This window comes from Shewanella sp. SM73, from assembly GCF_025653795.1.
GTDB classification, from domain to species: domain Bacteria; phylum Pseudomonadota; class Gammaproteobacteria; order Enterobacterales; family Shewanellaceae; genus Shewanella; species Shewanella oncorhynchi.
On sequence record NZ_JAKKRY010000010.1, the window covers coordinates 1 to 57,671 of the forward strand.

Genomic DNA, 57,671 nt, shown 5'->3' on the forward strand with positions numbered 1-57,671 from the left:
AAGCACAGCCAGCTGAACTTTGTGTCACCAGGGCAACGTCATGCGGGGCAAGATGGTGATATCTTAGCCAAGCGAAAAGAAGTGCTCGAAGCGGCAAAGGCAAGAATGCCCGAGCGTTGGTCCAAGGAAGTCAGAAATTGTGATGCTGTGGGTCCAGTCACGTTAAACCCAGATAAGGCACCCGCAAACAATGTAATAAATGCAGCTTAATATTTAAGCAAAGAGTGACAACTACCTTGAAAAACACCGGGTATCGAGCATATCTACGTACTTTGCAAAGTCGATATATCTTTGCAGCTCAGTACTGCTTTCTATTTTTCCAACAACTTCCACTGAAACTCCTTTAATTTGCTAACGCCTTAATCAAAGACAAAAAATAGTTGGTTAAAATTAGCGACGCAGGAACAAACCAAACTGTTTTTGTCCTGCTGAATTGATTTGTTAGGTAACATCTGCTTCGTAGTGAGATTTAGCATTTGTAGCTATATAGTTCCTAAACTGCTTTTCCGTCATTTTGTTATGCCTAGCATCGTAAGTACCTGAAGTACGATTATAAATAGATCTAGTTCCAAAAAAAACAAATGCTCCCTCTAGAAACCTTGTAATTACGCGAGCGCTTTCAGGCAGCTCTTTTCCTTGATATTCGTTGTATTCCCAATTGTTGTAATCTATATAATTCCCTGGGCTTATCTCACACAAAGTTTCACTAATCTTTTCTCTATTTAAGGAATTTTCAACACCTGTAGCTTCAGTACTTTCTACTTCCAACCTGAAATAGTTCCACTGTGGATCTAAACCAAATGACTCAAATGATAACTTTTTTGGTTTTAAAATCTCTGCTATTTTTTCATATACGTGCAGAACAATCATGCCGCTTTCTTCTGCCTTTGATACCGAACGTAACGTATTACCGCCACCTGTCGGGTAAAACATATGGTTTAAACTTTTCACGCGTGATACTTCATTAAGAATAGCGATAATAGCGTCAGTATCCGTCCATTCTGTTCTGCATGGCGCTCCTAAAGGAAATATTACTTTTTGAAGCTCTAGCCACTCTAAAAGATTGCGTGAGTGGAAGTCTTTATTAAGCTGTATCCATTCTCTTAATCTTTTGGCAAACTGCTTAGCGCTAGGTCTGAGATGGATATCATTATCTGTTGACTCGCTTAATAAGTTATCTAATGACGTTGTGTACACATCCTGACAATAGTTTTTGATAGCAATTATTGAATTTGGATTATATTGACCATCAAAGCCCTTTTCTTGCTTTGTTATAATTATCCAAAGGGTCTTTGCTAAGGAATATACATCAGCAAATAACCCGTTTGCCTTTTCGGCTTCTCTGCGCATTTCTGGTGCCATTGTAAATTTTGCACCAACGTCTCTTTTTTGAGGTGTTATCTTTTCTTTACTCGGGTATTTGACTAACCCAAAATCAGAAAAACAAAGCCGATTACTATAACAAAGAATGTTTTCTGGTTTGATGTCACGGTGTGAGATTTCTCGTTCGTGCAATTCAGCTAAAGTTTCTGCCAAAAGTACAAATTGCTCTGCAACTTGTATAGTTGACATTTTATTGGTTGACTCATAAATACCAACAGCTTTTGGCATTACGAACCAGGGTAGGTCATTTTGTAGGCTCGTTGGTATATTAGACTCAATAATATCTATTACACCAGCGATTTTTACAGATGAGAGAATGTGAATTTCAGCAACAAATCTTTTGTAGTTTGTTTCATCAATGTTTTTTAAAATTTTTATGGCCGAATTACTAAATCCATCTTTAGAGGCTTCCCATACATCACCATTCCCTCCTTCGCCTAGGGGCTCGATTAACTTCCATCCACCGATGACGTTACCTTTTTCTCTTTTGTACTTTTTGTTTCTCAACTTGGTCGACATCAGCTAGCCTATGTATGTTGCATAACGCCCAAATAACGGGCTTAAAAAGCTTGGCCATAATGGGAGCGCAGCGAACCAAGCCAAGCTTTCTAGTCCGCGCTTGTTTGTTAGGCAACGATTTAAAATTCTTCGATATCACCGCCAATATCCTGATATTGCTCATGTAAATCATAACAAATTTGTACGAATAACTCTGACATATCCCATTGTTCGAACTCGTCGATATTTGTTAAATTTCTTAAAGCATCCAAGCCTTGATCTATGCCGTCAGTCAAGTCACAAAATGCACCAGCTGCAAGCTCATAAAGCCCTAAAAATTCTTGAATTTTTGGTAAGTAGTTAAGTTTATGGGCAAATTTATTTCTCAGCTGGTTTATTGCTAATAAAACATCTTTCTGTTCTTGAGTGATATTACCCATATCAAAATTAACATTCACCAATTGGTAATAAGTATACCGATTGTACTTAGATTGATTTTTAATATCCGAAATACAAGCTAACTTATGCAACATAAACTCAACTGAAAGGTGGCCACACAAAAAGGTCGACAGCAATTCATTTGGATAAACGCAATGTTGATATAGCTCTGTAAAACTTTTCACTTCACTCAATTACAAGCCCCTTAGTTGCATAACGTCGGAATTGAGGGGCAGGCAAAAGGTGGCGATGCCAGCTTTTTGACAGTCCCTCTCGAATGACTTGTATAGGATCATTTTTTCGCGACCGGTGGTTTGAGTGTCGAACCGAATGCCTTGACATCTTGCACTTCAACCATTCTGAAGCGTCTATTGTGAGCCTCGTCAGCGAGCATCATAAGGATTGCTTTGTCACCTACCAGCTGAACCAATAGCCAATCGGATGGTTGGAGCGAAGAATCTAGCTCTACAACCGGAAGTGGAGACGACAAAGGCTCTGCATCGCGTATTGCCCGCGCTTCACCCAAGCGGTCAGGTGCCCAGAACAGGCCTGGGAGAACGAACCAATATATAAGCCATAGATGGCCGGAAGAAATCGGCTGGCTCGACTGCCGAATATGGCCAATCAGTTCAGATAATGTTACTCCCGCAGAAATTGCGAAGAATTGCGATCCCACTGATGCAAGGATATGCGCGCCCGAAGGTGGCGCATATCCAAACAGTCCTTGAGATGCCGCCAAAAGGATGCCTGCGATTCCAAGACAAGCTGCACAGAACCAACTGAGTTTTCGCAGTGAGACTTTATGATCGAGGACGAGGATCAGGGAGAAAAATGCCGCAGCAGCAACAGTGACTATGGTGCTAGCGCTCAGTTGCAAAAGCGCCAACGGCGAAACCGAGGCGGCAGCCCACGCGGCACCCAAGGCGGTGTAGTAGGAATTTGCTTCTCGCCAGCCAACAAAGTACCCCAAGGCAGACAAAGAAAAGAGCGCGGCAATTGCGCTTGGCAATAGCTCTAACCAAGCACCAATCGAAGAGGCCATCTGCTCAGTTTGTGGGGTCACTTGATTCCTAACGCCTCATTAGGGTTCTCTTTAATCGACTTTTGGGTTAGTTGTTCCACTTTTTGATTAATGAACAGATATAAGTTGGTAGAAAACATTCCGACCAATACAGCAACTAACGCCATAGTATAGAAATTACTTGGGCTACTCACTATGCCCTCAGGTGGAATACCTTGTTTCTCCAAATGTGGGGCTACAATTGCTAATAAGACCCCACTTTTAATACCAATCCATGAAAACGTAGCCATCAAACCTGAGGATAAAATTAAGGAAGTTTGGTTAACAACATTTAAACCAGCTATAAGGATTCTTGAGACAGCGCCTAGCATACCGAGTAAAAATGGAATTGTTAGCAAAACCAGAGCATTAAACGCTTGGTTAATTAGTATCAAAGTATCCTTATCAATTTGATATAAACCCGGATTCTTAATGGATGCCATAAAAAATATAATCAAGACGAAAAAAACCAGTGTACCTAATAACATTAATTTCATTTTTTCATGCATAGGGTGCCTAACAAAGTGACGTTCAGTGTTTTTTTCTTCTGATTGGGCTGTATTAGCTTGTTTACCTAGAGGTAAATTAGAAACTTTTTCATTATTTAGATTATCGGCACTCATGATTTCCTCTATTGCCTGATTAAACCCTAATGCCGCATTCGGTGGCTTGTCCGCTGTAATGCTTTGTTATAAGCAAGTAAACCCTAGTCTCAACTCATCCATCTTCACGACTCTTACGGGTAAGCCTAGTGATCTAGCTACGAACTTTGACTTCTTATATGTAGCCTCATCCTCAGTAACATAGTATTTAGCATCAGACGCGAAGAATAAATTATTCAAATCTCGGTGCATATTACTGGGTCGATTTTTCTTATTAATCTTGTCTCTAAATAAAGGGCTAAAATCTAGTAATGAATATGCATTTTGGATTTTTTGTCCTTTTGTCAAATGTTCTAGACATCTGCCATCAATAGCTAAAAATGACGATTGAATTTCCTCAAATTTTTCTTTTAGCTCTTCAAGATCATTAATTTTTCCTATATTAAAAAAGTCCTCCATCCTTTTAAAGTAAGGGCTTTGTTTGTTCATTATTGTATCTTGATTGGGAACGGTTTTATGCAAAGATTCAACCTCTTTTCTGAGTGACTTATAGATGTCTGGGTCATCCATTGAATCCCACATCATTTGCAGAACACTATTCATGACATTGGCATCAAGCATTCCATTACTTTTTTCTAAAAAAGGGCGAAACAAACTTTCCCGTGACAGCTTATCCATGTCTACCTGATAACTACCGCCTTCTGTAGTGAACTCTGGTTCAATTTCTCGTTCATTTATAATTTTGTTAAATTCTTCATTAATATCAGCTTTTACTGGCATTAATGTCTCATTTGAAAGCACTCCCAACATCAAACCTTCGGAGATTTCCTTGAGGAAGGAAAGATCCTCCTCAATGAACGACCAATTTTCTTTTTTAAATGTTGCAGCTAAATCCTTCAAATGTCCCTCTGATGCAGGAAATACGTACTTCCCCTTAAGACTTTGCATAAAGGATTTAAATTTAATTGCGTCAAACCTACCCTCTACAACCTTTTCATGCTTCATGTATTGAATAACGTTCCAATCTAAATAAATATATTTCTTCAACTTTGATATCCATTCAATTGCTTATAACGGCTTAGTATTTATGCGCTGTTTGCAGGGCATAAATCGCTTGTTGAACTTGGCCGCTGCCACATCCGTGTAAATGGGTATGAATGATGCTATAGGAATTTGCTTTTTTGCGGTAGCGGTTTTTTATACAGTTTGATGGGTAATCACTTGATATCATTTTAGCTTTCTCATTCTTTTGAGCTCACTTTCGACTGATTATTGACCTTGTTGACAGCATTTAGGCCCCACATTCAGGCTTTCAGTCACACCCTATCTCCTCATCGGCTTAATCCCCTAAGGCTGGCACCTTTTCGCTGGCGGTCATATCGGACGGGCATGATTTCTATGTTGAAAGTAACCTCACCACATTAGCTTTTCTATACCCGTAGCTTTATTCGCCTTACTTGTATTTTTAACTTTGAAACAAGCTTTGGGGCAAAAACGATTAAGGGTCGAAGGACAGCTGCCAAATGCCGACATACGCATTTAATATTGCTTTTCACTGAAAGCGGACATTGCGCGAAGTGAAGCGTTTAAGCACGATGAGCTGCCTGCAAGTAATTCAATTGCAGGTATTCATGCTCTAAAAGTAGGGTTCGATACTAAAATAATAAAAAACCGGACTCTGGTAAAGGCATCAACTCTAGATTAGCCCAATATTTTTATCGTTATCTTCGAACCAACAAGATACAATTACCTTATAAGCAGGGGAATTGAATTATGGCAAGTGCTGACCAATTAAAAGCGCTGCTCCAGTCACATTTGGAGGGCGACGAAAATCGTTTTTATTCTGTTGCTATGCAAGTGGCGGCTCATGAAGCAAAGCGCGGCCACGGTAAGCTTGCCGAAGAGTTGCGTTTGTTAGTTGATCAGGCGAAATCCCGCCGAACTGTAACCTCGGATAATAAAGCTGTTCCTATCAGTAGACCAAAAGGTGAGCTGGCCAATCTGCTTTCTGTGAGTTATCCCAAATCACGGTTGGGCGATATGGTACTGAGCGACGAACTTACCCAACAGTTGGAACGGATTATTCGTGAGCAGCGTCATGCTGCGGAAATCTTATCGCATGGTTTGTCCCCGAGACGTAAACTGTTGTTGATTGGTCCTCCTGGCACCGGCAAGACTATGACTGCATCTGTGCTTGCTGGTGAGCTTGGTTTACCTTTGTTCCAGGTTCGTTTGGACGGGTTAATCACTAAATTCATGGGCGAGACAGCTGCTAAGTTGCGACAGATTTTTGAATCCACCCATCAGGCCCGTGGTGTCTACTTTTTCGATGAATTTGATGCCATCGGTTCTCAACGTGGTTTGGCTAATGACGTTGGTGAAGTGCGACGTATACTCAACAGCTTTCTGCAAATGATAGAGCAAGATGACTCACACAGTCTGATCATCGGCGCCACTAACCATCCGGACATTTTGGATAATGCGCTGTTCCGTCGTTTCGATGATTTGTTGCATTACGAACTGCCTGACGAGGCTCGTATCGCCAGCGTGCTGAAATCAAGGTTATGCCACATTGCAATCAAAAATACTTCTTGGAAACGTCTGGCTGATAAGGCTTTAGGGTTCAGCTATGCAGAGTTGACTCGTGCTGCGGATGAAGTGCTCAAAACTGCTTTGATTGACCGGGTTGAAACAATTTCAGAAAAAGATGTCGCTCAATGTATTGAAGAGCGCAGGAAACTATCCAATCGACTAAATAAAATCAATTATTAAAAACGAAAAGGACATTCCATGGCGGAAAGGGAACAGAACAACCACCCGCATTTTATCTTCCAAAATAGTGCTCGCGCAGAAAGTTTTAAATCGCCACCCACTGGGGGCGGCGGCTCAGATATTCCAACCAAAGACAGAAACTTGCACGGTGGAGCTTTGCTTGAAAAACTCCATCAACTGACTCCAGTCTTGGCCGAAGCGGCAGCTCTACAGCGAGAGGCTGGTGTTGGAGAAGGCATCGGTCTGCAAATTGAGTTTGAAAGCTTCCCTGATGTTGAGATGGCCTTTGAATCTCTTGCCAGAGAGCGCTCTGGCATAGAACTACGGAATGTCAGACAAGAACACAACAAAACTTTCGCTACAGTGTTTGTTCCAGATGGAAAGCTGGAGTTTTTCGAGAAACTTATCACCGATTATTTGGACGAAAATAACGATAAAAAGAGCGGTCCTGCCCATAGCAAATTACTGAATGCTATTTCTGAAATTCGTGCAGCGACATTAAATGCACTATGGACTGATACTCCTGATTCGATGCCGACGCGAGATGATGAGCATCTATGGTGGGAAGTTTGGTTGCCAACCAGAGGTGATAGGCAAGGGGTAGTAGATCAATTTAAAGGCATGGCGGCTGGACTAGGTTTTCGCAATGCGCCTGGAGTGCTTCACTTTCCAGAGCGCTCCGTATTGCTGGCATATGGTTCTGTCGGCCAAATGAAACGCTCAATGATGACTTTAAACAGCATTGCTGAGTTACGTCGTGCTAAGGAAACCGCAGAGTTCTTTGATGCATTGACTCCGCAAGAGCAACCCGAATGGGCTGATGAATTAAATGGACGTCTAACGCTTCCTGCTGATGGTGCCGATGCTCCATATATCTGTTTGCTTGATACCGGCATTAACAATGGACACCCACTACTACAACATGCTTTATCCAACGGCGATAAGCACACAGTGGATCCGGCTTGGGGTTTAGATGATTCTGAAGGGCATGGCACCGAAATGGCTGGACTTGCCCTATTCGGAAATCTGACGGATGTGCTTTCAGCTCCGGGGCCTGTTAGGATCTCACACCGGTTGGAATCCGTTAAGCTGCTGCATGAAGACGGTACCAACGGTGGAGATGCTCAGCTTCATGGTTATCTTACTTCCGAAGCGGTCGCACGCCCTACCATTACAGCCCCGAATCGTAACCGTGTTTTCAGCATGGCGATTACAGCAAGAGATAACCGCGATCGTGGGCGCCCTTCAGCCTGGTCTGCAACTATTGACCGACTTGCTTATGATGTTGATGCACAAGGTGAGACTCCGAAACTGTTTGTTGTGTCGGCAGGAAATATCAGAGACCCAAATGCATGGATGACATATCCCGATAGTAATACAACTGACGGTATTCATGACCCTGCACAAGCTTGGAATGCATTAACTGTCGGCGCAATGACCAACCTTGCAAGGATCACGGAAGCAGATGCGCAGCATTATTTCCCTATTGCAGAAATAGGTGGTTTAAGTCCTTTCAGCACGACTTCCCAGACATGGGAACCTCATTGGCCGTTAAAGCCTGATGTAGTGTTCGAAGGTGGTAACGCTGCAAAAGATACTTTAGGTGCGTCTTGGATGGGCAGCTTAAGTCTGCTGACGACCCATGCAAGTCCAACAGAGCGTCTGTTTACAACGAGCAACGCCACAAGCGCGGCTTCTGCTCTTTGCGCTCGGATGGCCGCACAATTAATGGCTCGGTACCCAGATCTATGGCCTGAGAGTATTCGGGGCTTAATTGTGCATTCTGCCAATTGGACCGACGCGATGAAACGTATGTTTCTTCCAGCTCGGGGGGCGCCTACCAAAGCACAAACAACGCAATTAGTAAGGCATTGTGGGTTTGGAGAGCCTAGCATCGACAGAGCCATGTGGAGTGCTGATAGCTCGTTGACGATGATTTGTCAGGAATTTTTGCAACCATTTAAGCGAGAAAAGGGTGAAGAGCCCAAGCTGCGCGATATGAATTTGCATCGTTTGCCATGGCCATTAACCGAATTGGAGGCTCTTGGAGAAACGCATGTCGAGATGAGGGTAACACTGTCTTATTTTATTGAACCTAACCCGTCCTCCAGAGGTGTTACCTCTCGATACAGGTATGAATCACATGGCCTTCGTTTCGATGTGAAGCGGCCGACCGAAAGCGAGGACGCATTTCGCTCCCGGATAAATGCAGCAGCCAGAGATGATGAAGAGCGAATTGTTAGTAACGATACAGACGCTAACTGGTTAATAGGAAAGAAAAACAGACATAAAGGCTCATTGCATTCAGATATTTGGGTGGGGAGCGCGGCAGAGTTGGCGAGTCGGGGCGTTTTAGCTGTTTATCCTTCACTTGGTTGGTGGAAAACAAGGCCTGCACTTGAAAGATACGGTCAGCGGGTAAGGTACTCTCTGATTATTTCTATTCATGCGCCCGATGTAGATGTGGATTTATACACGCCAATTGCGAACAAGATTGGTGTCCCAGTCGTTATCGAATAATCTAAAAAAGTTGGTGGCATAACCTTATAAGTGATTCGCCACCGTTACCCTAGTCACTTTGTAACATTACTCAAATTTGGTCAATCATGGAATGTAAAGGTTAGTCGAAAGTCACACTGCTAACTCGTTTGGGGGCCATTTCGATTTAGAAATGGCAGCTGTAACTATGCGATCGCTGCCATTTTAGTATCAAACTTATTGCTCCCCCACAGTTACAGCTGAACAATTCACAGATAGAGAGTCATTAAAGGCCGCTAAAAAATTTGCGCAAGATCTAGCTAAGAGGAAAGGATTTAAGAAGATAGGTCGCTAGTAACGAATGCTGGATACTCAGTTAAGCAACTTTTCAATACCCATTTTGATTCACTGGTGGCTAGATTAGCAATACAACCAATACTGTTTAGAGCTATTGTCAGTTTGCAAAGGCTTAATAGTCATTTGTAGTAAAGTTACATTTTTCACTTGAGTTATTTTGTGGCTGTTCCTATTTGTCAGACTATGGGTACATTTTATGTCGATGTATGGTTACATCATTTAGCTAAGTAATTGTTTCTGTATATGCTGCTATGTCATAGTTTGGTTTCAGCGACACTTTCAGTGACAACGGCTTAGCTCATGTCGATATTTCAGTTTTATGGGCTATTTTCTTTTTTATACCCACTTGTGATTTTTTATATGAAACTCATTCCTCTGCTAAAACAGCCGCGTATTCACTGACTATTCTAATGTAAAACTTCTCATAACATTATGTTTCGTATTAACAATTTTGTTTATAAAGAGGATTTGCAATGCAGAAAAAGCATTGGTCAAAAGTTCAGTTATTGCATGAGGTAGTCACCAATCCCAATATCATAGTCAAAGGTCAACATAGCTATTACAGTGATTGTTGGGATGCTGGCTTTGAGGGATCTGTAGTGAGATATCTTCATGGCGATGAAGTGAGCCGTGAGTGGGAGCCTAAGTGGCCTATCGATAAACTTTATATCGGTAACTATGTGTGTATCGCCGCCGAAGTTGTGATCTTAATGGGCGGAAATCATACGCATAGAGCAGATTGGTTTTGTTTATACCCCTTTGTGGATTTTATTGAGGATGCCTACGTAGGCAAAGGCGATACTCATATTGGTGATGGGGCTTGGTTAGGTATGAGATGTATGCTGATGCCTGGGGTGACGATAGGTGAAGGTGCGGTTGTTGCCGCAAATAGTGTTGTCACCCAAAATATCGAACCCTACAGTATTGTGGCGGGATCACCCGCGAAATTAATCAAGTATCGGTTCGATAAAGACGTTATTACTGAGTTACTGGCGTTAAAAATCTACGATTGGCCTGCCGAAAAGTTTGATAGCTTAAAGCAGCATTTGTGTTCGGCGGATTTTGACGCGCTCAGGAAAGCGATCACTCTCTATGACCAATCTGTACATCAAAGCAAGTAACCGTTAGTCCCAAAGTCAAAGGTCTCGCTCAGTCGAGGCCTTTCACTTATCCTGCCTTAAATCTGCTTTTGGGCGCTTTCGCTAAGTCGACCAGTTCTTCGATGATCACTCGTAGCTTGGGTTGGAGGTAAGGAGTTTTAAGCCAAATTAAGTGGATGGGTGTATCGTCACTGGCGAGTTCGTCCAGTACCGAGATAAGTTCACCAGTTTTAAGATAGTCCTCAACCAACCATATTGGCACTTGCGCTAAACCCACTCCCGCTAGTGTGGCCGCTAAAATGGCTTCGCAATCAGCGATTTCGTGGCGTACTGGAATGTCATAAGCCTCGATGATCCCATCCTCATTTTTAAGTAACCAGCGATGTTGCTGCCCAAGCGGCCAGCCGACAATGCATTGGTGCTGGCTGAGATCATCTTTGCCTTGTGGCGTACCAAGTCGAGCGAAATAGGCAGGAGATGCGCAGATCACTCGGCGTTGTTCCCCTAATCTGCGGGCGACTAAATCCACAGTGTCGCCGAGTTGTCCGACACGCACCGCCAAATCAATGCCGTCACTAAACAAATCGGTCGCTCTATCGTTAAAGGTAATGGATAACTCGAGCTTGGGATATTTTTGCGATAGTGATAATAGGGTTGGCAGTATATATCGCCGCCCAAAAGTGACGGGTAAATCCACTCGCACTCGACCTGAGGGAATTTGCTGTTCGCTGCCGAGTCGGCTCTGTGCATTGTCTAGGATTGCCATGGCATTTTGGCAATCTGTGAGATACGAATCGCCATCATTGGTTAAGCTTACACGCCTTGTGGTGCGGTGCAGTAGCTTAGTGCCTAAGCGGGTTTCTAATCGCACTATGCTTTTACTGAGCGCCGAACCAGTCATGCCTAACGCCTGCGCCGCTAAGGTAAAACTGCCGAGCTGGGCAACTGTGACGAAATGGCGTATCTCAACAAATTGATTATTTATCACGGCAATTAATTCCTTATAGGACTTAGTGAAGGTCATTTTAGTGACTTAATCATGGCAAGTGAATCGCGTAAGCTACTACCACAGTATGAAAATGAGCGTTAACGTACAAGCGAACGTCATTTTGTAATTGATTAAAAAGGTTTTTCTATACAATCAACCTTAACCACCTATTGAGTGAGCAAACTATGAAATCGTCGAATAATCTGCAAGGTAAAGTGGCTTTTGTACAAGGTGGTAGTCGTGGTATCGGTGCCGCCATCGTTAAACGTTTAGCGAGTGACGGCGCAGCAGTTGCCTTTACCTATGTGTCATCTGAAGCGCAGTCGCAATTGCTGGTGGACGAAGTTATCACTCATGGCGGTCAAGCCATTGCCATTAAGGCCGACAGCACAGAGCCGGAGGCGATTCGTCGTGCCATCCGCGAGACCAAAGCGCATTTCGGTGGCTTAGATATAGTGGTTAATAATGCGGGTACGCTGATTTGGGATAGCATTGAAAATCTGACGCTAGAAGACTGGGAGCGAACTGTTAACACTAATGTGCGCAGTGTGTTTGTGGCGAGCCAAGAAGCCGCGCTGCATATGAATGACGGTGGCCGCATCATCAATATCGGTAGTACTAACGCTGAGCGTATTCCGTTTGTGGGCGGTGCTATTTACGGCATGAGTAAATCGGCCTTAGTCGGTTTAGCCAAAGGGTTAGCGCGGGATTTAGGCCCTCGAGCTATTACGGTGAACAATATTCAGCCTGGACCTGTGGATACTGATATGAACCCTGATAATGGTGATTCATCTGAGCCCGTTAAGGCGATAGGCGCACTAGGGCGTTACGGTAAAGCCGAAGAGATCGCCAGTTTTGTCGCCTTTATCGCGGGCCCAGAAGCGGGTTACATCACAGGGGCGAGTTTGATGATTGATGGTGGGTTTTCTGCATAAGTTTTGTCTGTATTTATCTTTTAGGCAAAAGTAGGCAAAAAGTTTGATTCCAGTCATTAATAAGCCTGCACAAGAGTCACTCTGGCGGGCTTTGCTTAAATTGTGGCTAGTTATGCTGAATCAATATGTTAGAGCATAAAAACTCGTTGAGTATGATGGTAAGAACTTAGGTCGTTGTTACTCAAATTATCCGTCAGCAAAGTGCGGTTTTATTGAAATGGTGGACTATGGCTTGAGTCAGGCAAGGCAAAATAATTTGCTTGTTGATGAACTATTGTTACAATCCGCCGGTCTTATCTTCAGCTATTTGTTGAAAGACACTCATTTTTTATCTTTATTATCAAAGAATAAGACGAAGGGAAATCCAAATTTCTAAGTTATCGACTAAGCAAACAGGCAACCTATGGGGCGTGATGGTGTTTACCATCCTGACCTTGTTCTGTTTGACTCAAAATAGTGGAATACTTAACTTGTTGCTCAAGGAGTCGAGCGCGCAAGCGATGTCGGCTACGTCTTTTTCTGGTGCTGGTTTTAGCGCCAACTCAGCTTTAAACGCCAGTTCAGCTTCAAACAATATGGCTAGCCACGCCGATGCTCAAGCGGCGGGTACTGAGCTGGTCAAAAGTGAACCTAAAAAATGTGAATTGTCTGAGAAATCGATCCGAACCTGTATCGACACTCCGAGTACCATCCCATTTCTTATCCTGCTGTTCCTACTGCCGTTACTTCCCCGCGCCTCCCGCGTGATAACACTGTTACCCATACAAGGTTATCAAGCTAAACCTAGGCGAATACATCTCACACATTGTCGCTTTCAAGAATAAAAACTTATTTATCAATTTGATAGGTGGGTTTGTTTAGGCATGTTTTCTCTCAGTCAATATTTGACTTTTCTCGCCAGTTTGCCGGTAGAAAAGAAAGTTAAGCGGCTGCAGAACATCCAATTTTACACATCACACCTCCCTATCTGACTGCTTGAACTTAAGCCTTCTATCACGCTGATGTTTCTTAAGCCATAACGATATTGGTAACCAGAACATAACGTTAGCCAATATTTATATGGCCTAGAAGCAAGGTAAGCATGCACGCAGCATCACAGAGTCTTGTTTAACTTAGCTTGGTCTAACAGCGCTTAAGTATTGCAATGGCAAATGCTGACGATATATCGAAGAGATTAATATGCAATTTAATAACAAACAGTTAGTGCATATTTGGGGGACAAAATGAGTACATTAAAATCCATGTTAACCAGATTCTGGATACTCGCCTTGATAGTGACGAGTCCGTCGCTAATGGCCGCATCGACGGGGTGGTTGGTTAATGATAATCACCCTCCAGCCAAAGTACGTTTTATGCTAACGGGGGAGGTTGATCCTGCAACGAATACTTTGCCTGCTGTGCTTGAAGTACAACTTGAGGGCGATTGGAAAACCTATTGGCGCAGTCCTGGGGAAGGCGGTATCGCGCCGACGATAAAATGGGATGGCTCACGCAATCTACAGCAAGTGGATTGGAGATGGCCAGCGCCAGAGGAATTCTCATTATTGGGGTTACAAACCTTTGGTTATAAAGGCAATACCATCTTTCCCTTAACCCTAAAAGTCGATGATATCGCTGCGCCAACTCAGCTGCGTGGCAAAGTGACCTTGTCGACTTGTACCACCATCTGTGTACTGACGGATTATCAGATTAGTCTCGACTTCACGCCCAATGCGCTGCAAGCGGACACCGATGCCATGTTGGCTTACAACAAAGCCGTGTCGCTTGTGCCGCAAAAAGTGTTGACCCAAGAGGGCCAAAATCCTGCCATGACAATGGGTTGGGATGCCGCCAAAGGTCAACTTGAAGTCAGACTCAATGATGCCAACTGGCAGCAACCCAATGTGATTATCGATGGTGAGCCAGATACCACATTTAAGCTAGTGAGCTTAAAACCAAGCGAAAGCGATGCTAACGGCAAGCAATTGGTCGGTATTTTTAGCGGTAAAAGTTGGCTGGGTGAGCCCGAAGTCTTAGGTAAATCGCTGAACATGACTATCGTCGATAGCGAGCGGGCGTTGGAATACAGCGCCGAAGTTAAGCCTGTGGTGATTACCCAAGAAAGTACCTCGATATTCGGCATGATTTTGTTAGCGCTTATTGGTGGTTTGATCTTAAACGTCATGCCCTGCGTGTTACCAGTACTCGGCATGAAGCTCAGTTCAGTGGTTGCCGCGCCTGATCTTAAGCGCAATCAAATCCGCCAACAGTTCATCGCATCAGCGCTGGGGATATTGGCCTCATTCTGGTTACTCGCTGGCTTTATCTTAATGCTTAAGCTCACGGGGCAGGCGATTGGTTGGGGCGTGCAGTTCCAAAACCCTTGGTTTATCGGCTTTATGGCGCTGGTGACCACAGTGTTTGCATTCAATATGTTAGGTGTATTTGAGATTAACTTACCCTCTAACGTGCAAACCAAGTTAGCGACAACGGGCGGCAATAATAACAGCGGGCACTTTTTACAGGGCATGTTTGCGACGCTACTGGCGACGCCCTGTAGTGCACCATTTTTGGGTACTGCGGTCGCCTTCGCTTTGGGCGCCGATGTACTGAGCTTGTTTGCCATTTTCACTGCGTTGGCCGTGGGTATGGCGTTCCCTTGGTTGATTGTGGCGGCATTTCCGCAAGTGGCGGGTTATTTCCCTAAACCCGGTCGCTGGATGAACACAGTCAAAGTGTTTTTCTCCGGCATGTTACTCCTCACCAGTTTGTGGCTCATTAGCCTGTTGTCCAGCTTTATTGATGTGCTCTACCTATGGCCGTTAGCGGGTGTCATTACACTGATATTTATGGTGTTTATGGCTAAAAAATATGGCGCGATTGCGATTGTGAGCTGCTTAGGTATCGGCATTTTACTGTCGGCGGTTATTGCATTTATGACGGCGAACCAGTGGGCTAAACCTTTACCTGCGGATCTTGCTTGGATGCCATTGGATCAAGCATTGATTAATCAGCAGGTCGCCCAGGGCAAGACAGTATTTGTCGATGTGACTGCCGATTGGTGTATCACCTGTAAGGCCAATAAAGTTGGCGTGATCTTGCAAGATCCAGTCTATAGCCTGTTGCAACAGCCGCATATTTTGCCGATGAAGGGCGATTGGACTACGCCTTCTGAGCCTATTACTCACTACCTGCAAAGCCATAATCGTTTTGGGGTGCCATTCAACGTGGTTTACGGCCCGGGTGCACCGCAGGGGATTGAGCTGCCGGAAATTCTATCGACTGAGCTTGTGCTTGCTGCGATTGAGCAGGCCTCAGCGTCCCCAGAAAAGTCATCCGTAGCGGCAGGGAAATAACGCTAACGAACAGCCATTCACTCGGCAATATCACTGGCGAGTCTCATTCAATAGCGAGTCGAGTGGCACTCAACAAATACTCAGGTCAGGGATAACCCTGACCTAAGACAATGGAAATCGATTATGAAACAGAAGATTGAAGTACAAAACATCACTGAATCAATGCAGAAAACTCAAGCCATTGGAGGCACCCAAATGTCGAAATTTAGCTCTTTATTCAAACATCGCAAGTTACAGATGTTTGCTGTCTCGGGTGTCGCCATGGCAATGCTGGTGGTTTCCTTGCCTTCGGTGAGCACCATGGCCTATGCCAAGGACAGCAGTTTATCGGCGGCCCAGCAGCAAGAGGTGCGAGCGATTCTTAAAGATGCCTTGATCAATGATCCTGACCTAATGAGAGAAGCAATTATTGCGTGGCAAGCAAGGGAGCAAGAGGGGGCCAATACAGCCATGCAAACGAGCCTAGTGACCCATCATAAAGCCATGTATGAGACCAAAAGCGATCCGTGGAAGGGCTCTGCGACACCTGAGATTGAGATGGTGTACTTCACCGATTTTAACTGCCCATACTGCAAGAAAATCGAGTCTTCGCTGAACCAGCTGATTGAAGAGTTTCCGCAGTTAAAAATCATAGTTAAAATGGTGCCGCTGCAGGGCGAAGGCTCCAAAATGGCAGTCGATTTTGCCCAAACGGTTTGGTTAAACGAGCCTGAAAAGTATCTCAAGGTGAAGGATATGTTGATGTCGAGTCCGCGTGGACTCGATGCCGCCGCCATCGCTAAGGTCGCTAAACTGACGGCAACCGAGCGTTGGGTGGGCAACACAGATGAGCGCGTTGCAAAAATGGTCGATGACAATGTTAATTTAATGAATGAGTTAGGCATAGGTGGCACCCCAAGTATGATAGTGGCTGATACGCTTATTCCCGGATTAGTGCCTTACGAAGTGTTAAAAGAGCAGCTTGAAGCAGCGATTGCCGCTAAAGATAAGACGCAGAAGAGCAGTTAAGATGCCGCCAAAGGAAACTGAAAATATGAGCGCCGAACAGGTTTCGATATCTTTACCTAAACGCATATTGGGCTGGACTAAGCAGCTGGCACTTTGGCTGCTCATTGCCCTTATCGTGACCAGCGTGATGGACATCTGGCGCGGCAAAGATATCCCGCGGGATAATTTGCCGCAGCTCCAAGGGACGACGTTGGCTGGGGAAGCGCTTGATATTGCTAAGTTAAGCCAAGATCAGGCGGTATTAGTGTACTTCTGGGGCACTTGGTGCCCTGTGTGTAATTTTGTCAGTCCGGCGGTCAATCAAATGTCGGCCTATTACCCCGTGGTGACGGTTGCCATGAATTCGGGGGAGGATGAGAAACTGAGAAAATATCTTCAGCATCAAGGCTATGGCTTTGACACTATTAATGATAGTGACAGCAAGATTGCCCGTGATTGGTCATTGCAGGCGACGCCAACCATTATGATCTTTAAAGATGGCGAGTTAAAACACTATACGACAGGCTTTACTAGCCTGCCAGGCATGTGGTGGCGAATGCTATTCACCTAAAGGTGATACATCAGGGGCTGTTTTAAGGGAGAAAAAAAGCGCTAATTTAGGTTAGCGCTTTTTATTATCAACTTATTTCAGGACTAGGCAACTAGCTGAAAGCTTAGGGTTTACTTCACTAAGGTGAGCAGTGGCGCCTGACTCACTACTTGGAAGTCGAGCGCCATAGTCACACTGAGCGCCGTAATAGTGATGATTGAAAAACCAAACACTTGGCGAGCCCAGCGGTGCATGTCGACGCCGTGGCGATAACCTTTTAATGCCATGGCAAGCCACCACAGGCTGGTTGCGCAGGTGACTGCCATAAAGGCGATACCTGTATAACCCGCGAGTGGCAGCAGCGCACTGACTAAGGCGAACACTGCAATATACAGCACGATATGCAGTTTTGCTTTGGTCATGCCTTCTGCAACCGGCAGCACAGGAATATTGGCGGCCGCATAGTCATTAAAACGGAAAATCGCGATGGCATAGGAATGCGGCATCTGCCATAGACTGAACATCAACAGCAAAATAGCTGCACCCATGTCCATTTGCCCTGTCACGCTGCAATAGCCAACCACGGGCGGTACTGCACCCGAGAAGCTGCCAACCAAAGTGCCATACACTGAGTTACGTTTCATGTAGAGGCTATAAACCCCCACATAAACGATGTAACCAATAACGGCAAATAGCAGGGCTAATGCATTGGTAAACAAGGCTAAGATGCTAAAGCCTAACACACCTAAGGCGAGTCCAAACGCGAGTACGTTAACCACGGCAATTTCGCCCGTGACGGTTACGCGTTTGCTGGTTCGCTGCATCTTGGCGTCGATATCACGGTCAATACAGTTATTGACAGCGCAGCCCGAGGCTACAACCAAGGACAATCCCACTAAGCTCGCCAGCATCAAGACCAAATTTACGTCGCCTTTGGCGGCTAATAAAAAACCGCCAGCAACGGAAATCAGATTCCCGAAAATGATGCCAGGCTTAGTAACCTGCACATACCCTTTGAAGCGTGCTTTCCATTGCGGTGACATAAATCTGTCTTGTGTTTGCATAGACTGTTTCTCGTTACATCATCAAAGCGTTGGCTTCGAGTATGATCCACACCGACAGGCCGACGACCATGACAATGATCAGGGCGGTAAACAGGAAGGAGAAGGTATTTACTTTGCCTTCTTTCGAGAAATCTAAGTGCAAGAAGTACTTAAGATGTACCACTATCTGCACTATCGCCATCACTAGCACTAAGCTAAGGGTGGTCGCTTTCTCGAAGTGATGGGTCATTACGGCCCAAAATGGAATGGCGGTTAATACCACTGACAGCACAAAGCCCATTAGATATGACTTAATGCTCGCGGCCAGATCGTCAGTGCCATGGCTAGGCTTGTGAGTATGACTATGTGCGCTCATTAAAGTGCTCCCAATAAATACACGACCGTGAATACACAAATCCACACTATGTCGAGGAAATGCCAGAACAAGCTTAAGCAGCTCAGGCGGGTGATGCTGCGATGACCTAAACCGGTTTTCGCCACTTCAATCATCATGATCGCCATCCAAATCAGACCTGCGGTCACGTGTAAACCGTGCATACCGACAAGGGTGAAGAAGGACGACAGGAAAGCGCTGCGCTGCGGGCCATTGCCATGTTCAATCAGGTGATGGAATTCATAGACTTCCATCCCGATAAACACACAACCGAGGGCGAAGGTGACGAGTAACCAAGCCAAGGTTGCGGCTTTGTTATGGCGTTTAGCAAAAATCAGCGCCATGCCATAGGTAATACTACTAACGAGCAGGGCGGCAGTTTCGATCAGCACAAAGTCCAATTCGAAAATGTCTTTACCCGAAACGCCACCGTCCGTGTTCATGTAGAGCACAGCATAGGTTGCGAAAACCGAGGCAAACAAAATGCAGTCTGTCATCAGGTAAATCCAAAAACCAAACAGAGTGTTGCCACTCGTATCATGGTGTTCGTGATGATCTTCTGCGTGAGCTACTTCTAAATCTGCTGGGATTGCAATACTCATATCAGCCCCTTACTACATTGTTTAAGTGGGCATTTTCAATGCGAGCCACTTCATCGGGTTGCACGTAATAGTCGACGTCATTGTTATAGGCACGGAATAAGAACACGATAAACGCGCCCACTAAGCCCACAATGGCTAACCAGAGAATGTGCCAAATAGCGGCAAAACCCGCGGCAGTGATCCCCAGCGCCATTAAGATACCGCTTGAGGTATTTTTCGGCATATGGATTGGCTGATAGTGTTTGAGGCCTTGATAAGCCACGCCTTTTTCTTTCGCATCGGTAAAGGCATCGATATCAGCAACCTGTGGCAGCTTAGCGAAGTTATAGAACTGTGGTGGTGAAGCGGTTGACCACTCTAACGTATGGCCATTCCATGGATCGCCCGTAGTATCGCGGTTTTGGTCGCGGTCACGGATACTCACATACAGTTGAATAAACTGCAGAATGATACCGACCATGATGATGCAAGCGCCCACAGCGGCTAAGTAGATCCACACGTTCCACGCTGGGTTATCCGTATGGCTAATTCTGCGCGTCATACCCATAAAGCCTAATACGTACAGCGGCATAAAGGCCACGTAGAAACCGATTTGCCAGCACCAGAATGACGCTTTACCTAAACGCTCATTCAAGTGGAAACCTGTCGCTTTCGGGAACCAGTAAGCAAAGCCTGCTAAGTAACCAAATACCGCACCACCAATAATAGTGTTATGGAAATGCGCGATTAAAAACAAACTGTTATGTAGAACGTAATCGGCTCCTGGTAAGGCTAATAGCACACCTGTCATACCGCCTATGGTGAAAGTCACCATAAAGCCTAGCGTCCACAACACAGGTACCGTTAACCGTAGGCGGCCACGGTAGATAGTGAACAACCAGTTAAACAGTTTCACCCCGGTTGGAACCGCAATCACCATAGTCATCACCCCGAAGAAGGCGTTGACGTTGGCACTTGAGCCCATAGTGAAGAAGTGGTGTAACCAAACGATGAAACCTAAAATTGAAATCGCACCGCTCGCCCACACCATAGAGGTGTAACCGAACAAACGCTTAGCCGTAAAGGTTGAGATCACCTCGGAGAAAATACCAAAAGCAGGCAAAATCAGGATGTAAACTTCAGGATGTCCCCACGCCCAAAATAGGTTGATATACATCATGGCGTTACCGCCACCGTCATTGGTGAAAAAGTGGAAATCCATGTAACGGTCGAGCGTTAACATAGCTAACACGGCGGTTAAGATTGGGAATGACGCGACGATCAAAATGTTCGCCCAAGTACAAGTCCAAGTGAAGATTGGCATTTGCATCAGCTTCATGCCGGGGGCGCGCATCTTCAGTACGGTGGCGATAAAGTTCACCCCGGTTAAGGTTGTCCCTATGCCTGAAATTTGCAGTGCCCAGATATAGTAATCGACTCCAACCCCCGGACTGTAAGCCAGTTCTGATAGGGGGGGATACGCCACCCAACCTGTTTTAGCAAATTCACCTAAACCCAATGAAATATTGATCAACACAGCGCCAGAGGCGGTCAGCCAGAAACTGAGGTTATTCAAGAAGGGGAAGGCAACGTCGCGGGCGCCAATCTGCAGCGGCACCACTAAGTTCATTAGACCTATCATAAATGGCATCGCCATAAAGATAATCATGATCACGCCGTGGGCGGTGAAGATCTGGTCGTAATGTTCTGGCGGCAGATAACCTGCGGCGCCGTTGGTGGCGAGTGCTTGCTGGGTACGCATCATAATGGCATCGGAGAAGCCACGAATGAGCATCACTAAAGCCAACACTATGTACATGATACCGAGGCGTTTATGGTCAACTGAAGTTAACCAATTATTCCAGAGTACACTCCATTTTTTGTGTTTAGTGATCAAGGCTGCGATATACAAACCTACCACAGCGACGACCGCTAGGGTCACCATGATGATGGGCTCGTGATACGGAATCGCATCTAAGCTTAATTTACCGAGAAATGACATGATTACTCCGCCTCCACTTTGTGAGTGGATGAGTGCTCTAATGATGAAGGTTCTGTGGATGAGTCTTGTGTTAATGACGGTACAGAAGGTGTTGAGCTATCCATGTCGGCCATGTTCTGTGTATTTTCCATCGCGTGCTCGCCTGCCATATGTGGCATGTCGTGCATACCTTTCATGTCTGCCATGTCAGATGTGTGCTCAGTGCCCATGTGTTCCATGCCTGCGTGCATGTCCATTCCTTCGTGACCTTTCATGCCCTCATGTGAGTCCATGTGCATGTATTGCATCACGATTTGGTCAAACATCCCTTTGCTCACTGAGCCAAAGTATTCAACTGGATTGTATTCACTCGGTTTAGCCAGTGTGGCGTAGGCCGCTGAGTCCAATGTCTTGCCCTGTTGTTTTAACTTGGCAACCCATGCATCGAAGTCGGCAGGTGTTTGAGTGGCAATCGCTTTAAACTTCATGCCCGCAAATCCGGCGCCGCTGTAGTTAGCCGAGATACCGTCGAAGGTGCCTGGCTCGTTAGCGATCAAATGCAACTTAGTGGTCATGCCCGCCATAGAATAAATCTGGCTGCCTAACTGCGGGATGAAGAAGGAGTTCATCGCAGTATCAGAGGTGATCTTAAAGTTCACCGGCACATTGGCTGGGAACGCTAACTCATTGACCGATGCCACGCCTTGTTCTGGATAAATGAATAACCATTTCCAGTCCAGCGACACCACTTCAACCGTGACGGGTTTAGCTTCGTGATCTAAAGGTTTGTATGGATCAAGATCATGGGTCGAACCCCAAGTGATCACACCTAGCACTATCACGATCACAATCGGCACTATCCACACTACGGTTTCAATCGCCGTTGAGTGTGCCCATTTAGGCGCGTAGATTTCCTGATCACGGCCATCGCGGTATTTCCACGCGAAGTACAATGTCATGGCAATCACAGGGATAACGACAATGAGCATGAGTAGGGTGGCGACGATAATCAGGTGTTTTTCATCGATACCGATTTGGCCCTTAGGGTCCAATACTCCGCCATCACAACCCGCGAGCATGAGTGCTACTGCCGCGATTGCTGCTTTACTTAATTTTCGAATTAACAAAGGAAGATTCCTCTAACCCTAAGGTTTACAACTCTGCCAAGCGTTAACTGGCAGTCACACTAAGCGGCGTTATCTGAGCGCAAATCCTGAGACCCAAGAGGCATGACACAACAATGTGCCGCCATTCCGAGGCAAATCTAAGATCCGCTTTCAGCGCTTAATGCTTAATTTTAATTTAAAAACAGAGGGTTAAAATGGCGGAGCGCGACAACCGTGGGCGGTATGTTCGAGGGATTTTAGCCTTGGGGGTGCTAAAAAAAGTGAAGCGTTAGTTAAATCGAGATGATTGAAAAATTTGAAGCAGCAGTCGATTAAATGCCATAACTGCAGAATAACGAGGGGATTGAGTAATAACAGGCTGAGCAAACTAGCGCCGATAAACTCGGCTAAAAAGCCATTGCTGAGGCTGATTAATTCACTAATATCGACACAACCGCCGATCAACACGGATAAAACGTCAGCAATAGGCAGCACAAACAATAACCCGAAAAACAGGGTTAGATTTGTCATGCTAAAGGTTGAAAGCCGAATAGTTAGGTTCAATCTTTCAACAATGAATTGGCTAAGAGCTAATTTCAATTAATGAGTCCGGCTGAACGGGAAAAGGAGTCAGTTGGCAGAACAAAAAATATTCAGCATGTAACTTTTTTATGCGGCAGGAGGATACCAAGAAGCGGCTATTGAATGAAAGCGGATCCCCGTAGTAAAAGGGCTTTAGTATTAAAAAAACCTTAATTAAAACTAAATTGGATCATTAGCCTTACAGAATTAACAGTATTTAAACTGATTTTGTTCTCATAAAATAAAAAATTGTGAAGCCTCTCATTTATTCATTTTGACTAAAGTTGATTTGCTCGTGGCGTCATTGAGTTGATTATAGCCCCCATAAACATGTTAGCTTTACCCGCAAAAAGACTAAGCTTAACTTCTATGGCGGGGCTAATATTGCCGATAGTTGTCTTGATGGGTTAGCTTGTTTGTCGCAAGATTGGGCTCGCCAAGTTTGGCTGTGTGATTAAGTGCATTTGAGATCGGCATCCCAAATAAAAACATCACGTTAAATGAGTGATTGTGTCAGTCATTTACGCTATTTACATTAGATAAACCGATTATTAAACTGTGAACTTATCTCGCCCCTGATATGTGCTTGAGATTGAGCCTGTGAGTAGGGCATGATGCTTCTCAATTCTCGAAGTGCGTCAGCATGAAGGACTACACATAAAGTCATTTATCCCATACCTTAAGGTAAACATTTTCATCGCCTTAGCTTACGTTATTGTAGGTAAAATTGGTTTGATGATTGCTTTGCCGCCTGGATATTCTGCTGCAATTTGGCCTGCCGCAGGTATTGCCATTGCCGCTTGTGTTTTATGGAAAGAATATGCGCCTTGGATTGGCGTGTTCATTGGTTCTTTGTTGATTAATCTCAACATCAGCGGACATATCCATTGGGGGTGGTTGCCCTTTGCGATTTCAATTGGCTCATCTATACAGGCAGTGCTTTCTGCCTATGTTCTTGGACGAGTCGATCATTTATTCACCCTAGATAATCCTAACGCCGTCATTAAATCCTGCTTGAGTTTAGCTTTAACTTGTACTGTAGCGACTGTTTTTGGCAATTTCTCCTTAGTGATTAACGGTACGATTCCACAGTCCGATTTACTGGGTAGTTTAATAAATTGGTGGACTGGGGATTTGCTCGGTGCCGTGATTTTTATCCCTCTGACTATGTTGTTATTTGATAAGCGAGTTATTTGGCGTTCTCGCCGCATTCAGACGGGTGTGCCTCTGCTGGTGGGCTTTTTATTTTGCGTGGGGATTTATTACTACTCAGATATGAATCAGCGCCAACAGTTACAGGATAAGTTTCTGGTTCAATCTAATGCGATTATTAGCAATATTGAAAGTTTTCAAGATGCGAACCTCCAACAAATTGTTGCCTTAGCAAGCTTGTTCGATAATAGCGAGCAGGTTTCTGAGGATGAGTTTGTACAGTTTGGCAAACGAAATATGTTGATGAAAGATGGCTTTAGAGCTTGGTCTTGGTCACCGCTTGTGGCGGTAGCCGATCAGCAAAGTTTTGAGGCATCCATTCGTTCTGTGGTTGGTGGTTCCTACAAAGTGACTCGTCCCGAAGGCTGGCAGGCGAATACTGATGGTTGGCTAGTCCCTGTGATGTATATTCAGCCGCAGATAGGTAACGAAGCGGCCTTGGGATTGGATCTCAATAGTGAGCCGACGCGAGCCGCAGCCATAGCAAAAGTGCGTGCGACGTTAGCACCCGTGATGACAGCCAAGATTCAATTAGCACAAGATCCCAATGGTCCTGGTGGCACTTTACTCATTGCTCCTGCTTTTGACAGATTGGGTAAGATCTCAGGGTTTTGTTCAGCCGTAATTGATTTGCAAGGCATTATTGATGATGTTGATAGTGTAAAAGGGTTGCAGTGGCAACTGACAGATATGAGTGCGGGCGGTACCTTACTTTATAGCAATACTCAAAAATCGTTTCCTGAATTTAGCAGCAAGCTCTTCAGCGATAAAACTGGGCAGTATTTTCAGGCAAACCTGATGTTAGCGGATCGTCATTGGCATATAGTGATTTATCAATCCTATGCGGTGCTGATGGGCGATACTTTTAGCTTATCGCTACTAATGCTGCTGCTCGCCTTTATCACTTGTGCGGTCGTGGGCGGCATGACACTGGTTTCCTCCGGCGAGCGCCAACGTATTGCCGAAAAAGTGACAGAAAAAACCATGGCATTGTCGAAGGAAATTGCCCGCCGTCAGGCTTTTCAAGCTACCTTGGTCGAAAGTGAGCAAAAATATCGAAACCTATTTGATAAGGCCCCTGTGGGGCATGTGCTTAAACGTTTAGACGATGGTCAATTTGTGGCGATTAACCCCGCCTTTCAAGCGATTACGGGTTATTCACTCGATGAGCTTAATCAACTTGATCCTTGGGATCTTACCCCAAAGCGTTATCAATTAAGTGAAGAAGAGCAATTAGAGCGCTTAAAGCAGACGCGCCGTTATGGTCCCTATCAGAAGCATTATTTACATAAAAATGGCCAATTAGTGGCGGTGCGCCTTAACGGGGCTTTAGTTACTGGTGCCAATGGTGAACTGCTAATTTTGTTTATCGTCGAAGATATTACCGAGCAGGAGCGTACCGTTGCGCGGGTAAATCTTTTGGCACAAGTATTTCAGCAGAGTGGTGAAGGCATCACGATTATGGATGCCAACGATATCATTGTGGATGTGAATAGCGCATTTTCTCAGATCACGGGTTATTCCCGAGAGGACATTATTGGTAAAAACTGCCGTTTTATAGAGGCTGAACGAACGGATAAAAGTATCGATTCTCAAGTCCGTGCTGCCCTCGAGCAAACGGGTTTCTGGCAAGGTGAAGTCTGGGATAGGCATAAACAAGGCTACGATTTCCCGAAATGGTTGATGATGTCTGTGGTGCGGGATGATTCTGGTGCCGTGAGTCACTATATTGGCAGCTTTACCGATATCAGTGAGCGTAAAGTCAGTGAGGAACGCATTCATTTCCTTGCCCATCATGACTCTTTGACCTTATTGCCTAATCGACTGAGCTTGCAGTCGCGCCTCGAAGTGGTGTTTAAGGATGCTCTGGTATCCCACAGCCAAATAGCGGTAATGTTCATCGACATGGACCACTTTAAAAATATCAACGATACCTTGGGCCATCATGTGGGCGATCAACTGCTGCTAGAGGTGGCCCGACGTTTGAAATACATCGTTGGTGATAATGATACTGTGGCGCGTTTGGGGGGCGATGAGTTTGTGGTTGCCTTGTCCGATACAAACCATGATGAAGTGGCCAGTTTGGCCGAGGCGCTGCGCAGTGGTTTGAGTCAAACCTATGTGATTAATAATCAAGCATTACATTCATCGCCAAGTATAGGGATCAGTTTATTCCCCAATGATGGTGACAGTGTTGAAGCCTTGATGAAAAATGCCGATATGGCCATGTACCGCGCAAAAGCGGCTGGACGCAATAACTATCAATTCTTTACTGCGGCAATGAACACCTTGATCACTGAGCGCCAGCATATTGAAACTGGCCTGAGGCAAGTGTTAGTAAACGACGAATTACGACTGCATTATCAGCCACAAATTGATATTAGAAGCGGGCAAGTGGTCAGTGTCGAAGCGCTTGTGCGCTGGCAGCATCCCGAATTTGGCATGATAGCGCCTGACCGTTTTATTCCCATTGCCGAAGAGATCGACATGATCATCCCAATTGGCCAATGGGTATTAGAAACGGCGATGGCGCAACTTGCTGTCTGGCGCGCTGCGGGTGCCACTGAGTTGCGAATGGCGGTGAATCTGTCGGCACATCAACTTCGTAAGGATACGATAGTCGCCGATATTACCAATGTGCTGGTGAAGCATAAGTTGGGCAAAGGAGCACTGGAGCTGGAGATCACCGAGAGTGTGGCGATGCAATATCCTGAGCAGAATGCGCGCCTATTAGCGGAATTACGTCAACATGGTATCGAACTCGCCATCGATGATTTTGGTACAGGATATTCCTCTTTATCCTATTTGAAACTCTTGCCCTTAGACAGGTTAAAGCTCGACCGATCCTTTGTGAAGGATATTGAGACCGACTCGAACGATGCAGCCATTAGCGCTGCAACTATTTCTATGTCCCATGAATTGGGGTTAACTGTAGTCGCTGAAGGGGTTGAAAACGAGGCGCAATTGGTATTATTGTCGAGCATGGGGTGCGACTTAGTGCAAGGGTTTTACTTTAGTAAACCCTTAGCGGCAGAAGAGTGTTTCCGCTTTATCCAGCGTAATTTATAACGGTAGACTGTTGTTGTTTTTCTAATGCTGGCGCAGAGTTGGACTATACTTGAGTTCGCATTATGCATGCGTTAATCAAAATACTAAGGATGGTTTTATGCAAGTCATCTTCACTAAAGGTACTCAGCGTTATGGCCAGTTGCGTTGTGTGCGCATGGACGGTAGTGCGACCCAAACCCAAATGCCAGAACAAGGTATAGCACCTCACGATATGATCCACTATGTGGTTGAAAAACGCCTGCATATTCAAGGCGCTTTCTTCTCGCAGATCAGAGCTGGCGCCGATATCAGCTTTACCTTAGAGCATAATGAAACCTCCCGCGCCATCGCTGATAAAACGGAGGTGTGGCAAGCCGAATCCATAGTTGAGACCTTGCAGTCGCTACTGTGGTCGGGTGAAACGCCAACCTATGACGGCTTTATTTATCTGTTAGAGCAAGCCTGTAGCAGTCGAGACTTAGTCGTTCCTACTGTTAACCAAACAGATTTTGATCATATTCTCAATGAGATTATGGATTTGAGTGTCGAGTGGCAGGGAATGGGAGAAGGTCAGTCCTTGACCTTGAAGTTTTAAGCGATTTAAAAATAAGTGACTTAAAAAAAACAAAGAGCACAGATAACTGCGCTCTTTGTTTTACTGCGGCCATAGCGGGATCATTCCCTATGACGACGTTCTTGGCTTTGAGTTGATCGACCTTGGTTATGTTCTACCGAGCGAGCGGTTTGCGCATTTTGACGTGGCTCACTTTGTCTCACTCTCACTCTCACTTCTTCGCGTTGTCTAGGCGCCGCTTGTCTTGGTTGTTCAATGCGTTGTGGCTCTGTACGTCTTGTTTCAGGCCGTGGCGTTTCAACTCTTGGGGTCATAGTTCTTGGTTTTTCTTGCCTTTGTGACTGTGCCCTTTGTTGATCGACATTACGCGGCTGTGACTCCCGAGTTTGATATTGCCTTTGCTGAGGCTCCTTTGATGGCATTGGCTTTGACTGCACGGGTCTTGATTGCATGTCATTATGCTCCTTGTGGGTTGGTGTTTGTACCATAGGGGCGGAGCGACGTTCCTTTAACTCGGCTTGCGTTTTCTGATAACTCGGCGCGCGGTTATCACGTTCACGGCTGACGTTATGATAGTCTTTATTATCACGACTTTTATTGCCCTGATTACTCATATTACCCAGATTACTATGGGTATCTTGACGTTCTTTAGACTTCGAATATTGGCTATTGAAGTGCTGTTTACTGCCGCTTGAGTGTGAATCTCTGCCGCGATATTTATCATCATGGTAATAGCGTTGTTTCACCACTGGATTGTGATAACTCACACCGCGTCTATGTTCGGGTTTATGTTTCCAAGGTTGTGCGCCATGGCTAACACTGTATCTTTCCCGTGGGCGATATCGGTGTGAATGGCGATAGTCGATCACCACCACTTTATGGTTGTGCCAGTGGAACGAACTGAAGAAGTAGTTAAAGGAAATATGGATGCCCGGTGACCAGTAGAAATGGTTATGACTCGGACGATAGGGATAGCCAGCATAGCCGCCAAATTCCCAATATACGGGTGGATAAGCCACTCCCCAACGCCATGTGCCGTAAACCACGCGTGGATCGTAATAGGGGACGTAGACGATTTCTCGCTTAGCGGGTTCTATGATGATCTGATTGTTGGCGCGGGTAATTGCCATGTTATCCATGTCCGCTAAGCTATTCGCTTTATCAGCCTGTTGTCTTAGGGACTGAATGCTGTTCATCACTTGGCCTTCATCTTCTAAGAAGGCTTCACCGAGTCTTTGAGTCCATTCGAGATCTTCACTCATTTTTTGCAGCAGAGTCGGGAAGGCCAGCAAGGCTTTGACGCTCGGGTCCCAGTCCTGATCTTCGGCTTGCGACATAATTTGGTCGATCGATGATTTGGGGCGCTGGGTTAACCAACGCTGTGCCTGCACTAATTCGAGTGGATAAGTTGAAGCGATAAGTATGTGGGTCAGTAAGCTATCGGGATACAGGGCAATAGGCGCCAGCATTTGTTCGAGTTCGGCTTGGCTTGCCGCTGTGCTCGATCCTTGGCTCGCAGATATGCCCGCAGCCTGTGCTGTGGTAGTGAAAGGCAAGGCCACTAATGCCGCCGTTAACACTAGCCAATTCCATCGATGTAGTCTGTTCATGGTTTGCTCCAATAATCCTGTTCGAGGATGTTATGGGCATATTAGGCGTGTGAATATGAACATAAGCTGAAAGTGTTTTGCGGTTAAATATTTATAGCCAAGTTTTAAGAGAAGTAATAAATATATCACATTGAAAATAAAGACTTAAACTGAGTGTGCAAAGCTGATGCTAAATTTGGCACCACCTAAGGTTTCTGAACGAGAGACAGAAATTCTGCCGTTATAGCTGTCGACTAAATCGCGCACAATAGCAAGCCCAATACCATTACCTTGAAGGTAGGAGTCTGCGCGAATACCACGTTCAAAGATTTGATTTTGCAAGGCTTCACTGATCCCTGGGCCATCATCTTCGATACAGATTAGCAGTTGATAGGCATCGCCTGTGACCGTTAATGTCACCGTAGACTTCGCGGCTTTACAGGCGTTGTCGAGTAAATTGCCTAGAATTTCAGTCAGATCTGCTTCATCCCCTTTGAATACTGCGTGTTCTACCATCTCGCCGCTGAGATTGATTTGTGGCTCTCGATAAATTTTAGCTAACGTGCGTAATAACTTAGCGGCGACTTCATCGACACGAATACCTAAATGCCACGAGGCCGCCGCTGCGGTTTGGGCGCGTTTTAGCTGGTGGCCAATGATCCGGCTGATCACTGATACTTGCTCACTGGAGGATTCGCTTAAGTCGGCCTGACTCTTGATCACCGCCAGTGGCGTTTTGAGGCTATGGGCTAGGTCGGCCAAGGCATTACGATAGCGTTTTCGTTGGGTTTGTTCGGTATTGAGCAAAATATTAAGCTGCCGAGCAACCGCTTGTAATTCAGTGGGGTACTGGCTACTTAGCTGCATCGACTTACCTTGCTCGACGGAATGTAACTCTTGGGTAAAGCGTGCTAAAGGTCGCAACGTCCACAGTAACCAACTTAATTGAAACACTAACATGACTAACATTAAGATCAGCAGCCAAGTCCAAAGCTGTTGATTAAACTGATCAATTTGCTGCTGAAATTCCCGTTCGTCTTTAATGATGTGGATTGTCACTGGCACGTTTTGATTTTGGCTGGCAAAACTGACACTAAAGCTATAAATCAAATGGAGTTGATCGGCGAGCTCGATTTGCTCAAATGCGCTTTGACCCGTGGCTGGGATGGTAAAATGTGGCGGTGGCGTAATCCCCATAAAAGATTGCGAATGCCACACTATATCTTGTTTGCCGCTGGCGTCTTCAGTGGTTGCAATGGCATACAGCCCTGATTGAATGAGGTTAAAACGATTCTCTAACACTAACTCTGGGATGGAGATTTGTTTGTTTTCGACTTCAGTCACCGCGAGAATCGAATAGACATAGGCACTGAGTTCATTCTTGGTTGCGCTTTTAACTTGTTCAGTAAAGGCATCGTTTAAGGCAACGCCGATCAAGGGTAATAACACTAAGATAAATAATAGCGCGCTGGCAACTAAGCGTGCTTTTAGGGAGTTCAACACTTGCCACGCCATGGCGCGTTTACTCATCGGCTGCTTGCCCGGACGTTAACGCTTTTAGGCGATAACCTTGGCCGCGCAGAGTTTCAATTAAGTTGTATTGATTATCTGGGTCGAGTTTTTTGCGTAACCGGCGGATAAAGACTTCGATGACGTTAGAATCTAAATCAAAATCCTGATCGTAAATATGCTCTGTGAGTACAGTTTTTGATTTGACTTCGCCTTGATGCAACATAAAAAATTCGAATAACTTGTATTCAGAACCACTGAGATTAACCAGTTCTTCGCCTTTACGTACTTCTAGACTGCTGGTGTTAAGGCTAAAGGGGCCGTTGTAGATCAGGGGGCTGGCCTTACCGGCAGAGCGACGGATCAGGGCTTTTAGTCGTGCGATGAGTTCTTGGGGATGGAAAGGTTTCGTCAGATAGTCGTCGGCACCGGCATCGAGTCCTTCAACCTTATCTTGCCAACTGTCCCTTGCGGTTAAAATCAGGATAGGAAAGTCGCGTTTTTGTTCACGCACGCTACGGATCAAGGCGATACCATCGAGCTTAGGCAAACCGACATCGATTATCGCCGCATCATAGTTGTATTCGAGCGCTTGAAATAAGCCTTCTTCACCATCACTCGCCACATCGATACTGTAATGGGCATCGAGGAGATGTTGCTTTAAGTTAGTCTGTAGTTCTATATCATCTTCAACTAGTAACAATCGCATCGTTAGTTCCTCGAGACTCGGCCCGTTGCGGCATCTACTGAAACAGAAAATACTTGGCCATCATTATTGAGGATTTTAATACGATATCCCGATCCGCTGGATTGTACGCTCAATACTTTGCCTTGAAATTGTCGTTGCGCCATTGCCACCGCTTGATCAGGGCTATTGACCGCTAGACGGCGCTGCTCATTCTTCGCACCTTGGTTACGAGGCTGATTGCGATCATCATGTCTATCATTGCCTGCTATGCAACCAAAGGAGGCTGATAAGCAAGTGATTAGGGCCAAGGTCAAACCAAGTTTCATATCGGGTACCCGCAATGTTCAGCGATCTTAAGTTAATGAGTGAGATGGATAACTTATCGAGTCGACTAAGAATACCTCATCACCTTAACAAACACATAGAGATCAGCCAATTGGTTGGCACAATTCCTTCAAAATTAACTCTGACAGTTATTTTGTTATTCGTGACAGAACTGAAGTTCTGTTGGCGAGTCTATCTCTATGCTCGCGCTTGTATCGTTTAAGTTTTGTGAGTGTTACCCATTCCAGATGAACTCGGGCTGAACGTATCTTCTGGCTGAGAACAGTGGGCGTTGATGTTCAGCTTATGTTCACCTTCATTGCACTTTAATAGCTCCAATTTGAACGGGTTATCCATAGGATATTCAAGATGAACACACTCAATAAGCAAGATATGGCAGCCACTGTTAATGTTAAGCTGTTTATGGCAACGGCTATTGCAGCTCTGTTTTTAGCGTCTCCTGCCGCTAGCGCTCAGCCCCGCGAACTGGAGTCATCGCAAAGCTTAACGCCATTTACAGCAGCCAGTGTTGGTATTGCCAAAAAAGCAGAAAATAGCGAGCAAGCTGCTGAGCAGGAACAACAAGCTTTAGCTTTGTTACAGCAAGCCGCGCCCGCAAAAAATGTCACTGAAGTCGCCGCTGCAGCCGTTAAATCCTTGGCGCCAGCCTTATCATCCAAAGCGCCGACGGCAAACCGAGTGCAACTTATGGGCGCCTCGCCGATGACGCGTGAGCAAGTAATAGTGAAACATGCGAGCCAAGGGATTCCTAGTTCGAGCGCGACCAGTGAAGATCCCTACCGCGCACCTGTGTATCACAGCTTTTCGATTTTTGATGCCAGCAGTCGTTTGTTTGAAGACTTTGACTACGATGGGTTTTATCAAACGTTTAGCGTGACCTTCGACGTTGATGTCAATGGTGCATATCTTAATGAAAGAGCTGATTTATTTGCCGAGCTTTATCTCAGTCGTGATGGTGGCCCTTGGGTGCATTACTACACCACAGACGTATTTACCATTTACGGCGATTCGACACAGGACGATTACGAAGTGTTGACCACGCTCTATACGGGTTATGCGACGGATCACTATGATGTGTTGATTGATGTGTATGAAGTGGGTTACAGCGATATTGTTGCGACCATTAGCGCCGATGAAACCGATAGTTTGTATGCGCTGCCATTGGAGAGTAGCGATCGAGACAGAGAGCCCGACATTATCGTTGTTGAGGAAAGTGGCGGCGCCTTCTCAGTATTAGGTTTGTTATGTCTTATTTTGTGTGCGGGGCTGCGGTTGAATCGAACTCGAGTCTAATCGCCCTTATTTCTCTCGGTGTTTATCTGCGGTAAATAGGGCTAGTATGGATGAGTTATTTTAACTAAATGGAGAAAGACATGATTGCTCAAGGTCAAACATTACCCGCGGCCACATTAGGTCAACTGACTAAAGATGGCATGGTGAATCACCAAGTTACCGAATTGTTCGCGGGTAAAAAAGTCGTATTGTTTGCAGTGCCAGGTGCTTTTACTCCAACGTGTTCTGAAGCGCATTTACCTGGCTATGTGGTGTTAGCCGATCAATTTAAAGCGAAAGGCGTGGATTTGATTGCCTGTGTTGCTGTGAACGATGCCTTTGTGATGAAAGCGTGGGGCGAAGCACAAAATGCCTCTGAATTAATGATGTTAGCCGATGGCGATGCCAGCTTTACTAAAGCCTTAGGTTTAGAGATGGATACTGCCGGTTTTGGTGGCGTGCGTTCACAACGTTATGCCATGATCATCGATAATGGTGTAGTGACTCTACTGAATGTAGAAGAGCCAAAGGCTTTTGAAGCCAGTAAAGCTGAAGTTGTTTTGGCCGCTATCTAAGCGTATTTAAGACATGAAGTTTGGATGTGACCAAAGCCAGCCATTGATTGGCTGGCTTTAACTAAATCAATTTATTGTACGATTTGAATGTTGTCTGCATCTATGGTCACTTCAGACCAATCTTTATCCACTTCACCACGAATAATGACCTGAGTCTCAGGTGTTACTGTGTTGCCGCGCCATAAATCATCATCAATTTCGACCTTAATATCACCCGTAGCGTCACGGAAAATATAATCATCGTGTCCAATGGAAGAAATGATATGGCCCGTTAACTCAATTTGGGCGTCATCACTGGCATTGAGCGCGCTCACCACATCATGAATCACTTGTCTTGCGCTCGGCCCTTGGAAGCCACCCTGTATTTGAGGTTCACCCGTTGTAGGTTGAAAGCCTGCTTGGCTGGCCATAGTCGTGAATGAAAGTGCCATTGCGAAAACGGTAAGAGTCATTTTATTCATCTGTTTGTCCTTTCTATGGTTTTATGTAACTCAGCCTCAATGGCTATTACAGTGTTGCGAGCATAGTGCCAAGACAAGCGTGAAGCGGTTGTGAAGATTGGGTTTGCAACTCAGAATTTGCTAAAACGAGGTCATTTATCCAAGCTAACTTCAGTTAATGGGCATTATCTATAAACTGAACATAAGCCTGATAGCTAGCACCATCGTTTTGGGTTGAAAATGCCCAGCCCATTCGCTCGCAAATACGTTCAATAATAATTAATCCGCAGCCATAGCCTGAAGTATCAGTACTTTGAGTGCTTAGTGGATTCAGTATCCATAATTGGTTGCTTTGCATCGTAATTTCAATGTTTCCGGCACTGTAATTGAAAGCATTTTTAATTAAATTACCTATCACTATGTCAATAAAGCTCAGTGGCGCCTTGATGCTCAAGCAATCTTTAAGCGTTAAGCTGTAGGTGATTTCTTGCTTGGCAAAGTGTTGTGCCATCTCAGCTAAAATGTGTTCAAGGCGTGGTGCTAAATCAATTTGGCTGTAGTGCTGGGATTCAATGTCTTCTTTTCCGAGAAGTAAAAAGGCCTCGGTGAGCGTTTTCATTTGATGCCCTGCGTAATCAATACGTGTAATGGCTTTTTTGACCATTAATTGTTGAGCCTCGGTTGTCGCATTGGGGATTTTTTTGAGCAATTCGACCGAACCTTGGATCACCATAATGGGCGTGCGTAGCTCATGGGAGGCAAAACGACTAAATTCTTGTTCCCGAGTGAAGTAGGCGGCAATTTTAGCTTTGTTGCTTAATAGGGTTTGCTCAATCTGGCGGGTTTCACGGTATGAAGTACTCGGTGTTGATGTCGGTCTTTTGGGTGATAGTTGATTGATTTTATTTTCAATCTCAGCAAGTGGACTGGATAGCAGACGTACAAAATACAATCCATACGCCATGATAAACAGGAGCAAACCGATCCCCATAATAGAGATCAAAATGTGCATTCTATCTTCATAGCTATCAAGGAAATCGTCCGCGTCATCCTTATAAACCACATACAACAGCCCTTGCCCAGAAGGATGAGCGGATATCAAAAAGTGTTTATCTTCATCACCCAGTTGATGTTCGTAAAATCCGGTATTTTGATAAGGTTGCAGCCAAGCTGGTACAAACTCTTTGCTCCAATATGTTTTCAATTCATTGATATCGGGGAGCTGTGCTTTATCACCAAACCTTTGATAATTTTTTAGATATTCGCGAGTCTCTGTGGCCAGCGTTTGCTCGAGGCTAATCTTCTCAATTTGTTCTTCGGCGATATAAATGAGGCTCCAAAAAATGGCAAACATCAAGCTAGTTAATACTAAAAAAGTGAGGCGGATTTTTTTATATAAACTCGGAAAATGCTCAGGGGATAAGTCGGTAACCTTGGCCATGGATAGTCTCTAATTTTGAGTCTGAAAAACCTTTATCGAGTGCACTGCGTAAGCTGTATATGTGGCTGCGAAGTGAATCACTCGAAGGTGCATCATCTCCCCATACTGTATCTACCAATTGCTCTTTACTCACGATAGCGGGCGCATGTTTTAGTAACAGTGAAAGAATGGTGCGCTGAATTTTACTGAGCTTAATTTCTTTACCAGCACGGGTAACTTGATGGGTTTGCAAATTTAAACTGATATCACTGAAGCGCAAAATACCCACATCTAAACGTGGGCCACGATTATGCAGTGAATGCAGTCGTAAGCATAATTCTTCCATCGCGAAAGGTTTATTTAAAAAATCATCCCCACCTGATGTAAAAGAATCAATTTTATCCTGCAGACTATCTTTGGCGGTTAAAAATATAATCGGTGTATTACAATAAATTTCTTCACGCAGTTTTTTGACCGTATTAATACCGTCTAATTTGGGCATCATAATATCCATTATGATGACATCGTAATGGTTTTGTTGAATTAAATTGATTGCACTTTCCCCGTGATATGCACAGTCGGCAATAATACCCTCTAGGGTTAAATAATCCATGATTGTCTCAATAACATCATGATTATCATCAACAATTAATACTTTCATCGGTTAATTCATTTCTTCACATTTGCTTGACGATCTTCATACTAAGATGCCCAGCACTGATTTAACAAGACATAATAGGGAAGAAAATGAATAAACTCTTAGTCTGTATTACGGCCATTTTGCTAGCAGGTTGCGGTGGTAATGATTCATCAACAGATACCTCTAAACCCGATCCTATCGTTCCACAACCTACGTTACCTGCAAAAATTAACGGTACAGTAACAAATATTGCTTCTGACAATAATTCGATTACGGTCAACGGATATAGCGTAAATATCGCTAATGCTAAGATTCACTATGGACAACAGCCGTTAGAGGTTAATGCCATTCAAATGGGGATGAGGGTCAAAATTGATAATGAAGGCCAACAGGCTAAAAATGTCATATTAGATCCAAGCCTTGTGGGTGAAATCAGTTCCGTTAATCAAAATACTATTGCCGTTAATGGGATTAATTTAATCGTTAAACCAGCGGACGCGACTCAGTATAAAGTAGGCGATTGGGTGGCGGTAAATGGTTATCCAACGGTAATGGGAGAATGGCAGGTTAATTCTATAAACCTTATCCCCAATTTTGCGTTTGCTGAAATCGAGGGACGTGTCTCTGGATTAAACAAGGCCACGCAACAATTCAATATCGGTTCGGCAGTGATTAATTATGCTAACGCACGTTTAGAAGGTGGCTTACAGGAAGGCGCATGGGTTGAAGTGGAAGGCCAGCAAAGTGGTGCTTCATTTTTGGCCTCTGAAGTCGAAGTGGAAGATACGGCGTCTTTTAACGATATGGAGCTAGAAGGGACTATTACTTGGGTCAACCAAGATAAAACGCAGTTTGAGCTGAATGCCCGTACTCGACTCTATGTCACTACAAATACTCAATTTGAAGATGGCAAGCAAGCTAACTTGGTTGAAGGCAAGCTAGTCGATGTAGATATTCAATCTATGCCGCAGGGTTTATGGGCCAGAGAAGTTGAATTTGAAACATCACATGATAATGGTGGAATACCTCCAACCTTAGGTAAAAAGTTCGAGCTAGAAGGTCTGGCGACACTGACTACCAATAATCAGCTACAAATTAATGGATTTACATTTGATATTGATGCCAGAACTCAATTCGATGACGGTTTAACTTTAGCGACACTTGACCAAAAATGGATTCAAATAGAAGGAGTTGAACTCGCAGACAACCAGTGGTTAGTGAAAGAAGTTGACCTTGAAGTGCGAAGCAATGAGCTTGATTTGTCGGGTTTAGTGATGCAAAAGACCTTGTGGGGCTATCAAGCGACTGATGCTTCATTAACGCCATTTGAAGGCAAATGGGTTGATGTCGAATGTCAGTTCGATGGCTCTAATATCCACAATTGTCGAATCGACGATTAAACACAAATAGAGAAATTAAGTGAGTAAACGTGCGGTTTTAGGCCGCACGGTTTATTTGGCTTTGCCCAATCCCCAAGCTGGTTTCAATATCTTCTACACTCTGCTGTACTTCTTGGGCGATGACCTCACTTTGCTGTGAACTGGTTTGCGCTTGTTCTTTTAAACTATCCATAGTGCGAACAAATTCATCGAGATAATCGACTTGCTCTTTGGCATTTAGCGAGCCTTGTTTAGCGGTATTGGCCATGTCGCTCGCTTGGTTTTGCACCGTTTGCGCCACTTGCCATAGGCTCTGAGCACGCAGTTTCTGGCTGCTGGTGGCCTGTGCTATGCCATCGACACTCTCACTGAGCGCATGATTTGATTGGGTCAGTTGCTGCAGAATTTTCACGATCTCATTCAAAGACACTTGGGTGCGTTGGCTTAAATTACGCACTTCATCGGCCACCACGGCAAAGCCGCGACCTTGCTCGCCAGCCCGCGCAGCTTCGATGGCAGCATTAAGGGCGAGTAAGTTAGTTTGCTCGGCAATATTGCCAATCACATCAATGATTTTCGATACATCCGTCACTGAGTTATTTAGGCTTTCAAGGGACGAATGGCACAGACCGACCGCGGTTTGTGTTTGCTCGGTCGCGCTCAATACCGCCTCGGCTTGTGCTTGACTCGACTGCATTTGGCGCATGGTTTCGGCTGCGCTGTCTTCCACAAGTGCCGAAGTGTGGCTCACCTCATTGGCGAGGCTGCGGATATGTTCGGTCTGTGTTTGCGTATCGGCCACAATCGTTTGGGTGTGCTCTGTGTGTTGTGATAGCTGAGTAATGCGCGCCACCAGTTGGCTTAATGATTGAGAAACCTTAGTGATTTGCTGGCGCTGTGCCTCGTCTTCCTGTTCAAACCTGTGCAGTAACTGGTTGAAATGTCCTGCGATTTGGCCCGTCTCGCAGCGACGATTAATGTCTAAACGCTCGCGGCTGTTCGATTCGCTTAATTTCATAAAAGCTTGGTTGAGACGTTTTAGCGGTTTGACGACGCGATTTTGCTGCAGGATTAAATAACCAATCGCAAACAAGGCCATGATAGAAACCATAGTGTAGAGGATCAGCTGTAACTCATATTTCAGCTGCTGATTCTTTGCCGCCTGAGCCTCACCTAAGCCAATAAGCTGTTGTTCCACATTGCTAATCGCATGAATGAGTTGATCTTGCATCTCTTGGTTGGCTTGCAGCAATTGGTGCGTGTTGGCGACTTCTTTGTTATATCGATTGGCGAGACTCAGCAGTTCACTGCGGTCACTTTCGCCGACTTCAATCTGTTCTGGTTCGCTGGCACCGAGGGCAAACTCATCGGCTTCTTGCTGCTCATATACACCGATTAACTGCAGAGCGCTAAGGGTGTCGTGCCACGTATTTAGCTCTTTGCTGGTGCTGTCTAAAATGCCCTTGAGCTGCTGATTTTTACCGATCAGATAACCATCGGTCAACTGGGAAAGTTGGTAGACGATAGAAGGTAAATCGCGGCTCAATTGCAGATATTGTTCGGCGACCGCCGCATTTGTGGCTAAGCCTTTATTGGCATAGCTGCCCAGACGACGGTTGTAGTCGAGCATTTCAGATTCGGCGTGGGCGAGCAGTTGCCTAGGATTGCCAGCGAGTTTACCCGCGGCGCGGTACTTGGTATCTAAATCTTGAATGAAGCCACTTAGGCTGGCTTGCAGGTCATTGTCGGTAGCGCCCATGGCTGCGAGGTTAAGCTGCGTGAGCTGGTTCTTAATGGCGCTGAGTTTGGTTTTCGCTTGTTCAAGTTGGCTAGCGTTGCCACTGGCTAAATAGCCATCGAGATCGCGGCGTACACCGACGAGAAAATCCTGCTGAATAGCTTGTAATGTCAGTGTTTGCTGCTCAATTTGTTGCCGCTGATCACTGCTCCACAGCACTACGGCTGCTAGCAATCCCGCGAGCAATAACAACAGGGCAGAAGCAGAAAGCGACAGCGTTGAAATTTTCATTTTGCAATCTTCATAATGGTCAGAGCCAGTAACTGTGCTGAGTTTATGAATTTAGCGTGACATTAATATGACAAGCGCCCACTTGGATGTCAGCGTTGTCATTTGATTTGCAAATATGTGATCTCGCGTTATTCCAGCGGCAGCCACACTTGGGCTTTTAAACCGCCTTCGGCGCGGTTGGAGAGGGCAATTTGCCCTTGGTGTCTATCAATAATCCGTTTGATAATGGCGAGGCCTAGGCCCGAACCAACACTACCACGGGCGATATCACCTTGGGTAAATGGTTGAAATAATTTGTTAATTTGCGACTCGTCGATCCCAGGACCGTTATCTTCAACGCTAAAACCGATACGTTTACCATCGAACTGTGAGCTAATGCGGATCCAGCCTGAACCATAGCGAAAGGCATTTTCGACTAAATTACTCAGTACCCGTTTAATGGCAATCGCTTGGAATTGGGCTTCTGGGCAGTCAGTTAACACCACTTCTATTTCACCGGCGCGATTGGCCTCTGCTTGAGCGATATCTTGAATGAGTTTATTGATTTGGCCTAGCTCACGGCTGGTTTCCTGATCTTGGCGAATATACGCAATAAACTGGCTGATGATGGCGTCCATATCTTCGATATCATTGACTATGCCATCTTTAAGATATTGATCTTCCTCAACCATCATCTCAGAGGCGAGGCGAATACGGGTGAGCGGTGTGCGCAAGTCGTGGGAGATCCCCGCCATCAATAGCGCTCTGTCCTGCTCCAGTTGCTTCATGCTGTTCGCCATCTGGTTGAAAGCATTGGTAACTTCGACAATTTCACTCGAACCTTTTAGCGGCAAGGGATCGGGAAATTCACCGCGGGAGACTGAAATCGCGGCTTTTTGTAGTCGCCTAAGTGGGCGGTTTTGCTGGCGAGCAAACCACCATCCCCCAGCGACACTAAGTGCGCCAATCACCATTAAATAAAGGGTGAGTGGCGAAAGATCTGAAACATTTTGGCCGATAAGTGGCACTTTTATCCAAATCGAGGGCGCCTGTGGTGGACGGATCCAAATCTGTAATACGCTGCCATGGGTGACGCGGACTTCAGCATCGCCGCCAAGATATTCCGACATCTGCGATGACCAGAAACCATAGTAAGTGGCTTGCTCAATACCCGCTTCATGCGCTTGCTGTTGATTGTAGATTTTCATGCCATCGTCGTGGACTTTGGCATTAAGGGCATCGACTATGGTTAAGTGTTCGCGGCCAATATCTATACCGTCGACAAACAGTAATTTGACTTGGCGAGCGATTAACTGATTGATTTGTTGGTAACTTGGCTTAAGTACATAGACGGCGACCGTGACATAAGACACCAGCTGATTGATCAGTAATAGGCAACCAATCAGCATCACGGTTTGACTAAATGCGCTGCGAGGAACAAACCGCCACCAAAACTTAGGTTTCATCGTGGGCTCAATAACCGCAGGAGATTAAGATGGCAGCGCGGCTCATCGACGCGCGGCACCATCGGGTACAAACACATAACCTAAACCCCAAACCGTTTGAATGTAGCGAGGATTCGCGGGATCTTTTTCGATTAAGCGGCGCAGACGTGACACTTGCACGTCGATGGAGCGTTCTAGCGCCGAATAATCGCGGCCACGGGCGAGGTTCATCAACTTATCCCGAGACAAGGGTTCGCGTGGATGGGTGACGAGCACTTTAAGTACGGCAAACTCACCGCTAGTGAGCGCAATCGATTCGTCGCCGTGGTACATCTCACGGGTCGCTAAATCCAGCGAGAACTCACCGAAGCTAATCTGTGCTTCCTGCTGAGCGGGCGCACCGGGCACATCTTGGGTTTGGCGACGCATCACGGCTTTGATCCGCGCAAGTAATTCCCGTGGATTGAAAGGTTTTGGCAGATAATCGTCAGCGCCCAACTCTAAACCAATAATGCGGTCGACTTCATCGCCCTTGGCCGTCAGCATCACGATCGGAATGGGGTTACCTTGCTGGCGCAGCCTACGACAGATAGACAGGCCATCTTCACCGGGCAACATCAAGTCGAGCACGAGTAAATGGAAGTTTTCACGTTCTAATAGGCGATCCATCTGCTCGGCATTGGCCGCGCTGCGCACCTGATAACCTTGCTCCATCAGGTAACGCTCGAGTAACGCTCGCAGGCGCATATCATCATCGACGACGAGGATTTTCGAGGTTTCTTGTCCCATGGGATGTCCTTTAATTGCTCAGATTGGTGCTTATTCTACTGATGAGAAACAGTTAAGATTAACCAACTGGCTGAAATTGAAAACGAATCTGCCTAATATAGCCGCATTCAACCAAGGCGACTAGCTCACCTTAGTAACTTGAATGCGATAAATGCTGACATTGATTGCCCAATGTTAATACTAAGCAAATGAAATTGCATGGGAATACTCGCGTTTATTCACGCTATAGCTGAAATTGTAACTAAATTGGCATCAGCAAAAGAGGTGATTTAAAAGCCATTATGCACAGAGATGATTTAGTGAGTTAACTTTAGCGTCCAGTCTGAGTATCATCAGTCTAATATATTATCCCGCATCAATTGTGGTCGTTTAATCCAACGATTGAGTAATGAGTATGAAAGCGCATTTGATCACCCGACAGGGTTGGCAAACTTTAGATAAAGAATTGAAGTATTTGTGGAAGGAATATCGGCCGCAAATCACCCTTAAAGTCCAAGAAGCGGCGGCGCAGGGCGACCGTAGTGAGAACGCGGACTACACCTACAACAAGCGTTTGTTAAGACAAATTGATGGCCGAGTCAGATACTTAGTTAAGCGGTTAGAAGAATTAAAAATCGTCGATTACTCGCCGCAGCAGGAAGGCAAAATATTCTTTGGCGCTTGGTTTGAGCTTGAAAATGAAGCCGGTGATCGCGTGCGTTATCGGATCGTCGGTAAAGATGAGCTCGATACAAAATTAGGCTATATCACCATCGACTCGCCCATGGCGCGTGCCTTAATCGGCAAGCAAGTGGATGATGAGGTGCTAGTGCAAACGCCCTCGGGTCCAAAAGAGTGGTATATCAATCAGATCCGTTATACCCCTTTTGAAACTACTCTCGCCAGCGAGGCGAATTAACCACAGAGTTGCCGCTCTTAAAATAACGGCGGTAGTCACGGGATTGCGGGAAAGATCAAACTCTCTGATTTGACCTAGGCTTTAGCATGAAACATACGGGGCGCCTGTGGTATCTTTGGCGCAATAACGACTTACTTTACAGTTAGGCACGACACTTTATTTATGCAAACTAATGCACATAACATCGCTCTGATAATCGCTCAAGAACTGAATGTTCGTGAGCAACAAGTTGCCGCAACCATCACTCTGCTTGACGATGGTGCGACAGTTCCCTTCGTTGCCCGCTACCGTAAAGAAGCCACGGGCGGTTTAGACGATACACAACTGCGTACCTTGTACACGCGTTTAGGTTACCTGCGTGAGCTGAACGACAGACGCCAAGTGATCCTGTCTAGCATCCAAGCTCAGGGTAAGTTAACGCCAGAATTACAATGGGCGATTGACGAGGCAGACAGTAAGACACGCCTCGAAGATTTATACCTGCCCTTCAAACCTAAGCGTCGTACTAAGGGCCAAATCGCTATCGAGGCTGGGCTTGAGCCATTAGCCGATGCATTACTGGCTGATCGTAGCGTAGATGTCGAGACCACCGCGGTAGGCTATATCAATAGCGAAGCGGGTTTTGCCGATGTTAAGACTGTGCTCGAGGGCGCGCGTTATATTCTGATGGAGCGCTACGCCGAAGACGCTGAATTACTGCGTAAAGTGCGTGAGCATTTAAGCCAAAACAGTGTGTTAGAAAGCCGTTTAATTGCTGGCAAAGAAAAAGACGGCGCGAAGTTCCGCGATTATTTTGAGCATACAGAACAGTTAGCTAAGATCCCATCACACCGTGCACTGGCTATGCTGCGTGGGCGTAATGAAGGTTTCTTAACCTTATCTATGAATGCCGACCCAGCAGCTGAAGCGGGCCAAGGTAGTTACTGCGAAGTGATTATCTGTGATCATTTAGGGCTGAAATTAGGCGATAGCAGCGTTGATCAATGGTTGAAAACCGTGGTGACGGCGACATGGCGTATTAAGATTGCCCTGCAGATGGAAACTGAGTTTATTTCGCAAATGCGCGAACGCGCTGAAGCCGAAGCGATTAAAGTCTTCGCTCGTAACTTAGGTGATTTATTGATGGCCGCTCCTGCGGGTGCGAAAGCCACCATGGGACTCGATCCTGGTTTACGTACCGGTGTTAAAGTCGCAGTGGTCGATAACACGGGCAAGTTGTTGTGCCATGCAACGATTTTCCCACACGCACCGCAAAATCTGTGGGAAAAGTCGATCCGTACTTTGGCTAACTTAGTCAAAATGCACAAGGTTGAGTTGATTGCGATTGGTAACGGCACTGCATCACGGGAAACTGACAAGCTGGCCGCTGAGCTGATTGCCGAAGTGAAAGATACCCATCCACATTTGACCAAAGTGATGGTCAGTGAGGCGGGTGCGTCTGTGTATTCTGCATCGGAATTGGCGGCGTTGGAGTTTCCTGATCTTGATGTGTCGATTCGTGGCGCTGTGTCTATCGCCCGCCGCTTGCAAGATCCATTAGCCGAGTTGGTGAAGATTGAGCCTAAGTCTATCGGTGTCGGTCAATATCAACACGATGTGAGTCAAAGCCAATTATCGGGTTCGCTGGAAGCCGTGGTGGAAGATTGTGTAAACGGCGTGGGTGTAGATCTCAACATGGCCTCAGTGCCGTTATTGTCACAAGTGGCTGGTTTAAATAAGACGTTAGCGAAAAATGTGGTCGATTATCGCGATGCCAATGGTCAGTTTAAGAATCGTAAAGAGCTGCTGAAAGTACCGCGTTTAGGGCCTAAAGCCTACGAGCAAGCGGCGGGCTTTTTGCGTATTCGAGAAGGGGACAATCCACTCGATGCCTCGTCTGTGCATCCAGAGGCTTATTCGCTAGTGGAAACTATCGCTAAGACTAAGCAAGTAGAGTTGGCGAGCCTGATGGGTAACTCTGATTTGCTGCGCAGCATCAAGGCTGAAGAGTTTATTACGGCGGAATTTGGCTTGCCGACGGTGACGGATATTTTAGCAGAACTGGATAAGCCAGGACGCGATCCCCGCGGTGAGTTCAAAACCGCCAAGTTTAAAGATGGTGTTGAAGAACTTAAACATCTGAAACCTGAAATGGTACTCGAAGGCGTAGTGACCAACGTGACTAATTTTGGTGCCTTCGTTGATATTGGCGTACATCAAGATGGACTCGTGCATATCTCTTCTCTAACCGACAAGTTCATCAGCGACCCGCACACAGTGGTGAAAGCGGGAGATGTGGTGAAAGTCAAAGTGATGGAAGTTGACGTTGAGCGCCGCCGCATAGGTTTGAGCATGCGTTTGGATGAAGCTATCGACCAGAGCAAGCCACAGCAAAGACCACACAATCCTGCCAGAACTAATCATGGTAAAACACCGCAGTCAGCGAAACCGGCTGCGCGTCCTGCGCAGAAGCAAACACCTAAAGCGCCAGCAAACGCGGCCATGGGCAATGCCTTTGCCGATGCCTTCGCTAAGCTGAAAAAGTAGACGCTGTAATGTTAATACTCGGACATACGTCATGTCCGAGTCGACTTTTTAACCTGTTACTCACAAAATTGTTGCATAAATGTCGTCTTAGGGAATATAAAGTCGGCATTTAATGCAACATTAAGCAAAATCGGTTGTCATAGCACAGCTTATTCACCGATTTTTTCAAATTGACACTCCAAAGCTGAGTGGCTCTTTTTACACGTTTTGGGGTAACACATGCAATCTGGTTTATCACCTCGCGGGCGAAACAATGCCCATGGGCCTTTTCGCGCCATCTTTATCTTTTCGTTATTAGTGCTTTTCATTGCCACCGCGAGCCGTATCGCTTTAGGGCTGTGGCAAGCCGATCGCGTGGCCGCTGTTGATGGTTGGTCGCATCTCTTAATCCAAGGTTTACGCGTCGATATCGCTACCCTGTGCTGGTTATGGGGTATTGCCGCCTTAGGGACTGCATTATTTTCAGGTGATCATTTTATTGGCCGTCTATGGCAGCCGATTCTACGGGTGTGGTTAACCGTCGGCTTGTGGATCATACTGTTTTTAGAAGCATCGACCCCCGCCTTTATTGAAGAATACGGTTTTCGTCCGAATCGTTTGTATGTGGAATATCTGATCTACCCGAAAGAAGTGCTTTCTATGTTGTGGGCGGGTCGTAAGCTTGAGCTTATTTTCTCAATATTATTAACCATAGGTACACTCTGGGGCGGTTGGGTTCTCAGCGGTAAACTGACGAGAAACCTGCGCTTTCCACGCTGGTATTGGCGTCCAGTATTAGCGTTAATTGTTATCGCAATTACGATATTAGGTGCCCGTTCAACCTTGGGTCATCGTCCGCTTAACCCCGCTCTGGTGGCCTTTGCTGACGATCCATTAGTGAACTCTTTAGTGATTAACTCTGCTTATTCCTTGGTGTTTGCCATTAAGCAGATGGATAGTGAAGAAGACGCTTCTAAAGTGTATGGCAAGCTAGATAACACGGAGATTATTGCAACGATTCGTCAGGAAAGTGGTCGCCCTGAAAGTGCCTTTACTTCAACGGATATCCCATCACTGAGCTTTAACCAAGCCAGTTATACTGGTAAGCCAAAGAACTTAGTGATCCTACTGCAAGAGAGCTTAGGCGCACGTTTTGTCGGCAGTTTAGGTGGGTTACCCCTGACCCCGAATATCGATGCCTTGTCTAAAGAGGGTTGGTATTTCGATAACTTGTACGCTACTGGTACACGATCTGTGCGCGGAATTGAAGCCGTGACAACAGGTTTTACGCCAACGCCAGCTCGTGCTGTGGTGAAGCTAGGTAAGAGCCAAGTTGGCTTTTTCAGTATTGCTGAATTACTTAAAAATCATGGTTATACAACGCAGTTTATTTATGGTGGTGAGAGCCATTTCGACAATATGCGTAGCTTCTTCTTGGGCAACGGCTTTAGTGACATCATAGATCAGAAAGATTACAAATCTCCGGCCTTCGTGGGCTCGTGGGGCGCGTCAGACGAAGATTTAATGCGCAAGGCCAACAGTGAGTTTGAGCGTCTGCATAGCGAAGGTAAGCCTTTCTTTAGTTTAGTGTTTAGTTCGAGCAACCATGATCCATTTGAATTCCCAGATGATCGTATCGAACTTTATGAACAACCTAAGCAAACTCGCAACAATGCGGCGAAATATGCTGACTATGCGGTTGGTGAGTTTTTCAAATTGGCGAAAAACGCGGACTATTGGAAAGATACGATTTTTATCGTGGTTGCCGACCATGACAGTCGAGTGGGTGGGGCGGATCTGGTGCCAGTATCGCGTTTCCGTATTCCGGGATTAATTCTTGGGGATAATGTTGCGCCAAAACGCGATCATCGTATTGTGAGCCAGATTGATTTACCGCCAACACTGTTATCATTGATTGGTATTTCAGATTCTTATCCTATGCTGGGCCGTGACTTAACTCAGGTCAGCGATGATTGGCCAGGGCGTGCTCTGATGCAATACGATAAAAACTTTGCGCTGATGGAAGGTAAAGATGTGGTCATTCTGCAACCAGAGAAAGAGGCACAGGGTTTCGAATACAATGAAAAAACTGAGCAGTTAACGCCTCATCCACCCGCTGCTGCCGCGCTAGAGAAGAAAGCCTTAAGTTGGGCATTGTGGGGCAGTTTGGCCTACCAGCAAGAGCTGTATCGTTTGCCTAAATAAGCGTTAAACAGAATGGAAAATGCCGCTATTTTTAGCGGCATTTTTGTTTATCACTCATGCTAATTTTGTGCGCAAACGGATTCATACGATTGGAATAGGTTAAATCCACGTCGACATAATAGATTCTTGTTCTGGCTGAGTCTGTTGTTGATAGAACTGACTAATGCGTTGCCCAAGTTGTTGATAAAATTGACTCGATTCGCCTTGAAGCGATTGCCTTGCCGTACTGCTGGTATTCGCTTTGGCGTTACTGCTGGCATAACTTGTTGCACCTTGACTGACCTTTAAGCGTATATCCTTACGTTGCAGCGCCGCTTGGCCTCTTGCTGCAATTTTTAGCGTTTTAGGTAAAACACGCTCGGCCACTACAAGGGGCGCTTTTTTCTCTTGCTGTTGTTGGTTCTGTTGCTGTGAGGATTGCTGTTGCTGCTGTTTTTCTTGAACTTGCTGCTGATTATGCTCGAGCGTTTTCGCCTGTTGTTGAGCTTGATCCGCTGTGCGTTCATTCTGTGGATTAAAGGCGCGTTCTTCGTGACCTTTAGTTGCCGCTTGTGGTGGGATGACCACAGGTTTCAGTTGGTTGTCGACCCGAGCCGAGTCCGTCGCGACATTACTGGTCGCTAGCGGGACTTGGGGGTAGTTACTGACAACTAACATTGAAAATTCCTTGGCACATTAATGGTTAAATACTAGTCATTAATCGCTCAAAGATAAAGCGTTAACGTGTCTGTAACGTTAACCAAGGCATAAATACCTGCAAAAACTCCTGCTGATGGGAAATAAAGGGCGCGTGAGAGGCTTTGGCGAGCATCACATCCTCACTTTGAGCTGTGATGGGCATTTTATGTGGTACGCGTTTGGGCACTAGCCCGTCGAGTCGGCCCCAGATCCTTAGCCAAGGTTGTTGCAACTCTATCAGTTGCTGCCTTAAGTCGACGTCGGTTAGCATATTTAGGCCTTGAGTTAAGGCTCTGGTATTGGGTAAAGGACGTGCGAGGACAAGATCGCGCAGTTGTTTGATATCTTCCTTGGCGGTTTCGCTACCCATGGCTTGAATCGCCAGAAATCTCTCTATAGTTTTAGGTAAATTTTGGCCGAGTTGTTCTCTAAATTGATGAAGGACTTGTGGCGGAATGCCCGGCCATGCTTCGTCTTCCCTTGCCATAAAGCAAGGGGATGAGGCAATGGTAATCAAGCCTTTGATTTTTTGTGGATAACTTAACGCTGCCTGAGTCGCAACGAGTCCACCGAGTGACCAGCCGGCCCAAATAGCGTGTTCAGGCAATGCAGCGACTAAGGTATCGACCCAAGTTGATAGGCCACCTTCAACCATTTGGCTATGGCCAAAGCCCGGCAAGTCTACATAGTGCACCCTATACTGAGACAGTGACTCATTTAATGGCGTAAACACAGCGCTATTCACTCCCCAACCGTGAAGCATCACCAGATCTGGCCCTTGGCCGCTGATTTCAATATGCAAATTTGCTTGGTTTGTGGATGTGACTTGGCTCACTTGAGTGCCTCAAAAATGGATTAGGTGAATGTATGCCGCACTTTGTCAAAAGGATTTGGCCGCAATCTGCTTTACGGATAATGCGTTTAGGCTATCAACTCGGTACAAGGTGGTTGGCGGGCAGTTTACCTAACTGTTGCCTGCTGTGCCACCAATCCATATCACTTCCCGAGACTGGCATTTGCGCCGTTTGTCTTCAATCTGGCTTATATCATGGGCCTATTTGCTTAGGTTGCGGTAAGTCGATGCAAATAGAAGTCGATTATTGCGGTGAATGCCAAAAGCGCCAGCCACGTAAAGTCATTGCACCTTGTAGTTATCATCAAGGTTTGGGGGCTTGGGTTGGTGCGATTAAATATCAAGGTCAACTTGCCGCTTTGCCCGTGCTGTGTAGCGCCTTAGTAGCACGCATTAAGGTATTAGAACAGCAAGGATTAATCTCGCTGCCTCAAGCGATAGTGCCAGTTCCATTGCATCCAAAACGTTTGCAACAACGGGGATTTAATCAGGCGTGGTTAATTGCCCATGAGTTATCACAGCTCTTGCAACTGCCGTTAGTGAGCGAAGGGTTAACGCGCCAACAAGACACTCGACCGCAGGCGGGGCTTTCGGGGGCGCAGCGACGACGCAACTTACATGATGCCTTTATGTTAGCGGATGATTTTGCGTTCCAGCGCGTTGCATTGGTAGATGATGTGGTCACCACCGGCACTACAGTCTCTGAAATTGCTCGCTTATTCGAAGCGCGTTATATACATGTTCAAGTATGGTGTTTGGCAAGGGCAGAGGCGCCAGGATTGTTGGATGATATTTAAAAAGGTTAAAACCATTGCTCCATTATATCTTTGTGTATGTCAAAATTATGTCAAAAATACTGCGTAAAAATGAATAAGTTTTAATTTTGCGACAAGATGTAAGTATCTGTATCGATGGGTTTTGTTTATTTTTTGTATTGAGATACCTTCCTATATTATTTCGTTTGGAGGGTATTTATGGACGCTAAACTGGCGCGATCAAATGCAGATACTGCATCAACGCTGAAGGACGTTATTCAGGCGATAAACTACTCTTTAAAGCTACATGGTTTTTGTGGTTTCTGGTTTCAAGGAGTTCCACATTGTGCGTATGAAAATTATCACTTTCCAAAAGATACCAATCTGTTCTCTCCTACGGCACTAAGAAAACCTATCGCCAGCATAGCTTCTTCCCCTGTTATGGCTGAATTACAGCGTTTTTATTTAAATCAGATAGCCTCCCATGATTTCAATTTTGGTTTTTCATTGGATACTTCAAAATCTTATATGTATAGATTCACGAGTGAAAAAAATGATAAGACCAGCCTACTGTTTAGTAAGCATAATATTCAAAGTGTTTTGAGCTGGCCCATCTCATTCCACTCTAATCGTCATTGGGCAGGCCGGTTTATACTACTTAGCCATCTTAGTGCTTCGGAGGTGGTGTTAGAGGGATTGGCAGGCACTTTAAAGGAAGCTCAGAACAAGCTTTTTGAATGTAATAAACAATTGTTCAATCCATTTCTACAAAGCTCTCTGCTTAAAGATAATGCGAGAGATATCCTACTTATGGTCGCAAACGGTCTTCAAAACGACGAAATTTCAACTCAGCTCCCGATAAGTGTCAGAGGAGTTGAATATCATATGGAATCCATGCGTAAGAAATTTGGGGCTACAAATAGAGCAAATTTAATCCATTTAGCCCATCAATATGAGTTGATCTAAATATGTTGATATTACTGGTTGAAGATAATCGACTTCTTTCTAACAACATCATTCAATATCTTGAATTGAGTGGTATAGAGTGTGATTACGCTTTCAACCTGGCACAAGCGGATATGCTCATTAGTCAGCAGCAGTTCGACGCTATTATTCTCGATCTAAATTTGCCGGATGGTGATGGGATTGAAGCGTGTGAACGCTGGAAAGGACAGTGCATTACCTCACCAGTAATCATGTTAACTGCACGTAGTAGTCTGAATGATCGCTTGAGTGGGTTTGCTGTGGGCGCGGACGATTATTTAGTAAAACCCTTTGCAATGGAGGAACTGGTCGCGCGATTGAAGGTGGTTGCTCAGCGTCGTCCCGCGCCCCAAAGGTTGACTATTGGCGACCTAGAAATCGATTTTGCAAACCACATGGTGTATCGGCAAGGGCAACTGCTGGCTTTGTCTAAAACCGGATGGCAGATCTTGGCTTTATTAGCTAGGCGTAGTCCAGAAACGGTGAGTAGAGAAGAGATTGAGCGAATGCTTTGGCCCGACAGCGCACCTGATAGTGATAGCTTGCGCAGCCATATTCATCTTTTGCGCCGAGTGATCGATCGCCCCTTTGAACGGCAAATATTACATACGATTCGTGGTGTCGGTTTAAGCCTTAGAGATGATACCAATGCAAGCGCCTAAACTTAGCCTCAAGCGTAGCTATCAAGTGTGGGGAGTTATTTTTCTATTAATAACTTTAGGTGTAAATAGTTTTATCCCGCTTTGCATGATGTGTGCAGGTATGATTTCTATGCATGAAGTCACAATACACAATGCAGGGCAAGCGGCCGAAGCATTACTGAAGCTGGCGGAGCCAACTCAGCAATCATTACTTCATCAACCACTTCTAAAAACCGATAACTTAACTGTCTATCCTCATTGGCGAGATATTCCGCTGCAAATTCGTGAGTTAAGTAACAATGAAGTCTTAACTGATGCGAGCAAAATTCACTATGAGCATGCAGAAGGTCCCATTGTTAACGCGTTAAGTGTGTACTACACCCAAACTGGCCAGCCGCTATATGTTTGGCTGCAGTTTAGTGTTACCCATGATTTGCAATTTGCCCCTAAAAATATGACGGCGATCTTGCTGCTTGTCTTGATAACCTTTTGTGCCAGTGCAAGTTTAGCGTTTTATATGCAAAGTAAAGTGATTACGCCTGTTCATCAAATTAGTCATGCGATTAAACAACATGATTGGGAAGGAGGAGGAAAACTGAGTTTACCAGAACAAGAATATGCTGAATTAAAAGCTATTGTTGATGCTTTAGATAACTCGATTTTACAACTTCAGGAGGCTCAGCAGCGAGAACTCAATTTTTTACGTTTTGCTAGTCATGAGTTACGTACGCCAGTCGCCATATGCCAATCTTCATTTGAAATCCTCGCATTACAACAAGGTGAGCTTACGGGGGCAACTCTGTACGCTTCCCAAGCGACCAATCAAATGAAGTCACTCATTGAAACCCTACTATGGTTAACTAATAAAGAGTGTTCAAACCTAGAAAAGGAAAACGTAGCATTATCGCCTTTACTTGCCAGTATTATCGAGGAGCAGCAACGGGTACATGGTTATGAGCAAAAAATTCAATTATTGTGTGACGATACTTGCTTGCCCGTCCAGCTTCATCCGCTAAAAATAATCTTAAGCAATTTATTAAGGAATAGTATTGAGCATGGTGGGATGGATATTAGCATTACTCAAGATGCTTGTTGTATAGCAATAACCAATTCCTACAATAGTAAGGGCCGCCATGGATTTGGTTTAGGGCTTTTACTGGTGAAACGTCTCGCGAATCAACTGGGTTGGACTTTTAATAGCTCATCTGCAAATAATTTATTTACTGCTAGGCTGGTAATATCTAATAACTAAAGAATGAGAACTATAGATTTACTGCATTAAACCACACACTTTTAAAATGCAAAAGCGCCGTTGGGCTTAGATCACATAGTCATCATGCTATTCGTAGTAACTTTATTATATAAAGTTTACTGGTCGATAAGTATTTTAAAATACTTCCTAGAATACATGGTTGAGAGGGACTCTATGTGTAAAAAAAGTGTGGCATCTATTTTAGTCAGTGCAATTATTTTTAGTGGTTCAGTATATGCTGATGTGAATAAAACGAGCGTGGATTTAGGTTATAAGTTTTATACTAGTGCCGCAAAAAATGATAACCCAGGTGTTTTTAATCAACCTTTTGTAAAGTTGAATCATTTAGGTATTGCTGATTGGGGTACTTACTTTGCTAATCTTAAGCTCGAAAACCCTGCTGAAATTGCGGAAAATCAGAAGAACCTTGATGGTAAAACTACCATTAAGTCATTATTGATACTTGAAAATAAGCTGGGAGAGTCGCAGTTCAACTTCTGGACTCAGAACTTTATCTCTGCGAGTGAAACGCTAGTTGAAGATAATCTTTACTTAGGTATTACCCATAATGCAAAAATTCAAAATTTATCACTAAACTATGGTGTCGGTTTAAATTATACCATTGGTAGCTTTTCCCCCACATCAGAGAAGTTTAATGATCTGTCAGGTTATGCCGTAGTTTTAAATGCAAAGTACCCATTTGAGTTGCTAGGGTTAAAACATAGCTTAAGTTTGAATTATGAAGCACAAATTGATAGAGATGAAGCGCATCAATCATTATTTTCATATGACAGCTATGGCCATCAGATAATTACAATATTACAAACAAACCTCACAGATTCAATATTTTCAAAGTTATATATCACTCATTATGATAGCTGGGGATCGCAATATAATGATGGAGTTGAATACGGTATATCTGTTGGTTATCAGTTTTAACGGTTTATCAAATAGGTTAAATTTTTGACAAGTAGAATCTCATTTAATTTGATGCTGTTCTAGTTTTCATTAAAAATAATAAGGGAATTGTAATGCATTATAAAAAATCCATTATTGGTATTGCTGCCACGGCAACAGCAATTATTGTCGGCTGTCAAGTTACCCATCAAATAGTAAAAAGCCAGGGAACCGCTCAAGGCAAGCATGGCGAAGTGCAGGTCGAAACCACATTCAAAGACGGACACATTGTGGCGATTGATGTACTAAAGCAAAAGGAAAATAAGGTCCTTGCTGGTGCCGTATTTAAAGATGTTAAACAGGCGATTATTGATAATAACTCTATCGAGGTTGACGGTATTGCAGGCGCAACCGTAACGTCTAAAGCGCTTAAAGAAGCCGTGGGTAAAAGTATTGAAGCCGCAGGTGTTACGTTAGTTGCTGTCGCTTCAGCTAAAAAAAATGAAGCATTAACACCAGCAGAATATACCTATGATGTGGTGATTATTGGCTCGGGTGGTGCAGGTTTCAGTGCTGGTTTAGAGGCTATGACTGCGGGACGAAGTGCAGTGATTATTGAAAAGATGCCTATTATCGGCGGTAATTCTTTGATTTCTGGCGCTGAGATGAATGTGGCCGGTAGTTGGGTGCAAAAAAATATGGGGGTGACCGATAGCAAAGAGCTGTTTATTAGCGACACGCTAAAAGGCGGCGATTTCAAAGGTGACCCTGAAATGGTTAAGACCATGGTCGATAATGCGGTTGATGCTGCTGAGTGGTTAAGGGATTACGTCAAAGTAGAATTTTACCCAGATCAATTATTTCAGTTTGGTGGACACAGCGTTAAACGAGCGCTAATCCCTAAAGGTCATACCGGAGCAGAGGTGATCAGCAAGTTTTCTATTAAAGCTGAAGAAGTTGGCTTACCAATTCATACCAATACTAAGGCTGAAAAGTTAATTCAAGATCAAACGGGCCGAATTGTGGGTGTAGAAGCGACTCATAATGGCAAAACGGTAACCTACTATGCAAAACGCGGTGTTGTGATTGCCACGGGTGGCTTCTCGTCTAACATGGAAATGCGTAAAAAATATAACCCAGAGTTAGATGAACGATATGGCAGCACTGGTCATTCAGGTGGTACTGGTGACGGTATTGTGATGGCAGAAAAAATACATGCAGCAGCTAAAAATATGGGATATATCCAGTCATATCCCATTTGTAGCCCAACCTCGGGTGCGATTGCCTTGATTGCAGACTCTCGCTTCTTTGGTGCGGTGTTAATCAACCAGAAGGGTGAGCGCTTTGTTGAGGAATTGGAACGCCGAGATGTGATTTCACAGGCCATTCTAGCCCAACCAGGCCGTTATACTTATGTGCTCTGGAACCAAGCTATTGAAGATGTTGCCCATACTGTTGAAATGCATCAAGGTGAACTGAAGGAATTCACAAAAGACGGGCTAATGTATAAGGTCGACACCCTAGAAGAAGCCGCTAAAGTCTTTAATATTCCTGAAGATAAGCTGTTATCAACGATTAAAGACGTTAATCGTTATGCCGCAACAGGAAAGGATGAAGCCTTTAATCATCGCTCAGGATTGGTTGATTTAAGTAAAGGACCTTATTGGATTTTAAAGGCGACACCTTCTGTGCACCATACAATGGGTGGACTAGCGGTTGATATACGTACTCGTGTACTTGATGAACAAGGAAAGGTGATTCCGGGCTTGTTTGCTGCGGGAGAAGTGACTGGTTTGACCCATGGAACCAATCGACTCGGTGGTAATGCTTACACTGATATCATTGTCTTTGGTCGTATCGCTGGACAAGAAGCGGCTAAATAGTTTGTATTTTATGTCTGGCTTAAAGCGACCCAATTGGGTCGCTTTTGTTTGTAAATGATGCAGTTCACTCGCGTACAACACATTCGTTTAAAGCTTGTTTATGATGAATAAATCGTGATCGCTATGGCAAAAATCCATAAACTTGCTATCCAAAGGACTACAAAGCGAAGGTGAGTCGGAGTATCATACGGCTAATTCTTACTAAAACACTCAGGTATCCCCTGACGGAGCAGGTTTTCATGATTACCATTTCCGATGCGGCTCAAGCCCATTTTGTTAAGTTGTTAGCAGATCAACCTGAAGGCACTCATATTCGCGTATTTGTGATCAGTCCTGGTACCTCGCAAGCCGAGTGTGGTGTGTCTTATTGTCCACCGGATGCAGTGGAAAGTGATGATATTGAAATCGAGTTCACTGGCTTCAATGCTATGGTCGATGAGAAGAGTGCACCTTTCCTTGAAGATGCCACTATCGATTTTGTGACTGACCAATTAGGTTCACAACTCACGCTTAAAGCACCTAACGCAAAAATGCGTAAAGTGTCTGGTGATGCACCTTTAGTCGAGCGTATCGAATACGTGATCCAATCTGAAATCAACCCTCAGTTAGCTGGCCATGGTGGTAATATCATGCTGGTTGAAATCACTAAAGAAGGCGTAGCCGTACTGCAGTTCGGCGGTGGATGTAACGGTTGTTCTCAAGTAGATATCACCCTAAAGGATGGTATCGAAAAACAATTGTTAGACATGTTCCCTGGTGAGTTGACTGGCGTACGTGACGTGACAGATCACCAACACGGTGAACATTCTTACGCTTAATCTTGTTTGTTAAGCTGAATGAAAAACGCGACCTTGAGTCGCGTTTTTTATATTTGGCTTTCGCTTTAAGTGCAGTTGTTAAGTTATAACTTAGGGTTGAGATTATCAGCTAAGAACTTATCTAAGGCTTTAAACGTCGCGAGTCTGTTGTCGTTATTGCTCAGGTAATGATCACCATTTTCCAACTCAATATACTCCACTGGTTTATTTAGTGATTTGAGCTCGTCATACATTTCTCGGCTATGTTGAACCTTAACGACTCTGTCCTTATCGCCATGTAGCAGTAATACTGGGATGTTAATTTTATCTGCTTTACTGATAGGTGAGCGCTCATAGAGGGCATCGAGATCATCTCCTATTTGCTCTTTAACTACTTCATAGTTGGTATGTCTGCGGCTTGATTTTACTAGGTAGGCCACATCGGTCACACCAGCCACACTGATGGCGCAACGGTAAAGATCGGGAGTCATAGCAGCCCCCATTAAGGCCGCGTAACCACCATAACTCGCACCGGCAATACAAATGCGTTTGGGATCGCTAATCCCTTGAGCTATTAGGTAACGAGTCCCGTCTTCAACATCGTTTTGCATTTCGAGACCCCAGCTTTTTAGGCCAGCCTTCATAAACTCATAGCCGTAACCTGCTGACCCCCTGAAATTCATTCGAAATACCGCATAACCACGATTAGCGAAAAACTGCGCCCAATAGTCGAAGTCGTTACTGTCGTAACTGATCGGGCCGCCATGGGGGAAAATAATCGTCGGTAGCTGTTTGGCTTCGAGTCCCTTTGGCACTGTTAGGTAAGCATCGATTTTGAGCTTATCCCTTGCTTCGTAAGTTAGATGTTGGGTGTTGGCGAGTAGCTCACTATTGAGCTTGCCGTATCTGTTCGCGATGGGATATAACGTTTTTTCGTCCCTATCGCCGAAATAATAAGTGCCAGGCTCGGTCGAGCTGGTGGAATACACTATGTAGCGGCGTTCATCTGCACTGAATTGAGTAATATAGTTGTGAGCATCGGGTAATACAGCCTTAAGACCATTTTGTAGGCCGACATATTCTGTTTCCCAGAAGGTGTATTCCTCGCCGTCGCCTTCACTGATACCAATGACTTTTTTCTTTAATTGCGAGTAGAGTAAATCCCCTTCGACGTCAGTTGCTTCATTGGCGTAAACCAACTCTTTTGTAAGATTAGGGTC

General features: G+C 45.1%; 48 protein-coding genes and 1 pseudogene (1 of these 49 running past the window's edge). 24 read left to right on the plus strand and 25 right to left on the minus strand.

Annotated features, from left to right (window positions below; translation table 11 throughout):
* Nucleotides 1-210, plus strand: a pseudogene (locus L5M51_RS14220) (IS3 family transposase); the annotation flags it as partial.
* 231 nt (nucleotides 211-441) lie between these two features.
* Here the strand turns inward: L5M51_RS14220 and L5M51_RS14225 are convergent.
* The 5 genes from L5M51_RS14225 to L5M51_RS14245 form a co-directional block, all read right to left on the minus strand.
* Nucleotides 442-1,902 (minus strand): protein kinase domain-containing protein, encoded by a 1,461-nt coding sequence (locus tag L5M51_RS14225; RefSeq protein ID WP_263173360.1) that lies wholly within the window; start codon nucleotides 1,900-1,902, stop codon nucleotides 442-444.
* A 119-nt stretch (nucleotides 1,903-2,021) separates the two neighbouring features.
* Nucleotides 2,022-2,513: a hypothetical protein gene (locus L5M51_RS14230; RefSeq protein WP_263173362.1), complete on the minus strand. Its 492-nt coding sequence runs from the start codon at nucleotides 2,511-2,513 to the stop codon at nucleotides 2,022-2,024.
* A gap of 98 nt (nucleotides 2,514-2,611) precedes the next feature.
* Nucleotides 2,612-3,382 carry a hypothetical protein gene (locus L5M51_RS14235; RefSeq protein WP_263173365.1) on the minus strand — a complete coding sequence of 257 codons (771 nt, stop codon included), beginning with the start codon at nucleotides 3,380-3,382 and terminating at the stop codon, nucleotides 2,612-2,614.
* Nucleotides 3,379-4,002, minus strand: a complete 624-nt coding sequence (locus L5M51_RS14240) for a hypothetical protein (protein ID WP_263173368.1) — start codon at nucleotides 4,000-4,002, stop codon at nucleotides 3,379-3,381. The genes L5M51_RS14235 and L5M51_RS14240 overlap by 4 nt, the downstream gene beginning before the upstream one ends.
* Before the next feature lie 66 nt (nucleotides 4,003-4,068).
* Nucleotides 4,069-5,028: a hypothetical protein gene (locus L5M51_RS14245; protein WP_263173371.1), complete on the minus strand. Its 960-nt coding sequence runs from the start codon at nucleotides 5,026-5,028 to the stop codon at nucleotides 4,069-4,071.
* Nucleotides 5,029-5,754: 726 nt separating this feature from the next.
* Between L5M51_RS14245 and L5M51_RS14250 the strand changes: the two genes are divergently transcribed.
* The 3 genes from L5M51_RS14250 to L5M51_RS14260 all read left to right on the plus strand — a co-directional run bounded on the left by L5M51_RS14250 (nucleotide 5,755) and on the right by L5M51_RS14260 (nucleotide 10,709).
* Entirely contained in the window at nucleotides 5,755-6,753 is a 999-nt protein-coding gene (locus L5M51_RS14250) for an AAA family ATPase (RefSeq protein ID WP_263173374.1), read from the plus strand.
* An 18-nt stretch (nucleotides 6,754-6,771) separates the two neighbouring features.
* Complete coding sequence (locus tag L5M51_RS14255; RefSeq protein ID WP_263173377.1) at nucleotides 6,772-9,273, plus strand: S8 family peptidase; 2,502 nt, start codon at nucleotides 6,772-6,774, stop codon at nucleotides 9,271-9,273.
* 788 nt (nucleotides 9,274-10,061) lie between these two features.
* On the plus strand, nucleotides 10,062-10,709 hold the full coding sequence (locus L5M51_RS14260; protein WP_263173379.1) for a CatB-related O-acetyltransferase: 648 nt from the start codon (nucleotides 10,062-10,064) through the stop codon (nucleotides 10,707-10,709).
* A gap of 46 nt (nucleotides 10,710-10,755) precedes the next feature.
* On the opposite strand, the gene L5M51_RS14265 is transcribed toward L5M51_RS14260, so the two are convergent.
* A complete protein-coding gene (locus L5M51_RS14265; RefSeq protein WP_263173381.1) occupies nucleotides 10,756-11,676 on the minus strand; it encodes a LysR family transcriptional regulator in 921 nt (306 codons plus the stop codon).
* Nucleotides 11,677-11,861: 185 nt separating this feature from the next.
* On the opposite strand from L5M51_RS14265, the gene L5M51_RS14270 reads away from it, so the two are divergent.
* The 5 genes from L5M51_RS14270 to L5M51_RS14290 all read left to right on the plus strand — a co-directional run bounded on the left by L5M51_RS14270 (nucleotide 11,862) and on the right by L5M51_RS14290 (nucleotide 17,504).
* Entirely contained in the window at nucleotides 11,862-12,611 is a 750-nt protein-coding gene (locus L5M51_RS14270; protein WP_259589996.1) for a 3-oxoacyl-ACP reductase family protein, read from the plus strand.
* A gap of 413 nt (nucleotides 12,612-13,024) precedes the next feature.
* Nucleotides 13,025-13,435: a hypothetical protein gene (locus tag L5M51_RS14275; RefSeq protein WP_212599483.1), complete on the plus strand. Its 411-nt coding sequence runs from the start codon at nucleotides 13,025-13,027 to the stop codon at nucleotides 13,433-13,435.
* Between the two features lie 399 nt (nucleotides 13,436-13,834).
* The gene (locus L5M51_RS14280) at nucleotides 13,835-15,946 is read left to right on the plus strand and encodes a protein-disulfide reductase DsbD family protein (protein ID WP_263173384.1); all 2,112 of its coding nucleotides are present in this window, start codon (nucleotides 13,835-13,837) and stop codon (nucleotides 15,944-15,946) included.
* Nucleotides 15,947-16,069: 123 nt separating this feature from the next.
* Nucleotides 16,070-16,954, plus strand: a complete 885-nt coding sequence (locus tag L5M51_RS14285) for a thioredoxin domain-containing protein (RefSeq protein ID WP_263173387.1) — start codon at nucleotides 16,070-16,072, stop codon at nucleotides 16,952-16,954.
* Between the two features lie 25 nt (nucleotides 16,955-16,979).
* Nucleotides 16,980-17,504: a protein disulfide oxidoreductase gene (locus tag L5M51_RS14290; RefSeq protein ID WP_263173388.1), complete on the plus strand. Its 525-nt coding sequence runs from the start codon at nucleotides 16,980-16,982 to the stop codon at nucleotides 17,502-17,504.
* Between the two features lie 110 nt (nucleotides 17,505-17,614).
* Here the strand turns inward: L5M51_RS14290 and cyoE are convergent, their stop codons facing one another.
* The 6 genes from cyoE to L5M51_RS14320 form a co-directional block, all read right to left on the minus strand.
* Nucleotides 17,615-18,547: a heme o synthase gene (gene cyoE, locus L5M51_RS14295; RefSeq protein WP_263173389.1), complete on the minus strand. Its 933-nt coding sequence runs from the start codon at nucleotides 18,545-18,547 to the stop codon at nucleotides 17,615-17,617.
* A gap of 13 nt (nucleotides 18,548-18,560) precedes the next feature.
* On the minus strand, nucleotides 18,561-18,902 hold the full coding sequence (cyoD, locus tag L5M51_RS14300; RefSeq protein ID WP_006084647.1) for a cytochrome o ubiquinol oxidase subunit IV: 342 nt from the start codon (nucleotides 18,900-18,902) through the stop codon (nucleotides 18,561-18,563).
* Nucleotides 18,902-19,522, minus strand: a complete 621-nt coding sequence (gene cyoC / locus L5M51_RS14305) for a cytochrome o ubiquinol oxidase subunit III (protein ID WP_011787513.1) — start codon at nucleotides 19,520-19,522, stop codon at nucleotides 18,902-18,904. Before cyoC ends, cyoD begins: the two co-directional genes overlap by 1 nt.
* Before the next feature lies 1 nt (nucleotide 19,523).
* Complete coding sequence (gene cyoB, locus L5M51_RS14310; RefSeq protein WP_105250684.1) at nucleotides 19,524-21,503, minus strand: cytochrome o ubiquinol oxidase subunit I; 1,980 nt, start codon at nucleotides 21,501-21,503, stop codon at nucleotides 19,524-19,526.
* 2 nt (nucleotides 21,504-21,505) lie between these two features.
* Nucleotides 21,506-22,609, minus strand: coding sequence for a ubiquinol oxidase subunit II (cyoA, locus tag L5M51_RS14315; protein WP_263173392.1), 1,104 nt, complete (start codon nucleotides 22,607-22,609; stop codon nucleotides 21,506-21,508).
* A 189-nt stretch (nucleotides 22,610-22,798) separates the two neighbouring features.
* The gene (locus L5M51_RS14320) at nucleotides 22,799-23,188 is read right to left on the minus strand and encodes a hypothetical protein (RefSeq protein WP_198572438.1); all 390 of its coding nucleotides are present in this window, start codon (nucleotides 23,186-23,188) and stop codon (nucleotides 22,799-22,801) included.
* Nucleotides 23,189-23,803: 615 nt separating this feature from the next.
* Here L5M51_RS14320 and L5M51_RS14325 point away from each other — a divergent pair.
* Complete coding sequence (locus L5M51_RS14325) at nucleotides 23,804-27,451, plus strand: EAL domain-containing protein (RefSeq protein ID WP_263173398.1); 3,648 nt, start codon at nucleotides 23,804-23,806, stop codon at nucleotides 27,449-27,451.
* 97 nt (nucleotides 27,452-27,548) lie between these two features.
* Nucleotides 27,549-28,025 (plus strand): cytoplasmic protein, encoded by a 477-nt coding sequence (locus tag L5M51_RS14330; RefSeq protein ID WP_219254354.1) that lies wholly within the window; start codon nucleotides 27,549-27,551, stop codon nucleotides 28,023-28,025.
* Between the two features lie 80 nt (nucleotides 28,026-28,105).
* Here L5M51_RS14330 and L5M51_RS14335 read toward each other — a convergent pair whose 3' ends face one another.
* The 4 genes from L5M51_RS14335 to L5M51_RS14350 all read right to left on the minus strand — a co-directional run bounded on the left by L5M51_RS14335 (nucleotide 28,106) and on the right by L5M51_RS14350 (nucleotide 32,116).
* Nucleotides 28,106-29,614, minus strand: a complete 1,509-nt coding sequence (locus tag L5M51_RS14335) for a DUF3300 domain-containing protein (protein ID WP_263173402.1) — start codon at nucleotides 29,612-29,614, stop codon at nucleotides 28,106-28,108.
* Between the two features lie 144 nt (nucleotides 29,615-29,758).
* Complete coding sequence (locus L5M51_RS14340; RefSeq protein WP_105250673.1) at nucleotides 29,759-31,123, minus strand: ATP-binding protein; 1,365 nt, start codon at nucleotides 31,121-31,123, stop codon at nucleotides 29,759-29,761.
* The gene (locus L5M51_RS14345; RefSeq protein WP_105250672.1) at nucleotides 31,116-31,811 is read right to left on the minus strand and encodes a response regulator transcription factor; all 696 of its coding nucleotides are present in this window, start codon (nucleotides 31,809-31,811) and stop codon (nucleotides 31,116-31,118) included. The genes L5M51_RS14340 and L5M51_RS14345 overlap by 8 nt, the downstream gene beginning before the upstream one ends.
* A 2-nt stretch (nucleotides 31,812-31,813) precedes the next feature.
* On the minus strand, nucleotides 31,814-32,116 hold the full coding sequence (locus L5M51_RS14350; RefSeq protein WP_105250671.1) for a PepSY domain-containing protein: 303 nt from the start codon (nucleotides 32,114-32,116) through the stop codon (nucleotides 31,814-31,816).
* A gap of 367 nt (nucleotides 32,117-32,483) precedes the next feature.
* On the opposite strand from L5M51_RS14350, the gene L5M51_RS14355 reads away from it, so the two are divergent.
* Entirely contained in the window at nucleotides 32,484-33,428 is a 945-nt protein-coding gene (locus L5M51_RS14355; RefSeq protein ID WP_263173403.1) for a choice-of-anchor H family protein, read from the plus strand.
* An 80-nt stretch (nucleotides 33,429-33,508) separates the two neighbouring features.
* Nucleotides 33,509-33,982, plus strand: coding sequence for a peroxiredoxin (locus L5M51_RS14360; protein ID WP_113940228.1), 474 nt, complete (start codon nucleotides 33,509-33,511; stop codon nucleotides 33,980-33,982).
* 71 nt (nucleotides 33,983-34,053) lie between these two features.
* Here the strand turns inward: L5M51_RS14360 and L5M51_RS14365 are convergent, their stop codons facing one another.
* The 3 genes from L5M51_RS14365 to L5M51_RS14375 all read right to left on the minus strand — a co-directional run bounded on the left by L5M51_RS14365 (nucleotide 34,054) and on the right by L5M51_RS14375 (nucleotide 36,503).
* Entirely contained in the window at nucleotides 34,054-34,443 is a 390-nt protein-coding gene (locus L5M51_RS14365) for a YgiW/YdeI family stress tolerance OB fold protein (RefSeq protein WP_113940229.1), read from the minus strand.
* A gap of 154 nt (nucleotides 34,444-34,597) precedes the next feature.
* Complete coding sequence (locus L5M51_RS14370) at nucleotides 34,598-35,863, minus strand: sensor histidine kinase (RefSeq protein WP_131525517.1); 1,266 nt, start codon at nucleotides 35,861-35,863, stop codon at nucleotides 34,598-34,600.
* A complete protein-coding gene (locus L5M51_RS14375; protein WP_131525518.1) occupies nucleotides 35,835-36,503 on the minus strand; it encodes a response regulator transcription factor in 669 nt (222 codons plus the stop codon). Before L5M51_RS14375 ends, L5M51_RS14370 begins: the two co-directional genes overlap by 29 nt.
* 86 nt (nucleotides 36,504-36,589) lie before the next feature.
* On the opposite strand from L5M51_RS14375, the gene L5M51_RS14380 reads away from it, so the two are divergent.
* Nucleotides 36,590-37,882 (plus strand): DUF5666 domain-containing protein, encoded by a 1,293-nt coding sequence (locus L5M51_RS14380; RefSeq protein ID WP_263173406.1) that lies wholly within the window; start codon nucleotides 36,590-36,592, stop codon nucleotides 37,880-37,882.
* A 37-nt stretch (nucleotides 37,883-37,919) separates the two neighbouring features.
* On the opposite strand, the gene L5M51_RS14385 is transcribed toward L5M51_RS14380, so the two are convergent.
* The 3 genes from L5M51_RS14385 to ompR form a co-directional block, all read right to left on the minus strand.
* The gene (locus L5M51_RS14385) at nucleotides 37,920-39,890 is read right to left on the minus strand and encodes a methyl-accepting chemotaxis protein (RefSeq protein ID WP_263173409.1); all 1,971 of its coding nucleotides are present in this window, start codon (nucleotides 39,888-39,890) and stop codon (nucleotides 37,920-37,922) included.
* Between the two features lie 128 nt (nucleotides 39,891-40,018).
* Nucleotides 40,019-41,335, minus strand: coding sequence for a two-component system sensor histidine kinase EnvZ (gene envZ / locus L5M51_RS14390; protein ID WP_263173411.1), 1,317 nt, complete (start codon nucleotides 41,333-41,335; stop codon nucleotides 40,019-40,021).
* 42 nt (nucleotides 41,336-41,377) lie between these two features.
* The gene (ompR, locus tag L5M51_RS14395) at nucleotides 41,378-42,103 is read right to left on the minus strand and encodes a two-component system response regulator OmpR (RefSeq protein ID WP_006079507.1); all 726 of its coding nucleotides are present in this window, start codon (nucleotides 42,101-42,103) and stop codon (nucleotides 41,378-41,380) included.
* A 394-nt stretch (nucleotides 42,104-42,497) separates the two neighbouring features.
* Here ompR and greB point away from each other — a divergent pair, with 394 nt between their 5' ends.
* From greB to L5M51_RS14410, 3 genes are all read left to right on the plus strand, one after another.
* The gene (greB, locus tag L5M51_RS14400) at nucleotides 42,498-43,001 is read left to right on the plus strand and encodes a transcription elongation factor GreB (RefSeq protein WP_105250662.1); all 504 of its coding nucleotides are present in this window, start codon (nucleotides 42,498-42,500) and stop codon (nucleotides 42,999-43,001) included.
* Between the two features lie 162 nt (nucleotides 43,002-43,163).
* On the plus strand, nucleotides 43,164-45,527 hold the full coding sequence (locus L5M51_RS14405) for a Tex family protein (RefSeq protein ID WP_263173413.1): 2,364 nt from the start codon (nucleotides 43,164-43,166) through the stop codon (nucleotides 45,525-45,527).
* 219 nt (nucleotides 45,528-45,746) lie between these two features.
* Nucleotides 45,747-47,711: an LTA synthase family protein gene (locus L5M51_RS14410; protein ID WP_263173416.1), complete on the plus strand. Its 1,965-nt coding sequence runs from the start codon at nucleotides 45,747-45,749 to the stop codon at nucleotides 47,709-47,711.
* Nucleotides 47,712-47,810: 99 nt separating this feature from the next.
* On the opposite strand, the gene L5M51_RS14415 is transcribed toward L5M51_RS14410, so the two are convergent.
* Entirely contained in the window at nucleotides 47,811-48,368 is a 558-nt protein-coding gene (locus tag L5M51_RS14415) for a hypothetical protein (protein ID WP_263173418.1), read from the minus strand.
* A 61-nt stretch (nucleotides 48,369-48,429) separates the two neighbouring features.
* Nucleotides 48,430-49,224, minus strand: coding sequence for a pimeloyl-ACP methyl ester esterase BioH (gene bioH, locus L5M51_RS14420; RefSeq protein WP_263173420.1), 795 nt, complete (start codon nucleotides 49,222-49,224; stop codon nucleotides 48,430-48,432).
* A 32-nt stretch (nucleotides 49,225-49,256) separates the two neighbouring features.
* Here bioH and L5M51_RS14425 point away from each other — a divergent pair, with 32 nt between their 5' ends.
* From L5M51_RS14425 to nfuA, 7 genes are all read left to right on the plus strand, one after another.
* Complete coding sequence (locus tag L5M51_RS14425) at nucleotides 49,257-50,039, plus strand: ComF family protein (protein ID WP_263173423.1); 783 nt, start codon at nucleotides 49,257-49,259, stop codon at nucleotides 50,037-50,039.
* Between the two features lie 177 nt (nucleotides 50,040-50,216).
* Nucleotides 50,217-50,963 (plus strand): helix-turn-helix transcriptional regulator, encoded by a 747-nt coding sequence (locus tag L5M51_RS14430; protein ID WP_219251886.1) that lies wholly within the window; start codon nucleotides 50,217-50,219, stop codon nucleotides 50,961-50,963.
* A gap of 2 nt (nucleotides 50,964-50,965) precedes the next feature.
* Entirely contained in the window at nucleotides 50,966-51,643 is a 678-nt protein-coding gene (locus tag L5M51_RS14435) for a response regulator transcription factor (RefSeq protein ID WP_263173427.1), read from the plus strand.
* A complete protein-coding gene (locus tag L5M51_RS14440) occupies nucleotides 51,630-52,874 on the plus strand; it encodes a sensor histidine kinase (protein ID WP_263173430.1) in 1,245 nt (414 codons plus the stop codon). The genes L5M51_RS14435 and L5M51_RS14440 overlap by 14 nt, the downstream gene beginning before the upstream one ends.
* A gap of 174 nt (nucleotides 52,875-53,048) precedes the next feature.
* Complete coding sequence (locus L5M51_RS14445) at nucleotides 53,049-53,813, plus strand: outer membrane protein OmpK (RefSeq protein ID WP_263173433.1); 765 nt, start codon at nucleotides 53,049-53,051, stop codon at nucleotides 53,811-53,813.
* Between the two features lie 92 nt (nucleotides 53,814-53,905).
* A complete protein-coding gene (gene urdA, locus L5M51_RS14450; protein WP_263173436.1) occupies nucleotides 53,906-55,654 on the plus strand; it encodes a urocanate reductase in 1,749 nt (582 codons plus the stop codon).
* A gap of 239 nt (nucleotides 55,655-55,893) precedes the next feature.
* Nucleotides 55,894-56,472 carry a Fe-S biogenesis protein NfuA gene (gene nfuA / locus L5M51_RS14455; protein WP_006079591.1) on the plus strand — a complete coding sequence of 193 codons (579 nt, stop codon included), beginning with the start codon at nucleotides 55,894-55,896 and terminating at the stop codon, nucleotides 56,470-56,472.
* An 83-nt stretch (nucleotides 56,473-56,555) separates the two neighbouring features.
* On the opposite strand, the gene L5M51_RS14460 is transcribed toward nfuA, so the two are convergent.
* A protein-coding gene (locus L5M51_RS14460) for an alpha/beta hydrolase family protein (protein ID WP_263173439.1) crosses the window boundary here: on the minus strand, nucleotides 56,556-57,671 show its 3' portion. The gene runs 822 nt beyond the window's last position; 1,116 of the gene's 1,938 nt are visible here — the last part of the coding sequence; the start codon falls outside the window, past its right edge; the stop codon is at nucleotides 56,556-56,558.

Excerpts from the sequence above, each read along its gene's own strand:
- L5M51_RS14225 (WP_263173360.1), bottom strand. The coding sequence starts at position 1,902 with ATGTCGACCAAGTTGAGAAACAAAAAGTACAAAAGAGAAAAAGGTAAC.
- L5M51_RS14240 (WP_263173368.1), bottom strand. The coding sequence starts at position 4,002 with ATGAGTGCCGATAATCTAAATAATGAAAAAGTTTCTAATTTACCTCTA.
- L5M51_RS14250 (WP_263173374.1), top strand. The coding sequence starts at position 5,755 with ATGGCAAGTGCTGACCAATTAAAAGCGCTGCTCCAGTCACATTTGGAG.
- L5M51_RS14255 (WP_263173377.1), top strand. The coding sequence starts at position 6,772 with ATGGCGGAAAGGGAACAGAACAACCACCCGCATTTTATCTTCCAAAAT.
- L5M51_RS14260 (WP_263173379.1), top strand. The coding sequence starts at position 10,062 with ATGCAGAAAAAGCATTGGTCAAAAGTTCAGTTATTGCATGAGGTAGTC.
- L5M51_RS14270 (WP_259589996.1), top strand. The coding sequence starts at position 11,862 with ATGAAATCGTCGAATAATCTGCAAGGTAAAGTGGCTTTTGTACAAGGT.
- L5M51_RS14275 (WP_212599483.1), top strand. The coding sequence starts at position 13,025 with ATGGTGTTTACCATCCTGACCTTGTTCTGTTTGACTCAAAATAGTGGA.
- L5M51_RS14280 (WP_263173384.1), top strand. The coding sequence starts at position 13,835 with ATGAGTACATTAAAATCCATGTTAACCAGATTCTGGATACTCGCCTTG.
- L5M51_RS14285 (WP_263173387.1), top strand. The coding sequence starts at position 16,070 with ATGAAACAGAAGATTGAAGTACAAAACATCACTGAATCAATGCAGAAA.
- L5M51_RS14290 (WP_263173388.1), top strand. The coding sequence starts at position 16,980 with ATGAGCGCCGAACAGGTTTCGATATCTTTACCTAAACGCATATTGGGC.
- cyoE (WP_263173389.1), bottom strand. The coding sequence starts at position 18,547 with ATGCAAACACAAGACAGATTTATGTCACCGCAATGGAAAGCACGCTTC.
- cyoD (WP_006084647.1), bottom strand. The coding sequence starts at position 18,902 with ATGAGCGCACATAGTCATACTCACAAGCCTAGCCATGGCACTGACGAT.
- cyoC (WP_011787513.1), bottom strand. The coding sequence starts at position 19,522 with ATGAGTATTGCAATCCCAGCAGATTTAGAAGTAGCTCACGCAGAAGAT.
- cyoB (WP_105250684.1), bottom strand. The coding sequence starts at position 21,503 with ATGTCATTTCTCGGTAAATTAAGCTTAGATGCGATTCCGTATCACGAG.
- L5M51_RS14330 (WP_219254354.1), top strand. The coding sequence starts at position 27,549 with ATGCAAGTCATCTTCACTAAAGGTACTCAGCGTTATGGCCAGTTGCGT.
- L5M51_RS14335 (WP_263173402.1), bottom strand. The coding sequence starts at position 29,614 with ATGAACAGACTACATCGATGGAATTGGCTAGTGTTAACGGCGGCATTA.
- L5M51_RS14340 (WP_105250673.1), bottom strand. The coding sequence starts at position 31,123 with ATGAGTAAACGCGCCATGGCGTGGCAAGTGTTGAACTCCCTAAAAGCA.
- L5M51_RS14345 (WP_105250672.1), bottom strand. The coding sequence starts at position 31,811 with ATGCGATTGTTACTAGTTGAAGATGATATAGAACTACAGACTAACTTA.
- L5M51_RS14350 (WP_105250671.1), bottom strand. The coding sequence starts at position 32,116 with ATGAAACTTGGTTTGACCTTGGCCCTAATCACTTGCTTATCAGCCTCC.
- L5M51_RS14355 (WP_263173403.1), top strand. The coding sequence starts at position 32,484 with ATGAACACACTCAATAAGCAAGATATGGCAGCCACTGTTAATGTTAAG.
- L5M51_RS14360 (WP_113940228.1), top strand. The coding sequence starts at position 33,509 with ATGATTGCTCAAGGTCAAACATTACCCGCGGCCACATTAGGTCAACTG.
- L5M51_RS14365 (WP_113940229.1), bottom strand. The coding sequence starts at position 34,443 with ATGAATAAAATGACTCTTACCGTTTTCGCAATGGCACTTTCATTCACG.
- L5M51_RS14370 (WP_131525517.1), bottom strand. The coding sequence starts at position 35,863 with ATGGCCAAGGTTACCGACTTATCCCCTGAGCATTTTCCGAGTTTATAT.
- L5M51_RS14375 (WP_131525518.1), bottom strand. The coding sequence starts at position 36,503 with ATGAAAGTATTAATTGTTGATGATAATCATGATGTTATTGAGACAATC.
- L5M51_RS14380 (WP_263173406.1), top strand. The coding sequence starts at position 36,590 with ATGAATAAACTCTTAGTCTGTATTACGGCCATTTTGCTAGCAGGTTGC.
- L5M51_RS14385 (WP_263173409.1), bottom strand. The coding sequence starts at position 39,890 with ATGAAAATTTCAACGCTGTCGCTTTCTGCTTCTGCCCTGTTGTTATTG.
- envZ (WP_263173411.1), bottom strand. The coding sequence starts at position 41,335 with ATGAAACCTAAGTTTTGGTGGCGGTTTGTTCCTCGCAGCGCATTTAGT.
- ompR (WP_006079507.1), bottom strand. The coding sequence starts at position 42,103 with ATGGGACAAGAAACCTCGAAAATCCTCGTCGTCGATGATGATATGCGC.
- greB (WP_105250662.1), top strand. The coding sequence starts at position 42,498 with ATGAAAGCGCATTTGATCACCCGACAGGGTTGGCAAACTTTAGATAAA.
- L5M51_RS14405 (WP_263173413.1), top strand. The coding sequence starts at position 43,164 with ATGCAAACTAATGCACATAACATCGCTCTGATAATCGCTCAAGAACTG.
- L5M51_RS14410 (WP_263173416.1), top strand. The coding sequence starts at position 45,747 with ATGCAATCTGGTTTATCACCTCGCGGGCGAAACAATGCCCATGGGCCT.
- L5M51_RS14415 (WP_263173418.1), bottom strand. The coding sequence starts at position 48,368 with ATGTTAGTTGTCAGTAACTACCCCCAAGTCCCGCTAGCGACCAGTAAT.
- L5M51_RS14425 (WP_263173423.1), top strand. The coding sequence starts at position 49,257 with ATGCCGCACTTTGTCAAAAGGATTTGGCCGCAATCTGCTTTACGGATA.
- L5M51_RS14430 (WP_219251886.1), top strand. The coding sequence starts at position 50,217 with ATGGACGCTAAACTGGCGCGATCAAATGCAGATACTGCATCAACGCTG.
- L5M51_RS14435 (WP_263173427.1), top strand. The coding sequence starts at position 50,966 with ATGTTGATATTACTGGTTGAAGATAATCGACTTCTTTCTAACAACATC.
- L5M51_RS14440 (WP_263173430.1), top strand. The coding sequence starts at position 51,630 with ATGCAAGCGCCTAAACTTAGCCTCAAGCGTAGCTATCAAGTGTGGGGA.
- L5M51_RS14445 (WP_263173433.1), top strand. The coding sequence starts at position 53,049 with ATGTGTAAAAAAAGTGTGGCATCTATTTTAGTCAGTGCAATTATTTTT.
- urdA (WP_263173436.1), top strand. The coding sequence starts at position 53,906 with ATGCATTATAAAAAATCCATTATTGGTATTGCTGCCACGGCAACAGCA.
- nfuA (WP_006079591.1), top strand. The coding sequence starts at position 55,894 with ATGATTACCATTTCCGATGCGGCTCAAGCCCATTTTGTTAAGTTGTTA.